Origin of the sequence: Kocuria sp. 2SI (assembly GCF_005502825.1) — a bacterium.
Lineage (GTDB): Bacteria > Actinomycetota > Actinomycetes > Actinomycetales > Micrococcaceae > Kocuria > Kocuria palustris.
This window is the reverse complement of the sequence record NZ_SCNB01000024.1, coordinates 1-41246: the sequence shown is the minus strand read 5'-3', so window position 1 is coordinate 41246 and position 41246 is coordinate 1. Positions and strand designations below refer to the sequence as shown.

34 protein-coding genes and 1 pseudogene are annotated in these 41246 nt (G+C 71.2%); 32 read left to right on the top strand and 3 right to left on the bottom strand.

What is annotated here, in order from left to right:
- The first annotated feature begins 200 nt into the window (after positions 1 to 200).
- Positions 201 to 1103, top strand: a complete 903-nt coding sequence (locus tag FFS25_RS11665) for a hypothetical protein (protein WP_137803038.1) — start codon at positions 201 to 203, stop codon at positions 1101 to 1103.
- A gap of 282 nt (positions 1104 to 1385) precedes the next feature.
- Positions 1386 to 3185 (top strand): proline--tRNA ligase, encoded by a 1800-nt coding sequence (locus FFS25_RS11660; RefSeq protein ID WP_137803037.1) that lies wholly within the window; start codon positions 1386 to 1388, stop codon positions 3183 to 3185.
- A 73-nt stretch (positions 3186 to 3258) separates the two neighbouring features.
- On the opposite strand, the gene FFS25_RS11655 is transcribed toward FFS25_RS11660, so the two are convergent.
- Positions 3259 to 4224, bottom strand: a complete 966-nt coding sequence (locus FFS25_RS11655) for a hypothetical protein (protein WP_137803036.1) — start codon at positions 4222 to 4224, stop codon at positions 3259 to 3261.
- 234 nt (positions 4225 to 4458) lie between these two features.
- Between FFS25_RS11655 and rimP the strand changes: the two genes are divergently transcribed.
- The 10 genes from rimP to FFS25_RS11605 all read left to right on the top strand — a co-directional run bounded on the left by rimP (position 4459) and on the right by FFS25_RS11605 (position 14369).
- Positions 4459 to 4980 carry a ribosome maturation factor RimP gene (gene rimP, locus FFS25_RS11650; RefSeq protein ID WP_137803035.1) on the top strand — a complete coding sequence of 174 codons (522 nt, stop codon included), beginning with the start codon at positions 4459 to 4461 and terminating at the stop codon, positions 4978 to 4980.
- Between the two features lie 218 nt (positions 4981 to 5198).
- Positions 5199 to 6185, top strand: coding sequence for a transcription termination factor NusA (nusA, locus tag FFS25_RS11645; protein WP_137803034.1), 987 nt, complete (start codon positions 5199 to 5201; stop codon positions 6183 to 6185).
- Entirely contained in the window at positions 6131 to 6754 is a 624-nt protein-coding gene (locus FFS25_RS11640) for a YlxR family protein (RefSeq protein ID WP_349654432.1), read from the top strand. Before nusA ends, FFS25_RS11640 begins: the two co-directional genes overlap by 55 nt.
- Positions 6755 to 6968: 214 nt before the next feature.
- Positions 6969 to 9893 (top strand): translation initiation factor IF-2, encoded by a 2925-nt coding sequence (gene infB, locus FFS25_RS11635; protein WP_137803032.1) that lies wholly within the window; start codon positions 6969 to 6971, stop codon positions 9891 to 9893.
- Positions 9894 to 10068: 175 nt separating this feature from the next.
- Entirely contained in the window at positions 10069 to 10554 is a 486-nt protein-coding gene (gene rbfA, locus FFS25_RS11630) for a 30S ribosome-binding factor RbfA (RefSeq protein WP_137803031.1), read from the top strand.
- Complete coding sequence (gene truB, locus FFS25_RS11625) at positions 10544 to 11533, top strand: tRNA pseudouridine(55) synthase TruB (RefSeq protein WP_137803030.1); 990 nt, start codon at positions 10544 to 10546, stop codon at positions 11531 to 11533. The genes rbfA and truB overlap by 11 nt, the downstream gene beginning before the upstream one ends.
- Positions 11534 to 11585: 52 nt before the next feature.
- Entirely contained in the window at positions 11586 to 11957 is a 372-nt protein-coding gene (locus FFS25_RS11620) for a hypothetical protein (protein ID WP_006214471.1), read from the top strand.
- Positions 11958 to 11971: 14 nt separating this feature from the next.
- Complete coding sequence (locus tag FFS25_RS11615; protein WP_171004195.1) at positions 11972 to 12499, top strand: hypothetical protein; 528 nt, start codon at positions 11972 to 11974, stop codon at positions 12497 to 12499.
- The gene (locus FFS25_RS11610; protein ID WP_137803029.1) at positions 12496 to 13104 is read left to right on the top strand and encodes a GNAT family N-acetyltransferase; all 609 of its coding nucleotides are present in this window, start codon (positions 12496 to 12498) and stop codon (positions 13102 to 13104) included. Before FFS25_RS11615 ends, FFS25_RS11610 begins: the two co-directional genes overlap by 4 nt.
- Before the next feature lie 200 nt (positions 13105 to 13304).
- Positions 13305 to 14369, top strand: coding sequence for a bifunctional riboflavin kinase/FAD synthetase (locus FFS25_RS11605; RefSeq protein WP_137803028.1), 1065 nt, complete (start codon positions 13305 to 13307; stop codon positions 14367 to 14369).
- Between the two features lie 121 nt (positions 14370 to 14490).
- On the opposite strand, the gene FFS25_RS11600 is transcribed toward FFS25_RS11605, so the two are convergent.
- Positions 14491 to 15399 carry an aldo/keto reductase gene (locus tag FFS25_RS11600; protein WP_006214487.1) on the bottom strand — a complete coding sequence of 303 codons (909 nt, stop codon included), beginning with the start codon at positions 15397 to 15399 and terminating at the stop codon, positions 14491 to 14493.
- A 269-nt stretch (positions 15400 to 15668) separates the two neighbouring features.
- On the opposite strand from FFS25_RS11600, the gene rpsO reads away from it, so the two are divergent.
- From rpsO to dapF, 18 genes and pseudogenes are all read left to right on the top strand, one after another.
- Positions 15669 to 15938, top strand: a complete 270-nt coding sequence (gene rpsO, locus FFS25_RS11595) for a 30S ribosomal protein S15 (protein WP_006214488.1) — start codon at positions 15669 to 15671, stop codon at positions 15936 to 15938.
- Between the two features lie 435 nt (positions 15939 to 16373).
- On the top strand, positions 16374 to 18635 hold the full coding sequence (locus FFS25_RS11590; RefSeq protein ID WP_137803027.1) for a polyribonucleotide nucleotidyltransferase: 2262 nt from the start codon (positions 16374 to 16376) through the stop codon (positions 18633 to 18635).
- Positions 18636 to 18731: 96 nt separating this feature from the next.
- Positions 18732 to 19148 (top strand): annotated as a pseudogene (locus FFS25_RS14065) (MFS transporter); the annotation flags it as partial.
- Positions 19149 to 19411: 263 nt separating this feature from the next.
- Positions 19412 to 20758: a M16 family metallopeptidase gene (locus FFS25_RS11580; protein WP_137803026.1), complete on the top strand. Its 1347-nt coding sequence runs from the start codon at positions 19412 to 19414 to the stop codon at positions 20756 to 20758.
- 85 nt (positions 20759 to 20843) lie between these two features.
- Entirely contained in the window at positions 20844 to 21614 is a 771-nt protein-coding gene (gene dapB, locus FFS25_RS11575) for a 4-hydroxy-tetrahydrodipicolinate reductase (protein WP_137803025.1), read from the top strand.
- Positions 21611 to 22249, top strand: coding sequence for a tetratricopeptide repeat protein (locus tag FFS25_RS11570; RefSeq protein ID WP_137803024.1), 639 nt, complete (start codon positions 21611 to 21613; stop codon positions 22247 to 22249). The genes dapB and FFS25_RS11570 overlap by 4 nt, the downstream gene beginning before the upstream one ends.
- A gap of 21 nt (positions 22250 to 22270) precedes the next feature.
- Positions 22271 to 23185 carry a 4-hydroxy-tetrahydrodipicolinate synthase gene (gene dapA, locus FFS25_RS11565; protein ID WP_137803023.1) on the top strand — a complete coding sequence of 305 codons (915 nt, stop codon included), beginning with the start codon at positions 22271 to 22273 and terminating at the stop codon, positions 23183 to 23185.
- Positions 23186 to 23349: 164 nt separating this feature from the next.
- Entirely contained in the window at positions 23350 to 25047 is a 1698-nt protein-coding gene (locus FFS25_RS11560) for a ribonuclease J (RefSeq protein ID WP_006214496.1), read from the top strand.
- Positions 25048 to 25141: 94 nt separating this feature from the next.
- Complete coding sequence (locus tag FFS25_RS11555; protein WP_171004194.1) at positions 25142 to 28156, top strand: FtsK/SpoIIIE family DNA translocase; 3015 nt, start codon at positions 25142 to 25144, stop codon at positions 28154 to 28156.
- A gap of 103 nt (positions 28157 to 28259) precedes the next feature.
- Positions 28260 to 28892: a CDP-diacylglycerol--glycerol-3-phosphate 3-phosphatidyltransferase gene (gene pgsA / locus FFS25_RS11550; RefSeq protein ID WP_024290166.1), complete on the top strand. Its 633-nt coding sequence runs from the start codon at positions 28260 to 28262 to the stop codon at positions 28890 to 28892.
- Positions 28892 to 29476, top strand: a complete 585-nt coding sequence (locus FFS25_RS11545; protein ID WP_249933887.1) for a CinA family protein — start codon at positions 28892 to 28894, stop codon at positions 29474 to 29476. The genes pgsA and FFS25_RS11545 overlap by 1 nt, the downstream gene beginning before the upstream one ends.
- A 206-nt stretch (positions 29477 to 29682) precedes the next feature.
- Complete coding sequence (locus tag FFS25_RS11540; RefSeq protein WP_137803022.1) at positions 29683 to 30045, top strand: helix-turn-helix domain-containing protein; 363 nt, start codon at positions 29683 to 29685, stop codon at positions 30043 to 30045.
- 148 nt (positions 30046 to 30193) lie between these two features.
- Entirely contained in the window at positions 30194 to 30415 is a 222-nt protein-coding gene (locus FFS25_RS11535; protein WP_006214502.1) for a DUF3046 domain-containing protein, read from the top strand.
- 297 nt (positions 30416 to 30712) lie between these two features.
- Positions 30713 to 31840 carry a recombinase RecA gene (recA, locus tag FFS25_RS11530; protein WP_058872323.1) on the top strand — a complete coding sequence of 376 codons (1128 nt, stop codon included), beginning with the start codon at positions 30713 to 30715 and terminating at the stop codon, positions 31838 to 31840.
- Between the two features lie 226 nt (positions 31841 to 32066).
- Entirely contained in the window at positions 32067 to 32786 is a 720-nt protein-coding gene (locus FFS25_RS11525; protein ID WP_006214504.1) for a regulatory protein RecX, read from the top strand.
- A gap of 126 nt (positions 32787 to 32912) precedes the next feature.
- Complete coding sequence (miaB, locus tag FFS25_RS11520) at positions 32913 to 34406, top strand: tRNA (N6-isopentenyl adenosine(37)-C2)-methylthiotransferase MiaB (protein WP_040560749.1); 1494 nt, start codon at positions 32913 to 32915, stop codon at positions 34404 to 34406.
- A gap of 29 nt (positions 34407 to 34435) precedes the next feature.
- On the top strand, positions 34436 to 35329 hold the full coding sequence (gene miaA / locus FFS25_RS11515; RefSeq protein ID WP_058872297.1) for a tRNA (adenosine(37)-N6)-dimethylallyltransferase MiaA: 894 nt from the start codon (positions 34436 to 34438) through the stop codon (positions 35327 to 35329).
- Between the two features lie 117 nt (positions 35330 to 35446).
- Complete coding sequence (dapF, locus tag FFS25_RS11510) at positions 35447 to 36334, top strand: diaminopimelate epimerase (RefSeq protein ID WP_058872325.1); 888 nt, start codon at positions 35447 to 35449, stop codon at positions 36332 to 36334.
- Between the two features lie 113 nt (positions 36335 to 36447).
- On the opposite strand, the gene FFS25_RS11505 is transcribed toward dapF, so the two are convergent.
- Positions 36448 to 37083, bottom strand: a complete 636-nt coding sequence (locus FFS25_RS11505) for a class I SAM-dependent methyltransferase (RefSeq protein WP_171004193.1) — start codon at positions 37081 to 37083, stop codon at positions 36448 to 36450.
- A 179-nt stretch (positions 37084 to 37262) separates the two neighbouring features.
- Between FFS25_RS11505 and hflX the strand changes: the two genes are divergently transcribed.
- Both hflX and FFS25_RS11495 read left to right on the top strand, forming a co-directional pair.
- A complete protein-coding gene (gene hflX / locus FFS25_RS11500) occupies positions 37263 to 39002 on the top strand; it encodes a GTPase HflX (protein WP_137803020.1) in 1740 nt (579 codons plus the stop codon).
- A 2-nt stretch (positions 39003 to 39004) separates the two neighbouring features.
- Positions 39005 to 41089 (top strand): ATP-dependent DNA helicase, encoded by a 2085-nt coding sequence (locus FFS25_RS11495; protein WP_283957219.1) that lies wholly within the window; start codon positions 39005 to 39007, stop codon positions 41087 to 41089.
- Positions 41090 to 41246: the final 157 nt, after the last annotated feature.

Genomic DNA, 41246 nt, shown 5'->3' with positions numbered 1-41246 from the left:
CGACGGCCAGGTGAAGCAGAGGCTGCGGGGTGAGCGAGGGGCGCGGCGCTGAAGAAACATTGCCGACGCGCGTGCGCGAATGTGCAATAGTGATCCCATGAGGTGTCATCCGTCATAGCGGCGCCTCCTCGGGCAGTTCCCGCATCCTTGAGCTCGCCTCCGGCGCTCGTCGTCCGGACCCACGAAAGGCTGAAACCCCCATGGCAGCACAGCTTCGCTTCCGCGCCCTCTTCGCCGGCACCGCCATCGCGGCGCTCGCGCTGACCGGTTGCGTCCAGTCCACCGACGACGAGGGCGGGGACGACAGCTCGTCGTCCTCCGAGGAGAGCTCGGCCCCCGAGTCGAGCGCCCCCGAGGAGACGACCGAGGCCTCGGAGGAGAGTTCGGAGTCCACCGACGAGGAGTCGTCGGACGACGAGTCGGCTTCGGAGGACGAGTCCGCCTCGGACGACGCATCGGCCTCCGAGGACGAGTCCGAGTCCTCGGACTCCTCCTCCAGCTCTGCCGCTTCCGGCGAGGCCCCGGAGGACCTCTCGGACTCCGACCTGCTCAGCAGCCTGTCCACGCAGATCAACGGCGCCCAGCTCATGGCGATCACCGCCGACCAGCTCGCCTCCACCGGCACCGATCCGGAGGAAGATCTGCTGGAGGCTTTCGGGGAGGACTTCGCCGTCTCGCCCGCCAGCTGCCAGGACCCGTTCCTGAACGCCCTGCTGGGCGGAGTCCATGACACGGACGGCGTCCTGGCTGTGGATCAGGAAAGCACCCTGATGGTCTCGGCCGAGACCTTCGATGACGCCGCCGCCGCAGAGGACGCCCTGCAGGCCGACCGCGACGCCGCCGATGGCTGCGGCGAGGTCGAGGTCACTGCGGACGGCACCTCCGAATCCGCTGAGCTGTCCACCTCGGATCTCGAGGTCGAGGGTGCCGACAGCGCCTACGAGGCCACCGTGGAGATCGAGGGCGAGTCCATCTCCACCGCCGGAATGGCCTATGGCAACACCGTGATCACGGTGGTCGACACGGGGCAGGTCGAGGGCGATCCCGCCCCGGACAATGCCGCGCTGCTCGAGGAGGTCGCGACCGCCCTCTCCGAGGGCTGAGTCGCAGCCTCCGGCCCCTGACGGGAGCCGCACCGCCTCGACGGCCCGAGGAGCACCTGCAGCGCCAGGTGCTCCTCGGGCCGTCGTCGTTCCCGCACTGTCCCGGATCGTGGTGCTGCGGGGCCTCACAGCGCGCTGTCCGGACGCCCGCGGAAGCGGGCCGTCGGGGCTAGGATGGGCGGGATCCGGACCCGGACGTCAATGCTGACGTCACCGCGCACCGCCGGAAGGGCGCCGCTCATCGGCGGCGCCGAACGTGACGACCTGTGAAACGGAGCGCCTGTGGCACTGCGCCTCTCCTCCCTGTTCCTGCGCACCCTGCGCGAAGACCCGGTCGATGCCGAGGTCGCCAGCCATCGTCTGATGGTCCGCGCCGGGCTCATCCGCCGAGCCGCGCCGGGGATCTACACATGGCTTCCGCTGGGGCTGAGCGTTCTGCGGAAGGTCGAGGAGATCGTCCGCGAGGAGATGGCCGGGATCGGGGCCCAGGAGGTCCACTTCCCGGCCCTGCTGCCGCGCGAGCCCTACGAGGCGACCGGCCGCTGGGAGGACTACGGCGACAACCTCTTCCGCCTCAAGGACCGCAAGGACGCGGACTACCTGCTGGCGCCCACGCACGAGGAGATGTTCACCCTCCTGGTCAAGGACCTGTACTCGTCGTACAAGGACCTGCCGGTGCGGCTCTACCAGATCCAGACCAAGTACCGCGATGAGGCCCGCCCCCGGGCCGGGCTCATCCGCTCGCGCGAGTTCATCATGAAGGACTCGTACTCCTTCGACATCGACGACGCCGGCCTGGAGGAGTCCTACCGCCTGCACCGCGAGGCCTATGTCCGGCTCTTCGACCGGCTCGGGCTGCCCGTCGTGGCCGTCGCCGCCACCTCCGGGGCCATGGGCGGCTCGCGCTCGGAGGAGTTCCTGCACCCCACGCCCATCGGCGAGGACACCTTCGTGCGCTCGCCGGGCGGCTACGCGGCCAACGTCGAGGCCGTGACCACCGTGGTGCCGGACTCCCTGCCGCTCGAGGGCCAGCCGGAGGCGCATGTGGAGCACACGCCGGACTCCGCCACCATCGAGACCCTTGTGCAGCGCTCCGACGAGATGCACCCCAAGGACGACGGCCCCTGGGCGGCCGCTGAGACGCTGAAGAACGTCGTGCTCGCCGTCACCACCCCGGAGGGCGAGCGGCGCCTCGTGGTCATCGGGCTGCCGGGCGATCGCGGCGTGGATCTCAAGCGCGTCGAGGCCGGGATCGGCGCCCTGATCGGCGTTGGGGGAGAGGTCGAGGTCGAGCAGGCCACGGAGGCCGATCTGGCCAAGCACCCGCAGATCGTCAAGGGCTACCTGGGCCCGGGCCTGAACCTGGAGGAGCCGCTGCTGGGCGTGAAGTCGACCACCGGGCTGCCCTACTACGTGGATCCCCGCGTGGTCCCGGGCTCGCGCTGGCTCACCGGTGCGAACATCGCCGACCGACACGTCTACGACCTCGTGGCCGGCCGCGACTTCACCTGGGACGGCACGGTCGAGTGCGCCGAGGTGCTGCCCGGAGACCCGGCCCCGGACGGCTCCGGGCCGCTGGAGGCCGCTCGGGGCATCGAGATGGGCCATGTGTTCCAGCTCGGGCGCAAGTACGCCGAGTCCCTGGGGCTGAAGGTCCTGGACCAGAACGGCAAGCAGGTCGTGGTGACCATGGGCTCCTACGGCTTCGGCGTCACCCGCGCGGTGGCCGCGCTCGTGGAGTCGAACCACGACGACAAGGGCATCATCTGGCCGCGCCACCTGGCCCCGGCGGACATCCACGTGGTCCCCACGGGCAAGGGCGAGGAGGCCGCCGAGGCGGCCGAGCAGATCGTCGCCCAGCTCGAGGAGGCGGGCGTCAGGGTGCTGTTCGACGACCGGAAGAAGGTCTCCCCGGGCGTGCGCTTCGGCGACTTCGAGCTGCTCGGCGTGCCGAGCATGCTCGTGATCGGCCGCGGGCTGGCCGATGGCCTGCTCGAGATCAAGGATCGGGCCACGAGCGATTCCCGCGAGATCCGCCGCGAGGACGTCGTCGCGGAGGTCCTGGCCGAGATCGGCCGCTGAGTCCGTCGCACCCATGACGAAGGGGCCCGAGCCGCACGGCTCGGGCCCCTTCGCGATCTGCTGCGGTGCGGCCTCAGTCCTGAAGACCGGGCAGCGGCCCCACGGGCTGGTCGTCCTGCGCCCGGGCCATGGCCAGGCGCATGAGCACCGCAGTGCCGGGGTCGGGGGAGGGGGAGTCGAGCTCCTGGGCCTGGGGATCGGATGCCGCGGCGATCTGGGCCAGGGCGGTGTCCTGGAGCTGGTCCATGAGCCGGTCGCGGGCGGCATCCGGATCGTCGCGGAAGCCCTCGGGCATGCCGGGGGAGCCGTCGATCACGGACGGGTGGCGCTGCTCGAGGGCGGCGAGCCAGTCGCTGTCCTGGACCGGCAGCAGAGCCTCTGCCCAAGCTGAGGAGTCCGGCCTCTGCTGGGACGGCAGGTGCGACCAGGTCCGGGCTGCGTCCCTGGCCTGTCCGAGCTGGCGGGCCAGGACCAGCTCGGGATGCGGCGACTCTCCCGCGGCCGTCGGCGCCGGGTCCTGGCCGTCCTGCGCGGCCGGCAGGGCGTCGTCACCGGTGAGCTCGGGGACGGCGCGCTCGACCTTCTTCGCATCGGCGCCGAGCTCCAGGGCCGTGGCGGCGCGATGGGCGGCGATCGAGCTGAGGAGGACCTGCTGCTCGGGCGCTGCGGACGGGCCGTGGACGATCATCCGAGCACTGGACAGGAAGGCGCCTGGCAGGCCGGGGACGTAGTCGGCCTGGCTCACGCCCACGGGCGCCCCCTGCTCTTCGGCGGCCTCGAGCGCGCGCTCGGAGGGCTGCAGTGCGTCGAGCTGGTCCTGCAGCTCCGCTCGCAGCTCGTCCTGCTGCGCCTGGGGAAGCTCGTCGAGGCCCTCCGAGTCCAGCAGCTGCTCGATGTCCCGGTAGACCTGTGCCACGGCGATCTCCCCGTCGTCGGCGGGACGCCCCGGGCCCAGTCGCCAGATCAGCACCGCCAGAAGGATCACGACCAGAGCCGCCGCGACGATCGCGGCGGCTCGGCCGCGGGAGGTCAGCTTCATGCCGGGAGGCTCCTTGCTGCTCAGGCGGGGCATCCCGCTCGGGCTCATGTGCGCCCATGGTAGGTCGCACCCGGGGACGGCGGTGGGTCGGGCTGTCCCAGCCAGCCGCTACGCTCGTGCGCACAAGCGCTCTCGGCGGCTCGGACTCGGCCCGCGTGCCGGGAGCGCGATGCGGAGAAGCTGCCCGAACGCAGCCGGTCCCGCACCGACTACCCGAAGACGCAGGAGGACATCGTGAGCGAGCACCCCGCCCAGGACCCGCTGGCGGCCAAGCTGCAGGAGCTGCTGAGCCCCGTCGTCGAGGCTCAGGGCCTGTTCCTGGAGGACGTCGAGGTGGAGGGCTCGGGCTCCCAGCGGATCGTGCAGGTCCTGGTCGATCTGCCGGAGGACCGCACCGACGGCGTCGACATGGAGGACATCGCCCGCGCATCGCAGGCCGTCTCGGAGGAGCTCGACCGCACGGATCCGGTCGACGGTCCCGCCTACGAGCTCCAGGTCTCCTCGCCCGGGGCCGCCCGTGCGCTGGAGCGCCCGCGGCACTGGCGGCGCTCGATCGGCCGGCTCGTGGACGTGCAGCCGGTGGATCGCACCACGCACGGGCGCAGCTTCGAGGCCCGCGTGCTGGAGGTCCAGGGCGAGCAGGTCACGCTGCAGCGCAGCACCCAGGTCAAGAAGGGCATGCCCATCAAGCTGCAGGACCCGGAGACCTGGGACCTGTCGCAGATCAAGCAGGCCTGGGTCCGCGTCGAGGACTGAGCTGCTCGTCCCGCCGGGGCGGTGGTGAGCGCACCGGTGTAGACTGCCTGGCTGACACCGGCGGCGCCGAGGGCCTCGAGCACCCTTCGCAGGCACCCGCGCAGCGCCGTCATAGACCCGCGAACAGCGTTCCGTCCCACCGGACGGTGCGCTGTCGTCGCACTCGGGGTCCTCGCGCGGCGGGGAGCCCGATCGGCTCGATCCGGAAAGGCCCCTCGATGGACATCGATATGAGCGCCCTGCGCATGCTGGAGCGCGAGAGCGACATCCCGCTGGATCTGCTGATCCCCACCATCGAGCAGGCGCTCGTGCTCGCCTACCAGCGCTCGCCCGGGGCCATCAAGGACGCCCGCGCGGAGCTGGACACCAAGACTGGTCGCGTGACCATCTGGGCCGCCGAGGTCGACGAGGACGGCAACCGGGTGGGCGAGTTCGACGACACCCCCTCCGGCTTCGGGCGCATCGCCGCCTCCACGGCTCGCAGCGTGATCGTGCAGAAGCTGCGCGACGTCGAGGACGACACCGTGCTGGGCCACTTCAAGGGCCGTGAGGGCGAGGTTGTCTCCGGGCAGATCCAGCAGGGCCGCAACCCCCAGATGATCCAGATCGATCTGGGCACCGTGGAGGGCGTCCTGCCCCCGCACGAGCAGGTTCCCGGCGAGAAGTACACCCACGGCAGCCGGATCCGCGCCTTCGTCGTGGAGGCCAAGCGCGGTCCCAAGGGACCGTCGATCACCCTGTCGCGCTCCCACCCGGACCTGGTGCGCCGCCTCTTCGAGTTCGAGGTCCCGGAGATCGCCCAGGGCGACGTCGAGATCATGGCCATCGCCCGCGAGGCTGGCCACCGCACCAAGATGGCGGTCGTGGCCAATACGCAGGGGATCAACGCCAAGGGCGCGTGCATCGGCGAGATGGGCACCCGCGTGCGCGCGGTGATGAACGAGCTCGGCGGCGAGAACATCGACATCGTCGACTGGTCGGGCGACCCCGCCCGCTTCATCGCTGCCGCGCTGTCGCCGGCGAGCGTGGTGCGTGTGGATGTGCTCGACGGGCGCGGCCGCTCGGCCCGCGCTGTGGTCCCCGACAGCAAGCTGTCGCTGGCCATCGGCAAGGAGGGGCAGAACGCCCGCCTCGCAGCCAAGCTGACCGGATGGCGGATCGACATCCTCTCGGAGTCGGACGACCGCCAGCGCCGCGAGGCCTGAGCGGATCGCGAGGCCCGGACCCCCGCTGCGCCCGGCTCGACGGCACGGGAGAGGACAGACTCCGGGCATCGGATGGTCCCGATCCCTCCGGCCGTCCGGGCCCGGCCCGGAGTGTGCTGTGCGCGGCGATACTGCGCGGGCGTCCCGAGAAGAGTAGGATGGTCGCCGGTCCAGCCGCAGCCGTGACCGCCTCCAGCAGGCGCGCTCGGCCCTCGCGGATCCGGCAGGAAGAGGTGCGTACACACGTGGGACACGTTCCGCAGCGCACCTGCATCGGCTGCCGTGAGGTCGTCGGCCAGGACCGGCTCGTGCGTCTGAGCCTCGTTGCAGGAGAGCAGGAGCCCGTCGTGGTTCCTGATCCCGCGCGTCGGCTCGGAGGTCGCGGAGCATGGCTGCACCCTTCGCGCGAATGTGCGGACAGGGCCCTTCGACGGAGAGCCTTCAATCGGGCCTTCCGGCGATCCGTTCCGATCCAGGACGAGGCGCTGCTGATCGAGCAGATCCTCCAGGGCGATCGGGACGGCAGCACCAGCACGACCGCCGCAGTCCGCACTGCGGCCGGAAGATGACCTCATCCCGCACGGCATGGGACTGAGGACACAGGATGCACTTGATGGGGAAGCGAGCAAGAAGCTGATGGACATCCGATGAGTGCCGAACGATGAGTGCCCCAGCGCACTCGGCAATGGATGCCCTCCTACGGTCCGAGCGACTCGGAGGGTCTCCGACAGACCGTTAGTCGGTCCGCCTCCTGTCACGAGCGCGGGCCGGGACAGGAGAGAAGTGGCTAAGCAGAGAGTTCACGAGCTCGCCAAGGAGCTCGGGATGACGTCCAAGGAGGCGATCTCGACCCTGCAGGAGCTGGGCGAGTTCGTCCGGGGCGCGTCCTCGACCGTGGAGCCCCCGGTCGCCAAGAAGCTGAAGGAATCGCCGCAGGCCAAGGCCGCGCTGGCGAAGAAGGGCGAGAAGGAGGGCTCGGCCAAGGCCGAGACCTCCAAGCCCGCCGCCAAGCCGTCCTCGACCGGTGCCAAGCCGGCAGGCGGCGCCAAGCCCGGCGCGTCCTCCGCACCGAAGCCCGGACAGTCGGTCCCCACGCCGGCGACCGCCGGTCAGACCGCGCAGCCCGAGCAGAAGACCGAGGAGCAGGCCAAGCCTGCTGAGCAGGCGCCGCCGGCGCCTGCCGCCGAGTCCGAGCCGGCCGCGGCCCAGCCGGAGAAGCCCGCCGCCGAGAAGCCCTCGGTCGAGCAGGCTCCCGCACCCGAGGCCCCGAGCAAGCCCGCCCCCAAGCCGGGCAGCGCGGCTCCCAAGCCGGGCGGTCCCCGCCCGGGCAACAACCCGTTCACGCCCAAGCAGGCCGGCGGGGCGCAGCGCCCCGCTCGCTCGCAGGGCGGCCCGCGTCCGGGCAACAACCCGTTCGCCGCCCAGCAGGGCATGGGCACGCAGCGCCCCGGCCAGGCTGGTCAGGGCGGTCCCCGTCCTGGCGCCCCGCGTCCGGGTCAGGCTGGTCAGGGCGGTCCTCGTCCCGGTGCACCTCGTCCGGGTGCCCCGCGCCCCGGCCAGGGTGCCGGTGCAGGCGGTCCCCGTCCGGGCGGTCCGCGCCCCAGCCCGAACATGATGCCGGGCCACACCAGCAACGTGGCTCCGGTCGGCTCCCGTCCGGCCCGCGGCGGCGGTGCCGGCGGCGGTCGGCGCGGCGGCCCCGGTGGACCCGGCGGCGGTCCGGGCGGCGGCTTCCGCCCCGGCGGCGGCCCCGGTCGCGGCGGTCGCGGCGCCACCCAGGGCGCCTTCGGTCGCGGCGGTCCTTCGCGCAAGGGCCGCAAGTCGAAGCGCGCCAAGCGCCAGGAGCTGGAGCAGATGAATGCTCCCAAGGTCGGCGGCGTCTCGGTGCCGCACGGCGACGGCAATACTGTGGTGCGCCTGCGCCGCGGTGCCTCGCTGATGGACTTCGCGGAGAAGATCGACGCGAACCCGGCCTCGCTGGTCACCGTGCTCATCCACCTCGGTGAGATGGCCACGCAGACCCAGTCGCTGGATGAGGAGACCTTCGAGGCGCTGGGCGCCGAGCTGGGCTACGTCATCCAGATCGTCTCCCCGGAGGACGAGGAGCGCGAGCTCTTCGAGTCCTTCGACATCGACCTCGAGGCCGAGCAGGCCGCCGAGGGCGAGGAGCAGCTCGAGAAGCGTCCTCCTGTCGTGACCGTCATGGGCCACGTCGACCACGGCAAGACCCGACTGCTGGATGCCATCCGCAACACCCGCGTGATCGAGGGCGAGGCCGGCGGCATCACCCAGCACATCGGCGCCTACCAGGTGTCCCAGGAGGTCGACGGCGAGGATCGCGCGCTGACCTTCATCGACACCCCGGGTCACGAGGCGTTCACCGCCATGCGTGCCCGCGGTGCGCAGGTCACGGACATCGCCCTGCTCGTGGTGGCCGCCGACGACGGCGTCATGCCGCAGACGGTCGAGGCCCTGAACCACGCCCAGGCGGCGAACGTGCCGATCGTGGTCGCGGTCAACAAGATCGACAAGCCCGAGGCGAACCCGGAGAAGATCCGCGGTCAGCTGGCCGAGTACGGCCTGGTGCCGGAGGAGTACGGCGGCGACACCATGTTCGTCGACGTCTCCGCCCGCCAGTCCCAGAACATCGACGAGCTGCTCGAGTCGATCGTGCTGACGGCCGACGGCGCCCTGGAGCTGCAGGCGAACCCGAACAAGGACGCCCGCGGCGTGGCCATCGAGGCCAACCTGGACAAGGGCCGCGGCGCGGTCTGCACCGTCCTGGTCCAGTCGGGCACCCTGCGCGTGGGCGACTCGATCGTCGCAGGCGGGGCTCACGGCCGCGTCCGCGCCATGTTCGACGAGACGGGCGCTGCGGTTGAGGAGGCAGGTCCCTCCCGTCCGGTGCAGGTGCTCGGCCTGTCCACGGTGCCGCGCGCCGGCGACACCTTCATCGCGACCCAGGAGGAGCGCACCGCTCGCCAGATCGCGGAGAAGCGCCAGGCGGCCGATCGCAACGCCCTGCTGGCCAAGCGCCGCAAGCGCGTCACGCTCGAGTCGTTCGACCAGGTCGTGGCCGAGGGCAAGATCGACACGCTCAACCTCATCATCAAGGGCGATGTCTCCGGTGCCGTCGAGGCGCTCGAGGACTCGCTGCTGAAGATCGAGGTGGCTCCGGACGAGGTCCAGCTGCGCGTCATCCACCGCGGTGTGGGTGCGATCACGCAGAACGACGTCAACCTGGCCACGGTCGACAACGCCGTGATCATCGGCTTCAACGTCCGACCGGCCGAGCGCGTCACCGAGCTCGCCGACCGCGAGGGCGTCGAGATGAAGTTCTACTCGGTGATCTACAACGCCATCGACGACGTCGAGGCGGCCCTGAAGGGCATGCTCAAGCCGGAGTACGAGGAGGTGGAGCTCGGCAAGGCCGAGGTCCGCGAGGTGTTCAAGTCCTCCAAGTGGGGCTCGATCGCCGGCTCGTACGTCACCGAGGGGCTCATCCGCCGCAACGCGAAGGCCCGCCTGGTGCGCGACGGCAACGTCGTCAAGGAGGGCCTGACCATCGAGTCGCTGCGCCGCTTCAAGGACGACGCGACCGAGGTCCGCGACGGCTACGAGTGCGGCATCGGCCTGGGGTCGTTCAACGACATCAAGGAAGGCGACGTCATCGAGACGTGGGAGATGCAGGAGAAGCCCCGCGCCTGATCGTCGTCGATCCCTCGTGCGGCCCGCATCGCAGGTTCCGTTCCGCAGCCGCCCTCGGGCGGACGGCTCGGTCCCGCGCTGCGGGCCGCACGCTCCGGCACCGTCGCGGTGCCGCCCCTGACACTGCACTGCAGCGCACTGGCCCGCGGGTCCGTGCGCGAGAACTGGAGAGATCATGGCCGATGCACAGCGGGCCTCCCGCATGGCAGACCGCGTCAAGGTGATCGTGGCCAAGGCACTGGAGCGCCGGGTCAAGGACCCGCGCCTGGGCTTCGTGACCATCACCGACGCACGCGTGACCAACGACCTGCAGCACGCGACCGTCTACTACACGGTCTACGGCAGCGCCGAGGAGAAGGCCGATTCGGCCCGTGCTCTGGAGTCCGCCAAGGGCATCCTGCGCGCCGAGGTCGGCAAGAACATCACCGCCCGGCTCACGCCCACGCTCGAGTTCGTGGCCGATGAGATCCCGGAGGCGGCCTCCAACTTGGAGGACGTCCTGCGCCGGGCCAAGGAGAAGGACGCCGCTGTCGCCGCCTCTGCGGCCGGGGCCACCTACGCCAACGGCGAGAACTCCTACCGCACGGACGAGGCCGACGACGCCCAGTCCGCGGCCGCTGAGGCCGACGACGAGGATCCCAGCGGCACTCGTGAGCGCTGAGCCGCAGGCGGGCGGATCGGGGCGCAGCGCGCAGACGCCGCGCCCCGATTCCTCGCTGACCGTGCCCGAGGGACTCGTGGTCGTGGACAAGCCGAAGGGCTGGACCAGCCACGACGTCGTCGGGCGGATGCGCCGGCTGTGCGGGACGCGCAAGGTCGGCCACGCCGGGACTCTGGACCCCATGGCCACCGGTGTGCTGATCGTGGGCGTCGGGCGCGGGACCAAGCTGCTGACCCACCTGGTGGGCGCGGACAAGACCTACGAGGCCACCATCCGCCTGGGCGCCACCACCGTCACCGACGACGCCGAGGGCGAGCTCACCGGCACCGCGGATCCGAGCGACGTCGCGGCCGTCACGGACGAGCAGATCCGCGCGGCCGTCGTCGAGCTGACCGGAGACCTGGAGCAGGTCCCGTCCGCGGTCTCGGCGATCAAGGTCGACGGCAAGCGCTCCTACGCCCGCGTGCGCGCGGGGGAAGAGGTCGCCCTCGAGGCGCGGCCGATCACGGTCTCGCGCTTCGACGTGACGGAGATCCGCAGGGACCGCGATGCCCTGGAGCTCGACGCCGTCCTGGACGTCTCGTCGGGGACCTACATCCGGGCGATCGCCCGCGATCTCGGCGAGGCCCTGGGGATCGGCGGTCACCTCAGCGCGCTGCGCCGCACCCGTGTGGGCGCCCTGGGCCTCGAGCAGGCCCAGGAGCTGGAGGCGCTCACCGGGATCGTCGCCGGGGGAGCAGCGGTGCCGTCCACCTCGCTCGATGAGGCGGCCCGGGCCATGTTCCCGACCCGTGAGCTCACCGCGCAGCAATCGGTGGAGATCGGGCAGGGCAAGCGCATCGGACCCACCGGCACCGGACCGGGGGAGCTCACCGCAGGCTTCGATCCGCAGGGCCACGTGGTGGCCCTGCTCGAGGATCGCGGACACGCCGAGGAGCGCACCGCCAAGTCGGTCCTGGTCTTCCAGGCGCAGGGCTGAGAACGGGCCGGTCGCCACGGCGGCCGCAGGACAGGAAGCAGAGAAGACACGGATGCTGTGGGGATATGACGGGTGGTTCTGGGCCTCGGTGGTCCTGGGCGGCCTCTCGACGCTGATCTGCGCCGTGGAGGCGCTGCGCAAGCGGCCCCCGGGAGATGCCACGCAGGGCTCCGTGCTCGTGCTGGAGGCCTTCCTGCTCGTCTACCTGATCGGCTCGATCTTCCTGGGGATCCTCGGTCCGGCGGCCTCGGGCTCGGCGCTCGAGTACTGGGGCTACCTGCTGACGGCGCTGCTGATCCCGGCGGGCACCTTCATCTGGTCGCTCGTGGAGCGCTCGAGCTGGTCCAACTGGATCCTGGCGGCCACGGGCCCCACGATCATCGTGATGGTGTACCGGATGAACTTCATCTGGTACTACCAGTGAGTCGAGAGGACGCCATGCAGCACACCGACCCTGAGAGCCCGCGCTCCGCCTGCTCCGAGCCGGAGCCTCCCGGGCGACTGCAGTCGCGCTTCGGGCCGCGGGAGGGCGCACGGCGCACCGACCCGAAGTCCTCGGGCTTGGGCCGGGTGATCATCGTGGTCTACGGGATCTTCTCGCTGTCGGCCGGAGTGCGCTCGCTGTATCAGATCCTCACCCAGTTCGACGTCGCTCCGCTGGCCTACCTGCTCTCGCTGTTCTCCGCGACCGTCTACGTGGTGGCCGCAGTGGCGCTGGCGAAGACCGGGCCTGGCTGGCATCGGATCGCCACGGGTGCCGTGCTGGTGGAGCTCATCGGCGTGCTCGGCATCGGCGCGATGACCTTCGCCGCCCCGGAGCTGTTCGCCGATGAGACCGTCTGGTCGCACTTCGGCCAGGGCTACGGCTATATCCCGCTGCTGCTGCCGATCGTGGGGCTGATCTGGCTGCGCCGCACCCGCCCCCTCACCGACCGCTCCACCGAGACCGCAGGAGACCGCGCATGAGCACCGACGACACCGCCGCCAGCACCAGCCAGGGGCTCAGCGTCCCGCGGCTCACCGACGGGGCCCTCACCCTGCGGGAGCTGACCCCCGCCGACGCCGAGGCTCTGACCGCGAACTGCCAGGACCCGGTGGCTGTGCGCTGGACGACCGTTCCCGAGCCCTACGGCGTGGAGTCGGCGCTGTGGTACATCCGGGAGTACGTGCCGGGCGCGCTGAAGGCCGGATCGGCGATCAACTGGGCTGCCGAGGATCCCCAGGGCCGCTTCCTCGGGACGATCGAGCTGTGCCGGCTGCGCGCCGGTGCAGCGGACATCGGCCTGAACTTCGGCCCGCATGCCCGCGGCACGGGTTCCGCCGAGGCGGCCTGCCGCCTGGTGATCGATCACGCGTTCGGCACCATGGGGCTCACGCACCTGCACTGGCTGGCCTTCGACGGCAACTGGGCCTCGCGCAAGCTCGCCTGGAAGCTCGGTTTCTCCACGCCCGTTCTGGTCCGCGGTTACATGGAGCAGCGGGGCCAGCTGCGCGACACCTGGATCGCGACCTTGACCGATGCCGATGACCGCAGCCCGTCCGAGCCCTGGGGCGGCCCGGCACCGGCCTGAGGCATCCGACCCGCCGGGGAGTCGGTGTCAGCGACTACCCTGGAGCGAGTGCCGAGCGGTGCCCGTCCGGATGAGGCCCGCCGGCCCCATCCGCAGCCCGCGATCCGCTGAGCCCACCACCGTCCGACCGCCCAGATCCGCATCGCGGACGTCGTCCTGACGGACGACGCCGCGCCTGCCGAGGAGACCCGTTGCATCGCTTGCACGACCTGTCCGAGCTTCCCGAGGACCTCGGGCCCTGCGTGGTCACCGTCGGGAACTTCGACGGCGTCCATCGCGGGCACCAGGAGGTCCTGGGGATGGCCGTCGAGCGCGCACAGCGCGAGGGCGCCAGCTCGGTCGTGCTGACCTTCGACCCGCACCCGGCCCTGGTGCACCGCCCGGATCAGTACCGGGGCCAGATCATGGGCACCTCGGACAAGGTCGATGCCATGGAGCAGCTCGGCGTGGACGCTGTGCTCGTGCAGCACTACGACCTCGCCTTCGCCTCGCAGGACCCGCTCGAGTTCATGAGGCGGTACCTGCTGCGCGGGCTGCGCGCCTGCTGCGTGGTCGTGGGCGCCGACGCCCGGTTCGGGCGCGGCAATCAGGGCGATGTCTCCGCCCTGCGCCGCTTCGGCGCCGAGCACGGCTTCGACGTCGTCGTGGTCGAGGATCTCGAGTGCTGCGGCACTGTGCCGGCCCAGCTGCGCACCACGAACCTCCCGCTGGTCGGGGTCGACGGCCCCGTCTCCTCGCAGGAGGACACCGACCATGATCCTGAGGACCGGCGGATCTCCTCGACCTGGATCCGCGAGCGCCTCATCGCCGGCGACGTCGAGGACGCCGCACGCCTGCTGGGTCGTCCGCACCGCATGCGCGGCACCGTGGTCCACGGCGCCGCGCGCGGTCGCGAGCTCGGCTTCCCCACGGCCAACCTCGCCCCGGACTCCGACGGCTACATCCCCGCCGACGGCGTCTACGCCGGCTGGCTCACCGACGCCTCCGGACAGCGCTGGCCGGTGGCGGTCTCGGTGGGCTCCAACCCCACATTCGAGGGCGTCTCCCGGGTGGTCGAGGCGCACGTGATCGACCGGCCCCGCGAGCGGGTGGAGGACTTCGACCTCTACGGCCAGGAGGTCATCGTGGAGTTCATCGCCCGCCTGCGCGGCATGGTGGCCTACGAGGGCGTGGAGAAGCTCGTGCAGCAGATGAGCCTGGACGTGGAGAACACCCGCAAGATCCTGGCCCAGCACCCGGAGGGCATGGCCGACGTCGCCCCCTGACGGCGCGCTGCAGGCGCCGCCGCCTGAACGACCAGAGGCAGAGACGGACTGAGGGCCGCCCGGGGGAGTCCCCGAGCGGCCCAAAGTCCATCAGGCAAAGCGCGCGGTCAGCGCGCCCGACTCACATCTCCTCGTGCTCGTCCGGGTCGAAGCCCGAGCCGGAGAGACCGGTGTGCAGCAGGCGGATGCGCTCCATCTGCTGATCGCTGAGCTCCCAGCCGAAGACGTCGAGGTTCTCGGCCATGCGCTTGGGGTTCGAGGACTTGGGGATCGGCAGCACCGCGGACTGGATCTCCCAGCGCAGGATGACCTGGGCCGGGGTGCGGTTGACCTGCCCGGCGATCTCGGCGAGCCACTCGTGGTCGAGGATGTCGGTCTTGCGCCCCAGCGGCGACCAGGCCTGCACCAGGATCCGCTTGTCGTGGTGGTGGGCGCGCAGGGCCTCCTGCTGGTACTGCGGGTGCAGCTCGACCTGGTTGACCGCCGGGGTCTCGCCGGTCTCGGCGATCAGGCGATCCACGTGGGCCGGGGTGAAGTTGGAGACGCCGACCGAGCGGACCAGGCCCTCCTCGCGCAGGGCGAGCATGGTCCGGAAGGTCTGCACGTACTTGTCCTGCTGGGGATTGGGCCAGTGGATCAGCAGCAGGTCCAGGCGGTCCAGGCCCAGCCGCTCGAGCGAGCCCTCCACGCTGGCGCGCACCGTGGCCTCGTCGCCCTGATCGCGGCCGGGGATCTTGGTGGTCACGAAGACCTCGTCGCGGGGCAGCCCGGCCAGGGCGATGCCGCGGCCCACGCCGATCTCGTTGCCGTAGTTCACGGCGGTGTCGATCAGGCGGAAGCCCCGGTTGATGCCCTCGTAGACGCCGACCTCGGCATCGGCGTCGTCCATGGGGTAGGTGCCCATGCCGATCTGCGGCAGCTGGTGGCCGTCGTTGAGGGTGTGGCGGCGCTCGGAGACGCCCACCTGGTCGGCCAGGGCCGGATCGATCTGCGTGGTCTCGGACTCGCGGCTGTCTGCGGACTCGGTCATGGGCCCACTCCTCACTGCTCGGGGACGGTGCGCCGGGGCCGCAGCGGAACGGGCCCGGAGGGGTTCGCCCTCCAGTCTTGCACTGTCCCCGGACATCGTCCGGCTCACAGCCCGTGTGGCGCGCGCCTGCTACCATGATCGGCGGTCCGCCTGCAGTCCGTGGCGGACGGGCCCCTGAGTCCGCACGATCCGCTCGTGCGAGCTCCTGCCCCGGCGCGATCACCTTCGCAGCCGGGACGCACGGCACTGGACCCCGAAGGAGTTCACACATGGCACTCGACGCAGCTGTCAAGCAGTCCATCATCGAGGAGTACGCGACCCACGAGGGCGACACCGGTTCGCCCGAGGTCCAGGTCGCGGTCCTGACTCGCCGGATCTCGGATCTGACCGAGCACCTCAAGTCGCACAAGCACGACCACCACACCCGCCGCGGCCTCATGGCCATGGTCGGTCGCCGTCGTCGCATGCTGACCTACCTGCAGAACACGGACATCGAGCGCTACCGCTCGCTGATCCAGCGTCTCGGCCTGCGCCGCTGATCGCATTCTGACCCTTGCCTCGGGCGGGGCCGCCACGCAGCTCGCGGCGGTCCCGCTCGTGGTCTACGGGCGCGGATCCCGCCACATCCGCCGCCGACGCCCGCCCACCGGCTGAGCGTCCGGACGAACATTCGCAGCCCCTCAATGCTGGTCCGCGCGTCGCGGACCTGTCAGGCTGGGTCTGCACGAACAAGCCCCGGGGCCCACGGATGGGTCCGCAGGGCATCCGCGATGGACGGCTCCAGCCGTCCTCGTCGATCCGGCCCGCACGACGCCCGCGTCCCGGTCCTCGACAGTGGTCCACGGAATCCCCGCAGCCTCGCTGCCGCGGCCGTGGACTTCGATCGAAGACCGTGCGCCGTGCGAGCGGGGCGGATCGGACACTGCCAGATCACCCCGATCGTGGAGACGATCGCGACGAAAGGAAGGTGGCCCTTGGAGGGTCCCGAGATCCAGTCCGCCGAAGCCGTCATCGACAACGGCCGCTACGGCCAGCGCGTCGTGCGCTTCGAGACCGGTCTGCTCGCGCAGCAGGCAGCCGGCTCCACCCTGGTGTCCATCGACGATGACACCACCCTGCTGTCCACCACCGCGGTGGGCAAGAAGCCCCGCGAGGGCTTCGACTTCTTCCCGCTGACCGTGGACGTGGAAGAGCGCATGTACGCCGACGGACGCATCCCCGGCTCGTTCTTCCGCCGCGAGGGCCGTCCCTCGACCGACGCCGTGCTGGCCTGCCGCCTGATCGACCGCCCGCTGCGCCCCGCCTTCCAGAAGGGCATCCGCAACGAGGTCCAGGTCGTCGTGACTGTGCTGGCGATCGACCCCGACGAGATCTACAACACCATTGCGATCAACGCCGCGTCGATGTCCACGACCCTGTCCGGCCTGCCCTTCGGCGGCCCGGTCGGCGGCGTGCGCCTGGCCCTGATGGCCGAGGCCGACGGCACCCACCAGTGGGTCTGCTTCCCCAAGCACTCCCAGCTCGAGAACGCCGTGTTCGACATGGCCGTGGCCGGCCGCGTGGTCACCAAGGCCGATGGCACCGAGGACGTCGCGATCATGATGGTCGAGGCCGAAGCCACCGACCGCTCGTGGGAGCTCATCAAGGGCCAGGGCGCCGTGGCGCCCACCGAGCAGATCGTGGCCGAGGGCCTCGACGCCGCAAAGCCCTTCATCAAGGCGCTGTGCCAGGCCCAGTCGGACCTCAAGGCCCGCGCCGGCAAGCCCGAGATGGAGCTGCCGCGCTTCGGCGGCCACGGCGACGACGTCGCCCAGGCCGTCAAGGACGCCGTGGGCCAGCGCCTGGTGGAGGCCTACTCGATCGCCGGCAAGCAGGAGCGCGAGGACGCCACCGACGCCCTGCACCAGTCCGTCCTGGAGGAGCTGACCGGTGAGGGCAAGCCCTTCGCCGAGCGCGCCGACGAGGTCAACGACGCTTACCAGGCCCTGACCAAGCACACCGTGCGCCAGCGCGTGCTCTCCGAGAACGTGCGCATCGACGGCCGCGGCCCCCGCGACATCCGCGAGCTGACCGCCATGGTGGAGATCCTGCCGCGCGTGCATGGCTCGGCGATCTTCCAGCGCGGCGAGACCCAGATCATGGGCGTCACCACGCTGAACATGCTCAAGCTCGAGCAGCAGATCGACTCGCTGTCGCCGGTGAAGTCCAAGCGCTACATGCACCACTACAACTTCCCGCCGTACTCCACCGGCGAGACCGGCCGCGTGGGCTCGCCCAAGCGCCGCGAGATCGGCCACGGCGCTCTGGCCGAGCGCGCACTGGCCCCCGTGATCCCGTCGCGCGAGGAGTTCCCCTACGCGATCCGCCAGGTCTCCGAGGCCCTGGGCTCCAACGGCTCGACCTCCATGGGCTCGGTCTGCGCCTCGACCCTGTCGATGCTCAACGCCGGCGTGCCGCTGCGCGCCCCGGTGGCCGGCATCGCCATGGGCCTGATCACCGGCGAGGTCGACGGCAAGCCGGCCAGCGTCGCGCTGACCGACATCCTGGGCGCGGAGGACGCGCTCGGCGACATGGACTTCAAGGTCGCCGGCACCTCCGAGTTCGTCACGGCCATCCAGCTGGACACCAAGCTCGACGGCATCGACGCCGAGGTCCTGGGCGCCGCCCTGGCCCAGGCCCGCGATGCCCGCCTGGCCATCCTCAACGTGATCGCCTCCGCGATCGATGCACCGGACGAGATGTCCGAGTACGCCCCGCGGATCATCACGGTCAACGTGCCCGTCTCCAAGATCGGCGAGGTCATCGGCCCCAAGGGCAAGATGATCAACCAGATCCAGGAGGACACTGGCGCGGACATCTCCATCGAGGACGACGGCACCGTGTTCATCGGCGCCGTGGACGGCCCCTCGGCCGAGGCCGCGCGCTCGGCGATCAACGCGATCGCCAACCCGCAGGTCCCCGAGGTGGGGGAGCGCTACCTGGGCACGGTCGTGAAGACCACGACCTTCGGCGCCTTCGTCTCGCTGACCCCGGGCCGCGACGGCCTCCTGCACGTCACCGAGCTGCGCAAGCTCAACGACGGCAAGCGCGTCAACGACGTCGAGGACGTCGTGGGCGTGGGCCAGCAGGTCCAGGTCGAGATCACCAAGGTCGATGACCGCGGCAAGCTCTCGCTCTCGCCGGTCGTGGCCGACGACGCCGCCGCTGAGGCGGACGAGGACTCCGCCGCCGAGTGATCCCTCCACCGGCTCGCACCTGAGCCGCACGAGGCCCCGGGCCCCGCATCCGCCGTGGATGCGGGGCCCGACCCGTCTGAGCCCCTCGGGGGAGGCATGTCTGCGGGCGGCGTGCGGACTCGGGATCCGGGGTACGGTCGAGGCGGGCCTGATGCTGAGGCAACGGGCCGTCTCCCCTGGTCGGCGCCTTCCGCACGTGGAAGCGAATGCCTTGTCCGCACACACCTCAGACAGCCGTCCGCCTCAGGACGGGGCGAGTTCCACGTCTCCGCGGCCACCGCCCAGTGGCTGCTCACCGGCTTCATGCTGACGATGGCCGTCGTCATGCCCACCACGGGCTGGAGGCTCGAGCGGTTCTCGACCCGGGCGGTCTTCATCGTCGCCGTCGCCGCGTTCCTGCTCGGCACCCTGCTGGCCGCGCTGGCGCCGTGGTTCGGGGTCCTGCTGCTCGACCAGCTCTTCCAGGGCGCGGGCACGGCCGTGGTGCTACCCCTGATGATGGCGGTGACCATGACCCTGGTGGCCGCCTCGGGCCTGCTGGGTCTGGCCAGGCTGCGCAATGTGGGGCCCCGCGCCGTCTGCCGCTGGACGTGGTCTGCGTGGTGCTCTCCCTGTTCATCCGGGCCCCCAGATCGGGGTCCCGGACCGAGATCGAGGGCTGAGCCGGCAGTTGGCCGCCCCGAGAGCCTGGTCCTAGACTCGACGGGTTCCCGAGAGGAGCCGCGGCTGCGGCCCCCGGGGCCATCCCTCATCGCCGTCAGGAGTCGAGCCCCCACATGTCGTATGCGCTGGAGCTGCGCCCGCCGGACCCCGCCGGTACGCACTCGCCCGAGCTGGTCTGGTCCGGCGACGGCGGTGCCGCCGTGCGCCGCACCGTACTGCCCAACGGCGTGCGGATCCTCACCGAGTCCATGCCCGGGCTGCTCTCTGCCTCCGTGGGCTTCTGGGTGGGGGTGGGCTCGCGCGACGAGCGGCCCGGTCACCTGGGCTCCACGCACTTCCTCGAGCACCTGCTGTTCAAGGGGACCGCCCGGCGCAGCGCGCTGCAGATCGCGGAGGCCTTCGACGAGGTCGGCGGCGAGTCGAACGCCGCCACGGCCAAGGAGTCCACGTGCTACTACGCGCGGGTGCTCTCCGAGGACCTGCCCATGGCGATCGACGTCCTCGCGGACATGGTCACCGCGCCGCTGCTGGAGACCGATGAGCTCGAGCGCGAGCGCGGGGTCATCCTCGAGGAGCTGGCCATGGACCAGGACGACCCCACGGACGTGGCCTTCGAGCACTTCGTCGAGCACGTTCTGCACGGCAACCCGCTCTCGCGCCCCATCGGGGGCACGCCCGAGGAGATCACCGGGGTGGCCCGCCAGCGCGTGCTCGAGCACTGGCAGGAGCACTACCGCCCGGAGAACCTCGTGGTCACCGCCGCCGGCGGCCTGGATCACGACCGCGTGGTCGAGGAGGTGCGCGAGCGCCTGGCCCGCGCCGGCTGGGACCCCGAGGCTCCCGGCCGTCCGCGGGCCCGTCGTTCGGGGCAGCTCGACGGCCTGGCACAGCTGAGCCCCGAGTGGGGCCGTCACCTGCTGCACCGCCCGGTCGAGCAGTCCAATGTGGTGATCGGGCGCCCCGGCCTCGTCACCGGCGACGAGCGCCGTTACGTCATGACCGTGCTCAACGCCGCGCTGGGCGGGGGCATGTCCTCGCGGCTGTTCCAGGAGATCCGGGAGAAGCGCGGGCTGGCCTACAGCACGTTCTCCTTCTCCGGCTCCTACTCGGATGCGGGATACTTCGGGATGTACGCCGGCTGCGCGCCCGCGCGCACCGACGAGGTGCTGGAGCTGATGCAGGCCCAGCTCCAGGAGCTGGCCGCCGACGGCCCGGGGGAGCGCGAGCTGGCCAAGGTCGTCGGGCAGCTGGCCGGCGGGACCGTCATGGCGCTGGAGGACTCCGGTTCGCGCATGAGCCGCCTGGGCTCGGCGGAGCTGGGCATCGGCGAGTTCGTTGATCTCGAGGAGACCATGAACCGGGTCCGCTCCGTGACCGCGCAGGACGTCCAGCGCCTGGCCGCCGAGCTCGCGGAGGGCCCCGCCGTCGTGCAGGTCGTGCAGCCCCCCGACGGGCAGTGAGCCCCCGGCCAGGCGCCCGCCCGCACGGCATGCGGGACGATCACCATCCGAGCCGCCGATCGGCGGCGCAGCGAAGGAGCACAGCATGAGCGAGAACACTGCGAGCGGACTGCGCGTGGCCGTCCTGGGCGCCCACGGGCGCATGGGCTCGGAGGCCGTCAAGGCCGTCGAGGCCGCCGAGGGACTGGACCTCGTGGCGGCCATCGATCACAGCGACAGCCTGCAGGGGCTCGTGGACGCGCAGGCGGAGGTCCTGATCGACCTGACGGTGCCCGCGGCCTCGGAGGACAACGTCCGCTTCGGCGTGGAGCACGGCATCCACTGCGTCGTGGGCACGACCGGATGGGACGACGAGAAGCTGGCCCGCCTGGAGCAGCTGCTGGGCGAGCACCCGGAGGTGGGCGTGCTGATCGCCCCGAACTTCTCGATCGGCGCGGTGCTGGCCATGCGCTTCTCGGCTCAGGCGGCTCGGTTCTTCGAATCGGCAGAGATCGTGGAGCTGCATCACCCGGACAAGGTCGACGCCCCGTCGGGCACCGCGGCGCGGACGACCGCGCTGATGGCCGCCGAGCGGGAGGAGGCCGGTGTGCCCGTCTCCCCGGATGCCACCCAGACCGATCCCACGGGCGCTCGCGGGGGCGTCGTGGACGGCATCCACGTCCACTCGGTGCGCCTGCGCGGACTGGTCGCGCACCAGGAGACGCTGCTGGGCTCCGTGGGGGAGCAGCTGAGCATCCGCCACGACTCGTTCGACCGCGTGTCCTTCATGTCCGGCGTGCTGCTGGGCGTGCGCACCGTCGGGCAGCGCCCGGGGCTGACCCACGGGCTCGACGGCTACCTGGACCTGGACGCGTGAGCGCCGAGGACGTCCGGCAGTCGCGGAGTCCGCTGCGGCGGCTGGGCTGGGTGGTGCTCGTCGCAGCGCTGCTGAGCCTGCTTCTGCTCCCGCTGCCGAGCGCGTCCAAGGTCTGGATCCTGGTGGTCGTGGCCTTCGCCGGCGTGTTCACGCTGCTCGAGGCTCGCGCCCAGGGCAAGGCGCTGGCCGCGATCATGGCAGCGCTGCTGGCCCTGTATCTGGGACTGAGCCTGCAGCGGGCGTGGATCCTGCTGAGCTCGGACGTGCTGGTCTCCAAGCTGCTGGCGATCGGGATGATCGTCCTGCCCGTGCTCGGCGTGTGGGCGCTGGTCCGCGAGGTCGTCTTCGGCTCCCGGTTAGAGGGCCTCGGCCGTCGTCTGGAGGCGGAGGGCGGACTGCCCGAGGACCTGCCGCGGCGCCCCAGCGGGCGGATCGTGCGCGAGGCCGCAGACAAGGACTTCGAGCGCTGGGCGCAGGAGGCCGAAGCCGCGCCCGGGGACTGGCGAAGCTGGTACCGGCTCGGCCTGGCCTACAGCGCCTCGGGGGACACTGCGCGCGCACGCCGGTGCATGCGCGATGCCGTGGCCCTGTCGCGAGGGCGCGCCCCGCGCGGCCCTGCCAGCACCGGTGACTGACGGAGACGGTAGGGTGGTCGCATGACTGCGCACCACGACAAGCCCCTGTTCGGAACCCTGCTCACCGCCATGGTGACTCCGTTCCGCACCGATGGTTCCGTGGATCTGGACTCCACCGCAGCGCTCGCGCAGCGCCTGGTGGGCCAGGGCTGCGACGGCCTGGTGGTCGGCGGCACCACCGGGGAGTACTCGACCATGACGGATGACGAGCACGAGGCGGTCTTCCGCGCCGTGCGCGAGGCCGTCGGCGATCGGGCCGCCCTGGTGGCCGGTGCGGGTTCCAATGACACCGCGCACACCATGCACCTGTCCGAGCAGGCCCAGAAGGCCGGCATGGACGGGCTGCTGATCGTCACCCCGTACTACAACAAGCCCACGCAGGCCGGCGTCGTCGCGCATTTCGAGAAGGTCGCCGACTCCGTCGAGCTGCCGATCATGCTCTACGACATCCCCGGCCGCACGGGCATCCCACTGTCGGCGGACACGCTGATCCGGCTGGGCGAGCACCCCAGAATCGTCGCGGTCAAGGACGCCAAGGCGGATCTCACGGAGGCCACGCGCGTCATGGCCGAGTCCGATCTGCTGTTCTACTCCGGCGACGACGGCCTGACCGTCCCGTGGATGGCCATCGGCGCCGTGGGCCTGGTCGGCGTGACCTCGCACGTGGACACCCCGCGCTTCCGCCGGATGATCGATGCCATGCGCAGCGATGACCTGGCCACGGCCCGCGGCCTGGCCTACGAGCTGGAGCCCGTGGTCCGCGCGACCATGACTCACGTGCCCGGCGCGGTGGCCGCCAAGCAGATCCTGCACTGGCAGGGCATGCTGCCCGGGCACACCGTGCGCCTGCCGTACGTCGAGGCCACCCAGGACGAGCTCGCCGTCATGCGCGCTGACCTGGAGGGCAGCGTCGTCCAGGACACGATCGGCGCCTGAGCCGTGCCTGCCGCTGCGCTGCAGCGAGTCGACGGCGCAGCCTGTCGGCGAACCGCGCTCCGCACCGCCCCGTCCTCGGGCGGCGGAGCGCGGACCCATGACATGAACAACTGAATGACCAGCAGCGCGAGATCGCGCTGACAACCGCACATGAAAGGGGTCACATGGTCCACTGGATCGAAGACCTGAAGGCACCGCCGTCCCTGTCCAAGGACACCCTGAGAGTCACCCCGCTGGGCGGCCTGGGCGAGGTCGGACGCAACATGACCGTGTTCGAGATCAACGGCCAGCTGCTGATCGTCGACTGCGGCGTGCTCTTCCCCGAGGAGCACCAGCCCGGCGTGGATCTGATCCTGCCGGACATCTCCCAGATCGAGGACCGCCTGGACGACGTCGTCGCGGTCGTGCTGACGCACGGCCACGAGGACCACATCGGCGCGATCCCGTACCTGCTCAAGCGCCGCCCGGACATCCCCCTGCTCGGCTCGCAGCTGACCCTGGCCCTGGTGGAGGCCAAGCTGCAGGAGCACCGCATCAAGCCGTTCATGCTGACCGTCCGCGAGGGCCAGGTGGAGAAGCTGGGCGAGTTCGAGTGCGAGTTCGTCGCCGTGAACCACTCCATTCCGGACGCCCTGGCCGTTTTCATGCGGACCAAGGGCGGCACGGTGCTGCACACGGGCGACTTCAAGATGGACCAGCTTCCTCTCGACGGCCGCATCACCGACCTGCGCCACTTCGCCCGCCTGGGCGAGGAGGGCGTGGACCTGTTCCTGACCGACTCGACCAACGCCGAGGTCCCGGGCTTCACGCCCACCGAGAAGGACATCGGGCCGGTGCTCTCCGGCGTCATCGCCAAGTCGACCCAGAAGGTCGTCGTCGCGTCGTTCTCCTCGCACGTCCATCGCGTGCAGCAGGTGCTCGACGCCGCCGTCGCGGCCAACCGCAAGGTCGTGCTGATGGGCCGGTCCATGGTGCGCAACATGGGCATCGCCGAGGAGCTCGGCTACCTGGACGTGCCCAAGGGCGTGCTGGTCGATCAGAAGAAGATCGACAACTACCGCGACGACGAGATCGTCGTGATGTGCACCGGCTCCCAGGGCGAGCCCATGGCGGCGCTGTCGCGCATGGCCCGCGGCGATCACCGGGTGCAGCTGCAGGAGGGCGACACCGTCATCCTCGCCTCATCGCTGATCCCGGGCAACGAGAACTCCGTGTTCCGCATCATCAACAGCCTCATGCGCATGGGCGCTCATGTGGTGCACAAGTCCAACGCCAAGGTCCACGTCTCCGGGCACGCCTCGGCTGGCGAGCTGCTGTACTGCTACAACATCGTCGAGCCCGAGCAGGTCATGCCGGTGCACGGCGAGGTCCGCCATCTCATGGCCAACGGCGAGCTCGCCGAGGCCACCGGCGTGCCGCCGGAGAGCGTGCTGCTGATCGAGAACGGCACCAGCGTGGATATGAAGCAGGGCCGGGCGCGCATCGCCGGGCGCCGCGACATCAAGTTCGTCTACGTCGACGGCTCGTCGGTCGGCATGATCACCGAGGACGACCTCCAGGACCGCATCGTGCTCGGCGAGGAGGGCTTCGTCTCGATCGTCGTCGTGATCGACCGCAAGTCCAAGTCCGTCGTCACCGGCCCGGACGTCCACGCCCGCGGCGTGGCCGAGAACGATCGTGTGTTCGACGAGATCAAGCCCAAGATCACCGCCGCGATCGAGGACGCGCTCAAGGACAAGCGCGAGCACACCACGCACCAGCTGCAGCAGACGGTGCGCCGCACGATCGGCCCGTGGGTGGGGCGCAAGCTGCGCCGCAAGCCCATGATCGTCCCGGTCGTGCTGGAGGCCGACCGGAGCTGATCCCGGCCGCCGCCCCGTGATCACCGGGCGGTCAGGCCACACCGCGGCCCGCAGACGAGCCATCGTCTGCGGGCCGTCGACTACCCTGGGGGCCATGGCGACTCGTACTTCCCCCGCCCGCAAGGGCGCCTCGACGTCGCGCGGCTCTGGCTCCAGGCCCAAGAGCGGATCCTCCAAGTCCCCCCGCGCCACGTCCTCCAGCTCCCGCGCAGCAGGCCCCGGCGCCGGCGAGCGCATCCTCGATGCCCTCCTCGGGCTCTGGCTGTGGGGCGCCCACCTGGTCGGCGGCGCCGTGCGCCGCATCGGCACCGTGCGCACCGATATGGAGCCCCAGGACCGTCGCGACGGCGGAGCCCTGGTGCTGCTGTGCCTGGCCGCGGCGATCGCCGTGGTCGAGTGGTGGAGCCTCTACGACTCCGGCGTGCCCGTGCTGGGCGCCGCCGCCTCGGGCATCCATGTGGTGGTCGCCGGGCTGATCGGCTGGGCGGCTCTCGTGCTGCCGCTGGCTCTGGGCGGCTTCGCCCTGCGGATCTTCCGCCGTCCCGTGCCCACCCCGCCGAACAACCGGATCGCGCTGGGCCTGAGCCTGGCGCTGCTGGCGGCCAGCGGGATCGCCCACGTGCTGGGCGGCTCGCCGGGCGTCGCGGATTCCTTCCAGGCCCGCCTCACCGCCGGCGGAGCCATCGGCTACCTGATGGCCGGCCCGCTGGGCGGGGTCATCACGCCCGTGGGCGCCGCGATCGTCTGCGCGCTGCTGCTGGCGATCTGCGTCCTGATCATCACCGGGACCCCGCTGTCGCAGATCGGCCCGCGCCTGGGCGCAGCCTGGCGGACCCTGGTGGGGGAGTCGGAGCCCCACAGGCGTGCGGGCACCGACCTCTCGGCGCAGGAGCACGACCGCTCCTACCTCGATGACCGCCAGGCCGAGCCCGAGTCCCGTGCGGCCCGGCGAGCTCGCAAGCGGCAGGAGAAGCAGGACGCGCAGCGCCGAGCCGAGCTGGACTCCTACCACGGCGACGAGGCCTTCGAGACGGCCGTGCTGCCGGACGGTCCCGAGGGGCAGGAGGCCGAGCAGCAGCCCCGCCGCTCGAGCCGTCGCCCAGCGGCGCGGGACACGGGTGAGAGCTTCGTCTACGACGTCGAGTCCGGAGAGGCGCCCAGCCCCCAGGAGGATTCCTCGGCCGCGGCTGCCGCTTCCCAGGAGGAGCGCCCGCGTCCGGGGCAGAAGCGCCCCACCCGCGATCAGCAGGCCGCGCGCAGGCTGCTGGCGGAGCAGGGACTCGAGCCCGGCGGCGCGGCGGCCTCCGCCGCCTCGGACACCGCGGCCGGCTCCGGCTCCTCCGCGCTCGTGGACGACCAGGGCGTCGACGAGCACGAGCCCGTCATGGGCCGAGCGGTCGTGCGCCGGGCGGAGACTCCGGTCGAGCCCATCCCGGCGCGCACCGAGCAGCTGCAGCTCGAGGGCGATGTCGCCTACACGCTGCCGGACCCGTCCTCGCTCGTGCTGGGGCCGCCGTCCAAGGAGCGCTCGGAGGCCAACGACGCCGTCGTGGCCGCGCTGACCAGCGTGCTGGAGCAGTTCAAGGTCGACGCCGAGGTCACCGGGTTCTCCCGAGGCCCCACGGTCACTCGCTACGAGATCGAGCTGGGTGCCGGCACCAAGGTCGAGCGCGTCACGGCGCTGTCCAAGAACATCTCCTACGCGGTCGCCTCGGCGGACGTGCGCATCCTCTCGCCGATCCCCGGCAAGTCCGCCATCGGCATCGAGATCCCGAACACCGACCGCGAGACCGTCGCCCTGGGCGACGTACTGCGCTCGCAGGCCGCGCGCAAGAACGATCACCCCATGGTCATGGGCGTGGGCAAGGACGTCGAGGGCGGCTTCGTCGTGGCGAACCTGGCCAAGATGCCGCACATGCTCGTGGCCGGTGCCACCGGCGCGGGCAAGTCGTCGTTCGTGAACTCCATGATCGTCTCGCTGCTCATGCGGGCCACCCCGGATGAGGTCCGCCTGGTGATGGTCGACCCCAAGCGCGTGGAGCTGACCGCCTACGAGGGCGTGCCGCACCTGATCACCCCGATCATCACGAACCCCAAGAAGGCCGCCGAGGCGCTGCAGTGGGTCGTGCGGGAGATGGATGCCCGCTACGACGACCTCTCGCGCTACGGCTACAAGCACATCGACGACTTCAACAAGGGCGTGCGCGCGGGCAAGGTCCAGCCCGAGCCGGGCTCCAAGCGCGTCATCCGCCCGTACCCGTACCTGCTGGTGATCGTGGACGAGCTCGCGGACCTGATGATGGTCGCCCCTCGCGATGTCGAGGACTCGATCGTGCGCATCACCCAGCTGGCGCGCGCGGCCGGCATCCACCTGGTGCTGGCCACCCAGCGCCCGTCGGTGGATGTGGTCACGGGCCTGATCAAGGCCAACGTGCCCTCGCGCATGGCGTTCGCGACCTCCTCGGTCACGGATTCCCGCGTGGTCCTGGACCAGCCCGGTGCGGAGAAGCTGATCGGACAGGGCGACGCACTGTTCCTGCCCATGGGCGCCTCCAAGCCCATGCGCGTGCAGGGCGCGTGGGTGGCGGAGTCCGAGATCCACGACGTCGTCGAGCACGTGAAGTCGCAGATGCAGACGCACTACCGCGACGACGTCATCCAGGAGCAGCCCAAGAAGCAGATCGACGAGGACATCGGGGACGATCTGGACGTCCTGCTGCAGGCGGTCGAGCTCGTGGTCACCACGCAGTTCGGCTCGACCTCCATGCTGCAGCGCAAGCTGCGCGTGGGCTTCGCCAAGGCCGGACGGCTCATGGACCTGATGGAGTCCCGCGGGGTGGTGGGCCCGTCGGAGGGCTCCAAGGCCCGCGACGTCCTGGTGGGTCCGGATGACCTGGCCGCCACCCTGGCCGTCATCCGCGGCGAGGATCCCCCCACCGCGGCCGAGCCCGCCCCGGCGCATCCGCATCAGGGCACCGGCGGCTCCGGTGAGATCGCGTCCTCCGGCGCCGACGCCCTGGACGACTCGGACGTCGAGGCCGCCGCCGAGTACTACGACGACGCGGACGAGGAGTCCAGCCAGGACGCCTGGCAGCTCACCGGCCGCTGAGCCGAGCCTCCGGCGCTGTGCCGTCCGCGACGACGACGCGCCGGAGGCCTCATCGCACGCAGACCGACGCGGCGCATCGCGCGCCGCAGGACAGGAGCACTTCATGACCGCAGCGGCCGATCAGGGTGGACGCCCCGCTCCGTCCAACTGGAACCTGCCCAATGCGCTGACCACGCTGCGGATCGTCATGGTCCCGTTCTTCGTGTGGTTCGCCGTGCTGGGCGGCTCGTTCGGCGAGGCCTCGCTGGGGTGGCGCTGGGCGGCCGTGGGCGTGTTCGGCCTGGCCATGTTCACCGACAAGCTCGACGGCGACATCGCCCGCGCCCGCGGGCTGATCACCTCGTTCGGCAAGATCGCCGATCCGATCGCGGACAAGCTGCTCACGGGGGCCGCCTTCATCGTCCTGTCGGCCATGGGCGAGCTGTGGTGGTGGGTCACGATCGTGATCCTGGTCCGCGAGTGGGGCATCACCGTCATGCGCTTCGCCGTGATCCGCTACGGCGTGATGGCCGCCTCGAAGGGCGGCAAGCTCAAGACCGTCCTGCAGACCATCGCGCTGCTGTTCCTGCTCATCCCGCTCGTTCCCGTGGTGGGTCAGTGGTGGCCCTGGATCGGCTGGTTCTTCATGGGCCTGGCCACGATCGTCACCGTGGTCACCGGCGTGGACTACGTGGTGAAGGCGTACCAGCTGCGCCGCGATTCCCTGGCGGCCGGCAAGCCCGTGGACAACAGCTGATGAGCGATCCCAGGGAATCGCCCGTGGACACGGCGAACACGACGAGCGGCACCGCCGCGGACGGCGGGCGTCCGTCGGGGGCCGATGAGGCTCTGGCCGAGGAGACCGTCGAATCGCTGGCCTCCCGCGCGGTGCGCGCGGCCTCGGCAGCCGGGCTGAGCCTGGGCACCGCCGAGTCGCTGACCGGGGGCGCCCTGGCCGCCGCGATCGTCTCCGTCCCCGGGGCCTCGGCGGCCTTCGAGGGGTCGGTCGTGTCCTACTCGCACGCGGTCAAGCAGCGGGTGCTGGGCGTGGAAGCCCAGCTGCTCGAGCGCACCGGGGCCGTCAGCTCCGAGGTCGCCGAGGCGATGGCCGTCGGGGCCCGCGCCGCGCTGGGCGTCGACGTCGTGGTCGCCACCACCGGAGTGGCCGGGCCGGAGCCGCACGACGAGCAGCCCGTGGGCACGGTGTGGCTCGGTGCCGCCGGTCCTCGCGGGCTCAGCTCCCGGCTGCTGCGGCTCGAGGGCGATCGGGAGCAGATCCGCCGCCTGAGCGTGCGGGCCGCCCTGGAGATGCTCGTGGAGGTCCTGGGCGCCTCCCAGTGAACTCCTAGCCGAACGGCCGTCGAGCACGGAACAATGGAGTCCTGTCGGCGGTTGCACCCACCGACGGCCCAGAGAGGGCCATCCGGGCCCGGTCGCCGACCGGTTCGGACAACGCGGAGGCCTCGTCCTCCGCACGACCGAGGAGCCACATCATCACCACCACCAAGACCCCTGTGTCCGTCAACGGAATCATTCGCTGGAAGGACATGGACCAGACTTCGACGACGGAGGCGGAGGCCGCGCAGTCCCGGCCCGTCGTGCTGCGTCAGGAGATCGGTGAGGTCCTGCGTTCGGTCCGCCAGCGTCAGGGCCGCACGCTGCGCGAGGTCTCCCACTCCGCACGCGTATCGCTCGGCTACCTGTCGGAGGTGGAGCGCGGGCAGAAGGAGGCGTCCTCCGAGCTGCTCGCCTCGATCTGCGCCGCACTCGACATCCCCGTGTCGGCCATGCTGCGCGAGGTCGCCGATCACATCGCCGAGCTCGAGGGCAACTTCGCCCCGGACACGGTGCCGGCGGAGCTGCACGAGGAGTTCGGCTCGAGCTTCGCGGGGACCGTCCAGGCCTCCTGAGGCCCAGCGCCTCCCGCGGCGACCCGACTGGTCGCCGCCCCATGACCAGCTGCAGGGCCCGGTGCCGACAACGGCGCCGGGCCCTGCGCCGTGCCGGGCCCGTCGGCTGTCCGGCTCGGATCCGATCTGAAGAGGAGCGATCGCCCGCATGCGCGTGAGCAGGTTCAACGAGATGGTCGTCCACGAGTTCGGACAGGCGCAGGGCCGGATCCTGGTGCGCGACACCGTGCTGGGGGAGCTCGGCCACCGAACCGCCGAGCAGGCGCTGGCCGACGGCGAGGATCCCAAGCTCGTCTGGTTCGCGCTGTGCCGCGAGCAGCAGGTCCCCGAGTCCCGGCAGTGGGGGCCGGACCAGGAGCCGCGCTCCTGAAGCGGACCCGTCGCGACACGCGCAGGTCCGCTGCATTCGAAGAGGTGTTCGAATCGGCTATCGTGGGGCCTGCGCCCGCAGGGTCGCCGCCTCCGGCCGCATCTCGGTGTGCTGAGGCGGCGCCGGCGGGCCCCGCGGGCTCCACAGCTGCTGGTCGCAGGCCCCTTCGGGGCGGCTGATCGGCAGCCCCCACGGTCCGTCTTGTGCTGTCGGACCCCGTCCATACGTTGGTGCGCAGCAGCACCGTCGGGCCCCTCATCGAGCGGACCCGCCCCCACGATCCACGCGAGGTGAATGATGGCTCCCAAGAAGTCCGCAGCTTCGGCTGCCTCCGGCGGCTCGGACCGCGAGCAGGCGCTCGAGACCGTCCTGGCCCAGATCGACAAGAGCTACGGCAAGGGCTCGGTCATGAAGCTGGGCGAGCGCCCGGCGCAGAAGGTGGAGGTCATCCCCACCGGCTCGATCGCCCTGGACGTGGCCCTCGGCACCGGCGGCTTCCCGCGCGGACGCGTCGTGGAGATCTACGGCCCGGAGTCCTCCGGCAAGACCACGGTGGCCCTGCACGCGGTGGCCAGCGTCCAGCGCGCCGGCGGCATCGCGGCCTTCATCGATGCCGAGCACGCCCTGGACCCGGTCTACGCCCAGAAGCTCGGCGTGGACATCGACAACCTCCTGGTCTCCCAGCCGGACACCGGCGAGCAGGCGCTCGAGATCATGGACATGCTGGTCGGCTCCGGCTCGATCGACATCGTCGTGGTGGATTCCGTGGCGGCGCTGGTGCCCAAGGCGGAGATCGAGGGTGAGATGGGCGATTCGCACGTGGGCCTGCAGGCCCGCCTGATGTCGCAGGCGCTGCGCAAGATCACCGGTCGCCTGTCCCATTCGAACACCACCGCGATCTTCATCAACCAGCTGCGCGAGAAGATCGGTGTCATGTTCGGCTCGCCGGAGACCACCACGGGCGGCAAGGCGCTGAAGTTCTACGCCTCCGTGCGCGTGGACGTGCGCCGCATCGAGACCCTCAAGGACGGTGCGAACCCCGTGGGCAACCGCACCCGCGCCAAGATCGTCAAGAACAAGATGGCCCCGCCGTTCAAGCAGGCCGAGTTCGACATCCTCTACGGCCAGGGCATCTCCACCGAGGGCGGCCTGATCGACCTGGGCGTGGAGCAGGGCATCGTCAAGAAGTCCGGTGCCTGGTACACGTACGAGGGCGACCAGCTCGGTCAGGGCAAGGAGAACTCGCGCCGGTTCCTCAAGGACAACCCGGAGCTGGCCGAGGAGATCGAGCAGCGCCTGCTGGTCAAGCTCGGCATCGTCGAGGACCCGAACGAGGAGGTCGACCAGGAGGCGATCGCCACCGCGGGCATCGATGCCCCGCTGGGCGGCGACTCCGAGAAGGCCCCGGCGGACGCCGCCTTCTGAGCGGCTGCCGGCCTGATGCGCTGAGCCAGCCCCCGCCGCCCGCTCGGGCAGCGGGGGCTGCTCGCCTCAGATCCGGGCTCGTGCCTGTCCACAGCGCGATGACGGTGCTGCGCCAGGCCCCAGCCCGCTGACCGGAGATCGCACGGGCCAGAGACCTATCTGACCAGAGATCGCACGGGCCAGAGACCCTGCAGACCAGAGACACAGCTCAGGAGCGCCGATCCTCGTGGACCCAGACGACCTGCCCGTGCAGGACAGCGATCAGCTGCCGCAGGACACGCTGGCGGATGAGCTCGGCGAGTCGGACTACGACCGCCGCCGTCTCAGAGCCCAGCAGCGCGCCCGCCGCATGGGGCGTGCCGTGCGCAGCGACCGCGACATGCCCTCGGATCCGACGGAGGCCGCTGAGCAGCAGGAGCAGCTGCATGAGACGGCGCGCGCCATCGTGCTGCGCCAGCTCACCGCCTCGGCCAAGTCGCGCCAGCAGCTCGAGGACAAGCTCGCGGACAAGGACATCCCGGAGTCCGTGGCACGGGCGGTGCTGGATCGTTTCGAGCAGGTCGAGCTCGTGGACGATCAGGCCTTCGCGCAGTCCTACGTCCGGCAGCGGGCGGAGACCCGCAAGCTGGCCCGCCCGGCCCTGCGCATGGAGCTGCAGCGCAAGGGCGTGGACCGGGACCTCGTCGAGCAGGCCCTCGCCCAGCGCACCGATGACGACGAGCGGGCGGATGCCGTGGAGCTCGCGCGCCGCAAGCTGCCGTCGGGTCCGGCGCTTCAGGCGCAGCTGGCAGATCGCGAGGCCAAGCAGAAGCTCATCCGCCGCATGGTCTCCGCCCTGGCGCGCAAGGGCTACGCCCCAGGGCTGGCCTTCGAGGTCGTGCGCGGCGTGCTGGACGACCACGGCACCGGCGATGACGGCCTGCTCGAGGAGCCGGAGAGCCTCTGAGGAGGATGGCCTCGGCTCGGTGCAGCGGGGGAGCGGGAGATTTGACCGACTCACTATCCTTGTCGCGTGACTCCCCGCCTCGATACCGCCCAGACCGGCCCCTCCACGCTCGCCCCCGAGGTCCCCGTGCTCGAGGCCCCGCGCTCCTATGAGGTGCGCACCTTCGGCTGCCAGATGAACGTCCACGACTCCGAGCGGATCTCCGGGATGCTCGAGACCGCCGGCTACGTCCCCGCCCAGCCGGAGGACGAGCCGGATCTCATCGTGTTCAACACCTGCGCGGTGCGCGAGAACGCCGACAACAAGCTCTACGGCAACCTCTCCCAGCTCGTGGGACCCAAGAAGCGCAACGAGCGCATGCAGGTGGCTGTGGGCGGATGCCTGGCGCAGAAGGACCAGGATCGGATCCTGGAGACCTCACCGGTCGTCGACGTCGTGTTCGGAACCCACAACATCGGCTCTCTGCCGACCCTGCTCGAGCGCGCTCGGCACAACGAGGACGCGCAGATCGAGATCCTCGAGTCGCTGGAGACCTTCCCGTCGGCGCTGCCGACCAAGCGGGACCAGGCCTACGCGGGCTGGGTCTCGATCTCGGTGGGATGCAACAACACGTGCACGTTCTGCATCGTGCCGTCGCTGCGCGGCAAGGAGGAGGACCGTCGGCCCGGCGACATCCTGGCCGAGGTCCAGGCGCTCGTGGATCAGGGCGCGGTCGAGGTCACCCTGCTGGGGCAGAACGTGAACTCCTACGGCGTCTCCTTCGGCGACCGCCAGGCCTTCTCCAAGCTGCTGCGCGCCTGCGGGCAGATCGAGGGGCTGGAGCGCGTGCGCTTCACCTCCCCGCATCCGGCCGCCTTCACCGACGACGTCATCGACGCCATGGCCGAGACCCCCAATGTCATGCCGCAGCTGCACATGCCGCTGCAGTCCGGGTCGGATCGGGTGCTCAAGGACATGCGTCGGTCCTACCGCTCCGCCAGGTTCCTGCGGATCCTGGAGAAGGTCCGCGAGCAGATCCCGCACGCTGCGATCACCACCGACATCATCGTGGGCTTCCCTGGTGAGACCGAGGAGGACTTCCAGGACACCCTCGACGTCGTCGAGCGCTCCCGGTTCTCCTCGGCCTTCACCTTCCAGTACTCCGTGCGCCCGGGCACTCCGGCAGGCGAGCGCGAGGACCAGCTGCCCAAGGAGGTCGTCCAGCACCGCTACGAGCGCCTGGTGGCCCTGCAGGACCGGATCGCCGCCGAGGAGAACGAGCAGCTGGTGGGTCGCACCCTCGAGCTGCTGGTCACCGCGGACACGGGGCGCAAGTCCGAGGCCACCCATCGCCTCTCGGGGCGCGCACCCGACCAGCGCCTGGTCCACTTCTCGGTGCCCGAGGGCGAGCAGGCCCCGCGCCCGGGTGACTTCGTGACCGTGCCCGTGACCCGGGCGGCCGCCTATCACCTGATCGCCGATCCGCAGCCCGGCCAGTACCGGCTGCGCCGCTCGCGCGGCGGGGATGCCTGGGAGCGCGAGCAGGCCGCCTCCTGCGCAGCGCCGAGCGGCGGTGCCGCCGGCGGCGCGGGCGGTGCGGTGAGCCTCGGCATGCCGTCACTGCCCGTGCGCGGAGCGTGAGCGCAGCGCCTCAGGTCCGGGCAGGCCAGATGCCGGTCGTCGGGATCGTCGGGCCCACCGGGACCGGCAAGTCGGACCTGGCGATCGCCCTGGCCCAGCGGCTGGACGGGGAGGTCGTCAACGCCGACTCCATGCAGTTCTACCGGGGCATGGACATCGGCACCGCCAAGGTCACGGAGGCTCAGCGTCGGGGGGTCCCGCACCATCTCCTGGACATCCTGGACGTGCGCCAGGAGGCCTCGGTGGCCCGCTTCCAGCGCGCAGCCCGGGAGTGCTTCGAGGACATCCGCTCGCGCCGTCGCGTGCCGATCCTGGTGGGCGGCTCGGGCCTCTACGTGCGCGCCGCGCTCGATGAGATCGAGTTCCCCGGCACCGACCCGCAGGTCCGCGCTCGCCTGATGCAGGAGCTGCAGGACCACGGCGAGGGGCCGCTGCGCCGACGGCTGCAGGAGGCCGATCCTGCCTCCGCCCAGCGCGTGCACGACGACCGCCGCCTCATCCGGGCGCTCGAGGTCCTGGAGGTGACCGGGCGGCCGTTCACGTCGTTCATGCCCACGCGCACGTATCACCAGCCTGCCGTGCAGATCGGTCTGGACACCGATCGCGCCGTGCTGCATCAGCGCCTGGCCGATCGCGTGCAGGCCATGGCCGAGGCCGGTCTGGAGGGCGAGGTCGCGCGCCTGCTGCCGCTCGGACTGCTCGAGAGCCCCACCGCAGGCCGTGCGCTGGGCTATCCGCAGTTCGCCGACGTCGTGCTGGGGCGCACCGATCGCGCACAGGCCATCGAGGCCACGACCGTGGCCACCCGCCAGTTCGCCCGACGCCAGCTCACCTGGTTCCGCGCCGATCAGCGCGTGCACTGGCTCGAGGCCGGTGCCGAGGACCTCGTGGAGCAGGTCCAGCGGATCCTCAGCGCGGACTAGCATGCTGGGGTGGACGCCCGCACACCGACCCAGGAGGACGACCCCGTGACTGCCGAGACCACCACCGAGACCGCTTCCGCGCAGGAGGCCCCGTCGGTCTTCGGCGAGCTCAGCGGGATGGAGTTCCTCAAGGGCCACGGCACGGGCAATGACTTCGTGCTCGTGGTGGACCCGGACGGGCAGCTGCTGCTGGACGACGACGTGGTCCGACGGGCCTGCGACCGCCACCAAGGCATCGGCGGCGACGGCTTCATCCGCCTCATCCGCTCCTCGGCGCTGCCCGAGGGCCGGGAGCTGCTCGAGCAGGATCCGTCGGCCGAGTGGTTCATGGACTACCGCAACGGCGACGGCTCGATCGCCGAGATGTGCGGCAACGGCGTGCGCGTGTTCGTCCGAGCGCTGCTGCAGCAGGGCCTGGTGGAGCTGCCAGAGGGCGCCATGCTGCGCATCGGCACCCGCGGAGGCCTCAAGACGGTCGCCGCCACGCCCGACGGCTTCGCCGTGGACATGGGGCCGTGGGGATTCATCGACGGCGACCGGGCGCGCGAGCGGGGCTCCGATGCCGTCGTGACGGCCCAGGGCCTGAAGGTCCCTCGTCCGGGGGTCTCGATCACCATGGGCAACCCGCACACCGTGGTGGCGCTGGCCGAGGGAGAGAAGCTCGATCACCTGCAGCTGTGGACCCAGCCGGAGGTGAGCCCCACGCCTCCCGACGGCACCAATGTGGAGTTCGTGGTCCCGGCCGACGACGAGGGCGACGGCATCGGCCGACTGCGCATGCGCGTCCACGAGCGCGGGGTGGGGGAGACCCAGTCCTGCGGCACCGGGGCCTGCGCCGCCGCGGCCGCGACGCGGTTCTGGGCGGGGGCCTCGGCACCCGATGAGTACCTGGTCCAGGTGCCCGGCGGCATCGTCTCGGCGACCTTCGTGCCCGGGCCGGACGGCGCTGAGCATGTGGTGCTGGCCGGACCGGCAGAGATCGTGGCGCGCGGCGTCTTCGCCTGAGGCGCCCTCAGCGGGTTGCACGGGCGGCCGAATCTGCCCTGGACACGGCTCGACGAGCAGCGTCCCGGGGTATTGCTGGAGTCCTCCGGCGCGGCGGCCGCCAGCTGGGGTGATCAGCCCCGGGTGACGGCGAGGATACGGAAGCCCTTGGCGGTCGCCGTGCGCCGGACCTCCCAGGCCCCTGCGGCGGCCTCCGGCAGCGCTGTGGCGAGCCAGGACTGCAGGGTGTCCGCACCCAGGTTCTTCTGCACCACCAGCCAGGCGGTGCCGCCGGAGGCCAGGCGCGGCAGCCACAGCAGCAGCAGCTCGTGCAGCGCCTGCTTGCCGATGCGGATCGGCGGGTTCGACCAGATCGTGTCGAACCGGCGGTCGTCGGGGACGTCCTGGGGGCGCAGAGCCTCCACGCCAGTCAGACCCAGGGCCGCCGCGTTGTCGCGGGTCAGACCCAGGGAACGGTCGTTGACGTCCACGGCCGTCATCCGTGCCCCCGGCTGTCCAGCCTGAGCCATGGCGATCGCCACCGGGCCCCAGCCGCAGCCCAGGTCCAGCAGCTCGGCGCCCGTCGGATCGGGGACCTCGTCGAGCAGGATCGCGGTGCCCTTGTCCAGGCCCTTGGGGGAGAACACCCCGCCGGCGGTCTCGACGGAGACCTCCCGGCCGCGCAGCTGCACCCGGATCCGCGAGCGGCGCTCCTCGTCCTGCGGAGTCGTGAAGTAGTGGGCGCCAGGGGTCTCGGACATGGGGACCATGGTAGGTCGCCGGGCGATGGGCTCGCGGCCTGTCCGCTCCCGACGGCGGCTCCGGATCCGCTGCACAGGCGCCGTCGCGGAACAAACCGCGTCCGCGCTGCGCTGTACCCTTGATCGAGCCTCTGCGGCCTCATTCCCCGAGCCCGCACACGGCGTGTCAGACCACCCGAAAAGGATCCATGACCCACATCCCCGACAGCGGTGCCGAGCCCACCGGCGCCACGCCCACCGATCAGCAGCTCGAGGACGTCGTCGCTCGGGTGCTCTCGCGCGCCCAGCAGCGCCGGGACCGGGACGACCGGTCCGCCCCCGACGATTCCGGCTCGGAGGCAGGGACCTCCCAGGATGCTGCCGAGGAAGCTCCGGCAGGCGGCGGGCGCCGCGATGTCCTGAGCGGACGCGCCCGCGAGCTCGCGGACCGGAGCGTGCACACCGACGCCGACGGCGCCCAGATGGAGCTGTCCGAGCGGCAGTCGCTGCGCCGCGTGGCCAACCTGTCCACCGAGCTCGAGGACATCACCGAGGTCGAGTACCGCGAGCTGCGCCTGGAGAAGGTCGTGCTCGCCGGGCTGTGGACCACCGGCCCGGCCTCCGAGGCGGAGAACTCCCTGCGCGAGCTCGCGGCCCTGGCCGAGACCGCCGGCTCCGAGGTCCTCGACGGCATCATCCAGCGCCGCACCACCCCGGATCCGGCCACCTATCTGGGCTCGGGCAAGGCCCTGGAGCTCAAGGACATCGTGGCGGCCACGGGGGCGGACACCGTCGTCGTGGACGAGGAGCTGGCCCCGTCGCAGCGCCGCGCCCTGGAGGACGTCGTCAAGGTCAAGGTCATCGACCGGACCGGACTGATCCTGGACATCTTCGCCCAGCACGCCAAGTCCAAGGAGGGCAAGGCCCAGGTCGAGCTGGCCCAGCTCGAGTACATGCTCCCGCGCCTGCGCGGCTGGGGCGAGAGCCTCTCCCGCCAGGCGGGCGGTCGCGCCGCGGGCGGCGAGGGCATCGGTTCGCGCGGTCCCGGTGAGACCAAGATCGAGATGGACCGCCGCCGGATCCGCGCACGCATGGCCAAGCTGCGTCGCGAGATCGCCGCCATGAAGCCCTCGCGCGAGGCCAAGAGGCTGAACCGCCGTCGCAACTCGGTGCCCTCGGTCGCGATCGCCGGGTACACGAACGCGGGCAAGTCCTCGCTGCTCAACCGGCTGACGGATGCCGGAGTGCTCGTGGAGAACGCCCTGTTCGCCACTCTGGATCCCACGGTCCGCAAGGCCGAGACTCCGGACGGCATCGGCTACACGCTCTCGGACACGGTCGGCTTCGTGCGTTCGCTGCCCACACAGCTCGTCGAGGCCTTCCGCTCGACCCTCGAGGAGGTCGCCGACTCGGATGTGATCGTCCACGTCGTGGACGCCTCGCACCCGGATCCCGAGGGGCAGATCCGCGCGGTCCACGAGGTCCTCGCGGATATCGACGCCCTCGACCTGCCGGAGATCATCGCGCTGAACAAGGCCGATGCGGCCGACCCGTTCGTGGTGCAGCGGATGCGCAACACCCACCGCGACGTCGTCGTCGTCTCGGCCCGCACGGGCGAGGGCATCGACGAGCTCAAGCAGCGCATCTCCGAGGCGATCCCGCGCCCCGATCACGTGCTGGACCTGCTGGTCCCGTACACCGACGGCGACATCGTCTCGCGGCTGCACGGCTGGGACGCCGAGATCCTGCGCACCGAGTACCTGGGCGAGGGCACGCACCTGCTCGTGAAGGTGCGCGAGGACCTGGCCGGCGAGCTGCAGCGCTATGTGTGGCAGGACGCCCAGCAGTTCGGGCAGGGCGTGCCCGGCGACGGCACGGACGCCGCGGCCTCGGACGCAGCAGACGCCGGCTCTGCTGAGCAGGCCGCCTCCGGCGCCGAGGCGCGCTGAGCGTGGCGGGGGCCAGCACGGGATTCCGGGATGCCTCCGGACGCCCCGTCGTGGATGTCCGCCCGGAGTCTCTGCCCGGCGGAGCCGACGCGCTGCACCTTCTGGACACGGCCGTCGAGGCCCTGGGGGGTCAGCGCCGCGACGGCCAGCGCCTGATGGCGGGCAAGGTCGCTGAGGCCCTCCAGCTGAACCGCCACCTGCTGGTCCAGGCCGGCACGGGCACCGGCAAGTCGCTGGCCTACCTGACCCCGCTGGTCCAGCACGCGCGCACGGCCGAGCGCCCCGTGGTGGTCGCCACCGCCACGCTCGCGCTGCAGTCCCAGGTGGTCGGCCGAGACGTCCCCCGCCTGCTCGACGTCCTGTCGGAGGAGCTGCCGGAGGACCTCGAGGTCGCGCTGCTCAAGGGCCGCAGCAACTACGCCTGTCTGCACAAGATCGAGGGCGGCTATCCCGAGGACGAGGGCGGCGCGCTGTTCGCCATGCCCGACGACGGCCCGCATCCCCCGGCCGCATCGAGCTCCCGCGCCGGACGGCTCGGGCAGGAGGTCAAGCGCCTGCGCGAATGGGCGGAGGTCACCGATACCGGCGACCGGGACGACGTCACCCCGGGCGTCACCGACGCCGCCTGGCGGCAGGTCTCCGTCTCCGCGCGCGAGTGCCTGGGCCGCAGCTGCCCGCTCGTGGAGAGCTGCTTCGCCGAGCTCGCCAAGGCCCGGGCGGCCGAGGCCGACATCATCATCACCAATCACGCCCTGCTGGCGATCAACGCCTTCGAATCCATCCAGGTCCTCCCCGAGCACGACGTCGTGGTGGTCGACGAGGCCCACGAGTTGCGGGACCGGGTGACGGGAGCCGTCTCTGGAGCCATGTCCGCGGCCACGGTGCGCTCGGTGGCCGCCTCCGTGCGCAAGCACACCACCGCCAAGCACGAGGAGCTGGCCTCCGGTGCGGACGATCTCGAGAAGGCCCTCGAAGGCGTGCCGGCCGAGCTGCTGGCCAGGGGGCTGACCGAGCCGATGTCGGCGGCCGTCGCACGCATCCGCGAGGCCGCACGCACCGCGCTGTCGGAGACCAAGCCCGAGTCCAAGGACGGCGGGCGCGAGACCGACGGCGGCCGGCAGATGACGCGATCGCGGCTGAGCGAGACCCTCGAGCTCGCGGAGCGGCTGCTCGGCGCGCACGAGGCGCGCGAGGTGATGTGGCTGTCGCGCCAGGGCGGCTGGGAGCCCGGCCGCGGCTACGTCCCGGCCGATGACTCCGATCCGGCGACCCTCAGCATCGCGCCGCTGAACGTGGGCGGGCGCCTGCGCGAGGGCCTGTTCGAGGGCCGCACGGTCGTGCTGACCTCGGCTACCCTGACGGTGGGCGAGTCCTTCGACGCCGTGGCCGGCGATCTGGGACTCAAGGGCTCCGGCGCACCGAAGTGGGACGGCATCGACGTCGGCAGCCCCTTCGACTACCCGCGCCAGGGCATCCTCTACATGGCGAAGCACCTGGACAAGCCCGGGCGTCAGCTCTCCGACGGGATGCTGCAGGAGATCCAGGATCTGCTCGAAGCCTCCGGCGGGGGAGCCCTCGGGCTGTTCTCCTCGCGCCGAGCGGCGGAGGAGGCCGCGGAGGTGATGCGCGAGCGAACCGGCCTGTCGATCCTGTGCCAGGGCGAGTCGACGCTCAGCGCGCTCGTCTCCCAGTTCGCCGAGGAGCCGGACACGTCGCTGTTCGGGACCATGGGGCTGTGGCAGGGAGTCGACGTGCCCGGCGACTCCTGCCGTCTGGTGCTGATCGACCGCATCCCGTTCCCGCGCCCGGATGATCCGCTGTCCACGGCGCGCACCCGCGCGGTCGCCGACAGCGGAGGCAACGGGTTCATGGCGATCTCGGCCACACACGCCGCTGTGCGCCTGGCCCAGGGAGCGGGTCGACTGATCCGCTCCACGAGCGATCGCGGCGTGGTGGCGGTGCTGGACTCGCGGATCGCCACGGCGCGCTACGGCGGGTTCCTGCGCGCCAGCCTGCCTCCGCTGTGGACGACGACCGACCGGAAGACCGTCCACTCGGCGCTGCAGCGGCTGCACGGCCAGGACTGAGCCGGCCGGGGCAACCGCGCGCAATCCATACCTACTGCATTTCGATCCATGTGACTCTGGATATCAGAAGAGTCCACTCTATCGACGATGAAGGAGCTCGTCATGGTCGATGCGCGCAGCGGCGCGGACGCAGCGGGAGCTGTCTCTTATACACACT

What these genes read in the sequence shown, in the direction of transcription:
- FFS25_RS11640 (WP_349654432.1), top strand. Translation starts at nt 6,131, where the DNA reads ATGGCGGATCGACATCCTCTCGGAGTCGGACGACCGCCAGCGCCGCGA.
- dapB (WP_137803025.1), top strand. Translation starts at nt 20,844, where the DNA reads ATGAGCGAGAACACTGCGAGCGGACTGCGCGTGGCCGTCCTGGGCGCC.
- FFS25_RS11580 (WP_137803026.1), top strand. Translation starts at nt 19,412, where the DNA reads ATGTCGTATGCGCTGGAGCTGCGCCCGCCGGACCCCGCCGGTACGCAC.
- FFS25_RS11610 (WP_137803029.1), top strand. Translation starts at nt 12,496, where the DNA reads ATGAGCACCGACGACACCGCCGCCAGCACCAGCCAGGGGCTCAGCGTC.
- dapA (WP_137803023.1), top strand. Translation starts at nt 22,271, where the DNA reads ATGACTGCGCACCACGACAAGCCCCTGTTCGGAACCCTGCTCACCGCC.
- rbfA (WP_137803031.1), top strand. Translation starts at nt 10,069, where the DNA reads ATGGCCGATGCACAGCGGGCCTCCCGCATGGCAGACCGCGTCAAGGTG.
- FFS25_RS11540 (WP_137803022.1), top strand. Translation starts at nt 29,683, where the DNA reads ATGGACCAGACTTCGACGACGGAGGCGGAGGCCGCGCAGTCCCGGCCC.
- nusA (WP_137803034.1), top strand. Translation starts at nt 5,199, where the DNA reads ATGGACATCGATATGAGCGCCCTGCGCATGCTGGAGCGCGAGAGCGAC.
- dapF (WP_058872325.1), top strand. Translation starts at nt 35,447, where the DNA reads ATGGAGTTCCTCAAGGGCCACGGCACGGGCAATGACTTCGTGCTCGTG.
- FFS25_RS11560 (WP_006214496.1), top strand. Translation starts at nt 23,350, where the DNA reads ATGGTCCACTGGATCGAAGACCTGAAGGCACCGCCGTCCCTGTCCAAG.
- rpsO (WP_006214488.1), top strand. Translation starts at nt 15,669, where the DNA reads ATGGCACTCGACGCAGCTGTCAAGCAGTCCATCATCGAGGAGTACGCG.
- FFS25_RS11600 (WP_006214487.1), bottom strand. Translation starts at nt 15,399, where the DNA reads ATGACCGAGTCCGCAGACAGCCGCGAGTCCGAGACCACGCAGATCGAT.
- FFS25_RS11655 (WP_137803036.1), bottom strand. Translation starts at nt 4,224, where the DNA reads ATGAAGCTGACCTCCCGCGGCCGAGCCGCCGCGATCGTCGCGGCGGCT.
- FFS25_RS11620 (WP_006214471.1), top strand. Translation starts at nt 11,586, where the DNA reads ATGCTGTGGGGATATGACGGGTGGTTCTGGGCCTCGGTGGTCCTGGGC.
- FFS25_RS11555 (WP_171004194.1), top strand. Translation starts at nt 25,142, where the DNA reads ATGGCGACTCGTACTTCCCCCGCCCGCAAGGGCGCCTCGACGTCGCGC.
- FFS25_RS11615 (WP_171004195.1), top strand. Translation starts at nt 11,972, where the DNA reads ATGCAGCACACCGACCCTGAGAGCCCGCGCTCCGCCTGCTCCGAGCCG.
- miaA (WP_058872297.1), top strand. Translation starts at nt 34,436, where the DNA reads ATGCCGGTCGTCGGGATCGTCGGGCCCACCGGGACCGGCAAGTCGGAC.
- FFS25_RS11665 (WP_137803038.1), top strand. Translation starts at nt 201, where the DNA reads ATGGCAGCACAGCTTCGCTTCCGCGCCCTCTTCGCCGGCACCGCCATC.
- recA (WP_058872323.1), top strand. Translation starts at nt 30,713, where the DNA reads ATGGCTCCCAAGAAGTCCGCAGCTTCGGCTGCCTCCGGCGGCTCGGAC.
- FFS25_RS11545 (WP_249933887.1), top strand. Translation starts at nt 28,892, where the DNA reads ATGAGCGATCCCAGGGAATCGCCCGTGGACACGGCGAACACGACGAGC.
- FFS25_RS11505 (WP_171004193.1), bottom strand. Translation starts at nt 37,083, where the DNA reads ATGGTCCCCATGTCCGAGACCCCTGGCGCCCACTACTTCACGACTCCG.
- hflX (WP_137803020.1), top strand. Translation starts at nt 37,263, where the DNA reads ATGACCCACATCCCCGACAGCGGTGCCGAGCCCACCGGCGCCACGCCC.
- pgsA (WP_024290166.1), top strand. Translation starts at nt 28,260, where the DNA reads ATGACCGCAGCGGCCGATCAGGGTGGACGCCCCGCTCCGTCCAACTGG.
- FFS25_RS11535 (WP_006214502.1), top strand. Translation starts at nt 30,194, where the DNA reads ATGCGCGTGAGCAGGTTCAACGAGATGGTCGTCCACGAGTTCGGACAG.